Genomic DNA, 57,671 nt, shown 5'->3' with positions numbered 1-57,671 from the left:
GCATTCGCGCGAGCGACTGGCTCGTCACAAACGCCAAGGACAACTCCGGTCCCCATCTGCAGCTGCTGTAAGGCTGGCGGCGCACGGGTGCGCTTTTGCCAGATGTGCCCCCGCCAGCCGGCTCCATGAGCCGACCCCTCATGCTTCTGTTACGTTCTGCTTACCCAGGATGGCACGGGGGCAATAACCCCCGCACTCACTTGCGACTCCCTTGCAGGCCTAGGTCTGCCTCGACACCCGCGCGTTACATCCCCCTGACTCTACCGGCTGATACTGCTCTTTGGTATCAGCCGGAAAGAGGGGGGTCCTTGCGTGTCGAGTATCGAACTGCGACATGTTCGCAAGACGTACGAAGGCAAGACGACCGTCATCGAGGATATGAACCTCGTGATTCCCGACGGTAGCTTCACCGTGCTCGTTGGCCCCTCGGGCTGCGGCAAGTCCACGACGCTGCGCATGATTGCCGGTCTGGAGGACATATCCGACGGCGATCTGCTCATCGACGGCGTGCGCATGAACGACGTCGATCCCGGTGAGCGCGACATCGCCATGGTGTTCCAGAACTACGCGCTCTATCCCACGATGAGCGTGCGCGGCAACATCGAGTTCGGCCTCGTCAACGCCAGGGTGCCCAAGGCCGAGCGCGCCCGACGCATCGACGAGGTGGCACGCATTGTCGGCCTGACGGACTATCTCGAGCGCAGGCCGTCGCAGCTCTCGGGTGGTCAGCGCCAGCGTGTCGCCCTGGCCCGCGCCATGGTCAAGCAGCCCAAGGTGTTCCTCATGGACGAGCCGTTGTCCAACCTCGACGCCAAGCTGCGCACGCAGATGCGCACGGAGCTCATCGCCCTGCATCAGCGCCTCGGCACGACGTTCGTCTACGTGACGCACGATCAGACCGAGGCCATGTCGATGGCGACGAAGATCGTGCTCATGCGTGACGGAGAGATTCAGCAGGCAGACGAGCCGCTCAAGCTCTACGGCGATCCTGTCAACCGCTTCACGGCCCAATTCATCGGCACGCCGACGATGAACGTCTTTTCGCGCAAGGCCCTGCCCGACCTGGGGCTGCCCGAGAACGTGGCCTGGGTGGGCTTCCGCCCGTCGCGCGCCCTGCTGCGCGAGGTCCCGGTCGGCACGCTGCCTGACGGCTCGCCGGTCCCGGCCGGCACCGCAGGCGCGACTCCCGCTCCGGGTGATCTGACGTTCGGCGGCCCCATCGCCATTCGCGAGGTCATGGGCAGCGAGGTCATCTACCAGGTCAGAACAGTGTTCGGCACCGTGACGTTCAAGACGTTCAACGTGCCCGAGATCGAGGTGGGCGCCCAGGTGAACCTCGTCGTCGACCGCGCCTCGCTCTACCTGTTCGACGAGGACGAGAAGAGGGTGCGCCCATGAGTGCACCCATGAAGCCGCTTGCCGTTACCCCGCAGGTCGGGCGCGCCCAGCGCCACCCCATATTCACGAGGATCAAGCCGTACCTGCTCATCGCCCCCTCGCTCATCGTCCTGGCGATATTCTGGATTTACCCCATCTTCAACATGGGCTACCTGTCCCTTTTCAAGTGGGACCTCATCTCTCCGAAGATGAAGTGGGTCGGTCTGGCGAACTTCCAGAACCTCTTCGCCGACCCCTCGTTTTGGCAGACGCTGGCAAACACGCTGATCTACACGGTGTTCGTTGTGGGCATCGGCGTCGGACTGGGCCTGGCCATTGCGACATACTTGCGCGCCCATACGAGGACGAACGGCTTTCTGCAGGCCGTTTTTTTCTCGCCGTACGTCGTGAGCCTCGCGTCGGTCGCCCTGCTGTGGCTGTGGATCATGAACAAGGACTACGGCCTGCTCAACAGCGTGCTCAACGTCTTTGGCATGCAGGCCGTCGACTGGCTCGGCGACAGGAACGTCGCGCTTGCCTCGCTCATCCTCATCTCGGTGTGGAAGAGCGTCGGCTATGACGCACTCATCCTGTGCGCCGCCATCCAGGGCGTGCCCGGCCACCTGTACGAGGCTGCCAAGCTCGACCGGGCCAGCGGGTGGACGACGTTTCGCAAGATAACGTTCCCGATGGTCTCGCCCACGATGTTCTTCCTCGTCATCGTCGACGTCATCGCCTCGCTCAAGGTGTTCGAGACCATCCAGATCATGACGCAGGGTGGGCCGCAGAACGCGACGAACACGCTCGTGTTCTCGCTCTACCAGTACGGCTTCCAGTTCAACAAGGTAGGCTACGCGGCCGCCATCGGCGTCGTGCTGCTCGCGCTTATCGCGCTGTTCTCCATCGTCTACTTCCGCGTGCTGTCGAAGCGCGTCCACTACAAATAGGAGGCCCGCGAAATGTCCGAGGTCGAAATGGGGCAGGGTGGTGTTGGGACACCGGGGACGGTTCCGGCGATCGATCCGGGTATCGCCGAGCGCTACGCCCAGATCCAGCGGCATCGTCGCCGCGTGCGCGCCGCGGCCCGCGTGGGGCGCTGGGCCATCAACGTCCTGCTCGTGCTTGTGTTCTTCTTTCCGTTCTTCTGGATGGTCGTCAGCTCGCTCAAGACGTTGGCCGAGACGATGCAGTTCCCGCCGACGCTGCTCCCCGTCGACCCGCAGTGGGGCAACTTCCACGACGCCTGGACGTCCATACCGTTCGGCAAGTACCTCATGAACTCCGTCATCGTGACGGCTGCCGTGCTTCTCATGCAGACGCTTACGGTCATTCCCGCGGCCTACGCGTTCTCGCAGTATCGCTTCAGGCTGCGCGGCCCGCTGTTCGGCGTCACGCTCGTCACGATGATGGTGCCGGCGCAGCTCGTGTTCCTGCCGCTGTTCGTGCTGTTTGCCAAGTGGCACATGATCAATACGTACTGGTCGCTCATCCTGCCGTTCGCCACGAGCGCGTTCAACATCTTCATGCTGCGCCAGACGTTCAACCAGATGCCGCAGGAGCTCATCGAGGCGGCGCGCCTCGACGGTGCCAGCGAGCTCAAGATCATCGTCAGGCTGTTCTTGCCGATGGCCAAGCCGACGCTCGTGACGCTGGGCCTGCTGACGTTCATCGCGACGTGGAACGACTACTTCTGGCCGCTCGTGCTTACGACAAACGACGCGGTGCGCACGCTGCCCGTCGGCGTCTCGAGCATGCGCGCCAGCGAGTCCGGCATCAATTACCACATCCTCATGGCGGCAAACGTGCTGCTGACGCTGCCCATCGCCGTCATCTACCTCTTCGCCAACAAGCACATCATCAAGGCGTTTGCCTATATCGGGGACAAGTGACGCTCGCGCGGCGCTCCCGTCCTCTGTACGCATAGCACGGCATGGATCGTTCGCACCCATCGGGATTGTCACGAAGCGAAAGGGAGTCTCATCACCATGCGTATGCTCACCTCTGACCTTGCCACCACCATCGCCCGCTCGTCGCACCTCAGCCGTCGCCAGTTCCTCGTGGGCAGCCTCATGGCGGCCGGCGCGATCGCGCTGGGTGGCGCCGGCCTGTCCACCGCCCGGCCGAGCGTTGCCCGCGCCGCTGATACGATCGAGCTCAAGTACTGGTATTCCTGGACGGACAAGATCAAGGAGAACAACGAGGAGCGCGTCCAGGAGTTCAACGACACGGTGGGCAAGGACAGGGGCATCCACGTCACGGCCGAGTACCAGGGAAGCTACGATGATCTGAACGCCAAGCTCAAGACGGCCTTCGTCGCCAACGAGGAGCCCGACGTCTGCGTCATGGTCATCAACGGCACGCAGGCCTTCGCCGACGGCGGCATGATCCAGCCTATCGACGACCTCATCGCCAAGGAGGACCTCGACGACTTCTGGCCCGGCCTGATGGAGAACTGCTACTCGCTGGATAAGTCCACGCTGTACGGCGTGCCCTACCTGCGCTCCACGCCCGTGCTCTACTACAACAAGACGCTGTTCGAGAAGGCGGGCGTCGATGCCAGCACGGCCCCCGAGACCTGGGACGACGTCGTGGCGGCCTCCGATGCGCTCAAGGGGCAGGGCGTGGGTGGCTACGGCTTCTACTCCTACATCTGGGTGCTGACGGCCCTGGCGTATTGCAACGGCGGCGCGCCGTTCGGCGACGACCTCGCGGCCACGGAGTGCACGTTCAACCAGCAGCCATCCGTCGAGATGGTGCAGTGGCTGCGCGACGGCGTGAACGACCACGGCTTCTCGTTCTCCGGCGGCTCGAACGGTTCGGACACGCTCGACACGAACGCCATGAACCAGAAGATCGGCATGTGGTGCCAGTCGACGGCGAACCTGACGAACTACCTCGACCTTGCGCAGCAGAACGGCTTTGAGATCGGCGTCGGCTTCATCCCGAAGAACACGCAGAACAAGGTTCCCACGGGCGGCTGCAACCTCGTGATGACTGGTCGCGTCGACGGCGATCGCCGCGCGGCCGCCGGCGAGTTCATCAACTTCATGACGAGCAAGGACGCCGCCGTGAAGAACCACCTCAAGACGGGCTACCTGCTGACGCGCCAGTCCGACAAGGATGACGACCGCGTCAAGGAGGCCTACGCCAAGACGCCGGAGTACCAGGTCGCCTTCGACCAGCTGCAGTACGCCGTGGGCGACTACATGAACGCGGGCTACACCGAGGCGGCCAAGGACTACACGGACGCCGTCGAGAAGGCCATGAGCGGCAGCGACGACATCCAGAAGATCATGGATGACGCCAAGACCCAGGCCGATCCGCTGCTCAAGGAGTAGGCGGCTTCTCAGGCGCGGGGGCGCCGGGCCCGCCGGACCGGTGCCCCCGCTTTGCCCGCCGCCTTTAGCTTGCCTAATGCTCCGCTCTTTGACCTGGTGCGCGAGCTCTGGAACGTGTCCGAGTCCAGCCCCGCTGGTTTGTAAAGAGAGGCAATCACCGTGATCGTTCGCGTGTTTACCGATCTGCACTACACCGAGGACGTGCGTGACATGACGCTCGACGGGGAGCGGGCCGCGTTCTACCGCCGAGCGTTCGACGCCTTCACCGCCCCCGGCGCTGACCTGCTCGTTTCGCTGGGCGACATCTCTACGACGAGCAACCCGAACCAGATGCGCCATGTGGTTGAGGAGCTGTCGTGCGCGCCGTTCCCGGTCCACTGGGTCTACGGCAACCACGATACGATGTTCGTGAACGAGGCCCACATGAACGAGATCTACGGGCGTGCGAACCACTACGCGTTTAGCAAAGGTGGGGTCCACTTCGTTGTCATCGACACGACGAATCCTTTTGACATGCAGCACTGGGGTGGGCACGTCGATGAGGGTCAGCTTGCGTGGCTGGCAGTCGAGGTCAAGGCTGCCCAGGGCCACCCGCTCGTCGTGATGGGCCACCACGCCCTGCACGGCACGACGACGCCCCACTCTGACGAGGAGAACCACTTCGTCGACAACACCGACGCCGTGCTCGATGCGCTGGCGCGCCACGAGGGCGGCCCGGGCCTCTACCTGTGCGGCCACACGCACCGAAACGGCTACGCCGAGCGTGACGGCTGGCACTACCTCATGCTAGCCGACGTCCCCGACATTGCCGGGTACCTGGAGCTTGATTTTGGCGTCGATGAGATCGATGCTCACTACCGCCATTTCGACGACGTCGAGGACCATGCGTTTGCGCACGGTATCCCGATCTATGGGCACCTGGGTCGCGCGACCGCCGAGGACGGTTGCACGTTCGAGGGGATCCACGTCCCGCTGCGCTCATAGGGCATGTCTGGCGCGTGCCACACCGCCGGGGCCGATCGAAACGATTACGCAAAGGAGACCTTGTCGCCATGCACCATCTCTTCGTCATGAGCGTCGACGCCCTGTTCACGACCGACCTTGCTGACGTGCGCCACCTGCCCGGCTTTACCGAGGTCCTTGGCAGAGGAGCCGGCGCGGCCGTGTACCACGACGTCTACTGCGTCTACCCGACGCTGACCTATGTGTGCCACGCCACGATGGCGAGCGGCTGCTGGCCGATGCATCACGGTGTGCCGCACAACCAGCGACTCAACCCCGCCATTTGCGATCGAGACTGGTACTGGGAGTACGCGAGCATGCGCGTACCCACGGTGTTCGACTGGGCCAAGCGCGCGGGGCTGACGACGGCTAACGTCGGCTGGCCTGTCACGGCCGGCGCTCCTTGCATCGATCACAACGTACCTGAGGTGTGGACCGTCGACCCCGAGGCACTTCAGACGCCCGAGGCCACACGCGCCGCGCTCGATGACATCTACAGGCGGGGCTGTTCCCCGAGCGGCTACGAGCTCTACGAGGCCCATCGCGACTTGCTTGCCAACAACAAGACGCCCGAGCTCGATGAGTTCGACATCGCCTGCGTCGAGGACATCATCCATCGCCACCGCCCCGACGTCTTCTACACGCACCAGGCCCAGCTTGACCATGCGCGCCACCTCCATGGAGTCCATGCCCCGCAGGTCCAGGAGGCGCTTCGCATGCACGACGCCTGGCTGCAGCGAGTCATCGCGGCGCTTAAAGGCGAGGGCATCTGGGACGACACCATCTTCGTGTTCCTCGGCGACCACGGCCATATCCAAATCGACTACCAGGTGTGCCCCAACGTGCTGCTCGCAAAGGCCGGGCTCATCGACGTGGCACCTGATGGCAGCGTGGCCGGGTGGCGCGCCTACGTGCAGAGCTCGGGCGCGAGTGGCCAGCTGTTCCTGCGCGACCAGGATGACCTGCCCGCTGCGCGTCGTGCCCTGCAGCCGCTGCTTGACGAGGGCCTCGTGAGCGACGTGTTCACGCGCGAGGAGGTGCGCGTGCGCTTCCACGAGGAGGGCGAGTTCGCGCTCATGCTCGAGGCGGCACCCAACCACTGCATCGGTGCCGAGTGCACTGGCGAGTTCGTTGTGGGCACGGACGCCACCGACTACAAGTTCGCGGTGTCTACCCACGGCCACCTGCCCTTCCGCGGTGAGAAGCCGTGCTTTGTCGTGAGCGGGCCCGGCGTAGCGCCCGGCAACTTCGCCGGCGCGCGCCTCGTGGACGAGGCCCCGACCCTCATGGACCTCGCTGGCATTCCCTACGACCCCGACGCCCTCGACGGCGAGAGCCTCGTGACTCCTACCTCTCGCGCTGTCCGACTTCCCCAAATCTGGTAGGCCCGGCAGACACGTCCTTCTGCTTGGAGCGCACTCCCATCCTGTAGACTTTGGTTGCGAGGGAAGCCCGCCCACAACCTCCGCCGCGAGTTCCGCAGTGCTCGACGTTCCTTGTCGAGCGGTACGAGGACTGTCTGAGCGCCGAAGGCTGCGCGCGGGCTCGCCCGACCGAGCATCGAGGATGCTTGCGCTCTGGATCAGGGGAGAGGGAGATGCCATGCGTTACCGGGAGATTGGCACGACGGGCGTGCAGGTCAGCGAGATCGGGTTCGGCGGCGAGTGGGTCGACAAGGAGAACCTGGCACGCACTCGCGCACTGTTCGACCGCTGCGAACAGGCTGGCATCAACATCGTGGACTGCTGGATGTCCGATCCTGACATGCGCTCGGCGGTCGGCTTCGGGCTTGCCGGGCGGCGCGATCGCTGGGTCATCCAGGGCCACATCGGCTCGACGTGGCAGAACGGCCAGTATGTGCGCTCGCGCTCCATGGTCAACGTCGTGCCGGCGTTCGAAGACCTGCTCAAGCGCCTGGGGACGGACCACGTCGAGTTTGGCATGCTTCACTTTGTGGACACCGACGAGGACTATGACGTCGTGATGGGGCTCGCTGCCCCCACGGCCGCAAGCGAGGCGGCCCTGGGCAACGCGGGTGGTGGCGAGGCCGGTGCCCAGGCACGCGCCGAGGCCGCGGATGGGGCGGCCGGCGGCGACACCGCCACTGCGGGCGCGGCCTGCCAGGATACGCCCGCAGGCTCCGACTCGGGGCTGCCTGCGAGCTGCCTGGCCTATGCACAGCAGCTCAAGGCGGCGGGCGTCATCGGGCACATCGGCATGAGCACGCACAATCCTGCCATCGCTCAGCGTGCGGCCGAGAGCGGCGTCATCGAGCTCATCTTGTTCAGCTGCAATCCGGCGTTTGACATGCTTGAGGCGGGCGTCTCCATCGACGAGCTCTTCAAGGCGGAAACGTTTGGCGGCGTTTCGGAGGCCGAACCGGGCGCCGACGGTACCTCGGAGGCTCTCGACGCCGCCCAAGGCGCCTGCGAGCACCCCTCTTTCGGCGGCATCTCGCCCGAGCGCGCACGTCTCTACGCGACGTGCGAGGAGCGAGGCGTCGGCATCACCGTCATGAAGGGCTTTGCGGGCGGGCGGCTGCTCTCGGCGGAGACGTCGCCGTTCGGTGTGGCCCTGACGCCGACGCAGTGCCTGCACTACGCGCTGACGCGTCCGGCTGTGGCAAGCGTGCTTGTCGGCTTCTCCGAGACCGCCCACATCGACGAGGCCGTCTCCTATGAGAGCGCGACGCCCGAGCAGCTCGACTACGCCAGCGTGCTCGCCGCCGCCCCGCGCAACGCCTTTGCAGGCCGCTGCACGTACTGCGGCCACTGCGCGCCCTGCCCCTCGCGCATCGACGTGGCCCTCGTCCAGAAGTACGCCGACCTCGCCCAGATGCAGCCCGAGGTGCCAGAGTCGGTCGCCGACCACTACCGCGTGCTTGGCGCCCATGCCTCCGACTGTGTTGCCTGCGGCTCGTGTGAGGAGCGCTGCCCGTTTGGCGTGCCGGTCGTGGCGCGTATGGAGGAGATCGCCGAGCTGTTTGGCAGGTAGGCGAGTGGGTACACTGGGCCATCGAATAGGCAGGCGGCGCGGAGAGGAGCGCAGACGATGGGTGACGAGACGAACGGGGAGCGCCTAACGGCCATGCCCGATGGAGCGGATCTCATCTATGACCCCAAGCCGGGGACGGTCGGCGTCACGCTTTCGTACCCCGACGCCGAGAGCGCCGTGCTCAAGGTATTGGCGCCGGCCGCGGAGGTGGCAGAAGCCCTAGCCGCCGCCCGTGCCTCGCTGGCTCGCCGCTGCGGCTTGCCCGACGATTCCGAGGGGCTGACGCAGCTCAACGCCCAGGTCGACGAGGCTGCGGTTACGTCGTATACAGCGGGTTTCGTGCTTGACCGCCTGTCGTCCGCCGCATTCATGCGCGTAGGCGTCATGCCGTTCGGCACGCCCGATGTCACGGTTGACGAGCTGCCTCAGGCGGACCATGACCTCTCGTTTGAGGTGCGCGTCCTTGTGCGTCCGCACGGTGAGCTGACCGACTACGACACGCCGGTGACGATCGACGTGGCTCCCGAGCCGAGTGATGCCGACGTCGACGCATGGATCGATGCCATGGCGCACAGCCTTGCCGAGCAGGCGGGCAAGGACGCCTCCGCCCCCGTCATAGACGACGCCTGGGTCATTGCAAACATGCCCGAGGCGGGGGATCTTGCGGGCCTGCGCAAACGCGTGCGCGACCTGCTCAATCGGCCGAGGGCTTCTAAAGCGTTGGACGACTGCGCGTTTGCCCTGGCTCAGCGGCTGGCGGCTCCGGTGGGGGAGCGCTACGTCGACGTGCTTCTCGAGGAGGAGCGCGACCGCGCGGCGCAAGAGCTCGCCGAGCAGGGCGCGACGCTCGACGAGTACTGCAAGCAGAAGGGGATTTCACTGTCTGCCTGGGAGGATGAGAGACGCGAGCTTGTGCGGAAGCGCCTGTCGGCCGACGTGGCTCTTGACGCACTTGCCGATCATTTCGAGCTGCAGGTTGACGAGAAGTACATCAAGCACGCTCTCGAGCATGCCCGTGTCGCCGAGCTGCCAGCCACCTATGACGAGCTCGCCTGGTGTGCCGAAACGGGCCAGACGCATCGTCTCTGCGAGTATGCCTTGCGTCTCGGTGCCACCGAATATCTGTACTGGCGGGCAATTCGGCGCCCCGCGGCGGAGGCGTAGGGGGCGGCTTCGGTCTTCTCTTTGTGTGAGCCTGTGGTCGGGCCGACGAACGGGGGCGGGCGTGCGGCATGCGCGCCGCTCGGCGCGGGCTCGACCACGGCTGTTTGCTGCGGCATTTCTTACGTTACTTGTGCTTGTAGCCCGTATAGGCGGCGAGAACACCACACGCCATGCTTGCCAGGGCAAAGAACCGGTGCCACTTCATACGCTGTCCCTCCGATTTCTTTGAGTGGGCTAACTAATCTTGCTATTCTAGATGTTAACGCTACTAAACAAATTGTATACTACCGCCACAACGTAGAGGGCGACGCTTTGCTCGGATCTCCCGGTCGGGGGCAGTCCGGTCGGGGCGTCGTTTTGCGTTCGTATCGGTTGGGCTCGTGTTTCGATGCGGGCCACAGGTGGAAGGGAAGCACCATGTTCAAGAACATCAAGAAGCACGACGCTCTCCTCGTCGGCGGCGGGGTCCTGCTCGGCACGCTCGGCGTGAAGGCTCTGACGAGCAAGCCCGCCAAGAAGCTCTATGTCCAGGCCGTTGCGACCGGGCTGCGTGCCAAGGCCTCGTACGAGGACGTCGTGGAGCAGGCCAAGGCCCAGGTTGACGACATCGTCGCCGAGGCCTCCTACATCGCCAAGGCTGACGCCAAGCCCGCCGAGGACGCATGCGGCTGCGCCGGTGCTGCCCCCGCTCCCGTGGTGGCGTAGGCGCACGTCATGGAATACTCGATCGAGCATGAGGTCCCCGGCAGGCTGCGCGTGCGCCTCGCCGGGCCCGTGCCGTCGGACGACCTCGACCCGCTGACGAAGGTGCTGCTCGCGTGCCCCGGCGTCCAGGACGTGACCATCTACCCTCGCATCGGCTCGCTTGCGGTGCGCTATGGTGAGGCGCCCACCACATCGGGGGAGGGCCTTGCGACTGCGCGTGAGCGTGCGCTCGCCGCCCTGTCTGCCGTCGACGCGAGCGCCATCGAGACGGCTCGCCGTGAGTACGCGTTTGCGCTGGCGCCGCGCACCCACGCGCTGTTCATGGACCTCGCCAAGCTCGTGGGCTTTCACTACCTGCGCCGGTGGTTCCTGCCGAGGCTCGTCACGACCATCTACGCCGCCTGGCATTACCGCACGTACCTGGCGGCGGCGCTGCGCTCTCTGGCGCACGGCCGGCTCGACGTGCCGGTGCTCGACGCGGCCGCCATCGGCATCTCGTTCATCAAGGGCGACCCGCGCACGGCGGGCTCCACGATGTTCCTGCTCGACCTGGGCGAGACGCTCGAGGACTACACGCGTGCCCAGTCCGAGAACCAACTCATCTACTCGCTGCTTGCGGTGCCCGACACGGCCCAGCTCGTCGAGGGCGACGAGGAGCGCGCCGTCCCGGCGTCGGAGCTGCGTGCGGGCGACCTCATCGCCATCCGCACCGGCATGCCTGTGCCTATCGACGGCACGGTCGAGAGCGGCGTGGCCATGGTGAACCAGGCGGCGATGACCGGCGAGCCTCTCGCAGTCGAGCGCACGGTCGGCGACGACGTGTTCGCGGGCACGGCCTGCGAGGACGGCCAGATCTACGTGCGCGTGCGCAAGGCGGCGGGTGACACGAAGCTGCGCTCCATCGTGAGCCTTGTCGAGCAGTCCGAGGCGCTCAAGGCGGCCGCGCAGTCGCGCCGCGAGCGTTTGGCCGACGCCATCGTCCCGTGGAACTTCCTGCTGGCGGGCATCGTGGCGCTCACGACGCGCAGCCTCATCAAGACGAGCGCCGCCCTCATGGTGGACTACTCGTGTGCGCTCAAGCTCACGGGCTCCATCGCGGTGCTCACGGCCATGAGCCAAAGCGCGCGCGAGGGCTTCACGGTGAAGGGCTCGAAGCACTTCGAGGCCTTTGCGCAGGCGGACACCATCGTGTTCGACAAGACGGGCACGCTGACGGACGCCAACCCCTCTGTCGCGTGCGTCCTGGCGTTCGACGGCTGGAACAAAACGCAGGTGCTGAGGTTCTCCGCCTGCCTCGAGGAACACTTCCCACACCCCGTGGCACGTGCTGTCGTGCGCGCCGCTGCGGAGAAGGGACTCGCGCACCGCGAGCGCCACGCCGAGGTGGAGTACATCGTGGCGCACGGCATCGCGAGCTCGCTTGACGGCAAGCGCGTCGTCATCGGCAGCGAGCACTTCGTCACCGAGGACGAGCACGTGCCGGTTTCAAACGAGCAGCGTGCGGCGATTGCTGCGGAGACGCACGGCCTGTCGGCGCTGTACCTTGCCGTCGATGGGCAGCTCGTCGGTGCGCTGGGCATCGAGGATCCGCTGAAGGACGGCGTGCGCGAGGCTGTGGCTGACCTGCGCGCGCTGGGGTTTGAGCACGTCGTTATGCTGACGGGCGACAACGAGCGGGCTGCTGCGCGTATCGCCGGGGAGGCCGGCGTCACGGAATGGCGCGCGAACATGCTGCCCGAGGGCAAGCACGCGTTTGTGGAAGAGCTTAGGGCGGCGGGCCATCGCGTCGTCATGGTGGGCGACGGCGTCAACGATTCGCCGGCGCTGTCGGCGGCAAACGTCGGCGTCGCCATGGCCAACGGCACGGCCATCGCCAAGGAGGTCGCCGACATCACGCTCACAAGCGGTGACCTTGCGGCGCTCGTAAGGCTGCGCAGGCTCTCCCAGGGGCTCATGAAGCGGTTGGACGCGTCATTTGCCCAGGTCATGGCGCTGAATTCCGGCTTCTTGGCTGCGGGCATCGCCGGGGTCATCACACCGCAGACCTCGAGCCTGTTGCACAACGGCTCGACGATCGCTCTGTCCATGCGTGCAACCAAGAGCTATCCGGTGGCATAGCGGCGGAGCTAAGGCGTATCGACGATGCTTTTTAGGGGGCACCCCGGTACCTGTGACTGCCGGGGCGCCCCGTTGCTGTCCTGTGGAGAGACCGGATGGCCCTGCCGGTCGTCACTCGCCTCCGTTTGGCAGAAACGACGCGCCTCCGTGGCCAGAAGCTCCCGTCGTGTATGGCCTCCCTGTTGTTTCGCCCCCTGCGCTGAGAGCCTTTCCTGGGCTTTTCTTGCCGCAAGCTCCGTACATGGCACCCTATTCGGAGGGGTCCCATACACGGCGTACACTTTTGGCCAGCATCGCTCCATTTTGGACAGAACCGGCCAATCAGCGGTTTTTCGTGCACGGGGAGGCGTTTATGGCGAAGCGGGACGAACGGCAGCTGTTTGACATGCGGGTCATCATCTCGCCGGCTAAGAAGATGCGCGGCTCTGGAGGGGAGGGCGTACGCGGGCGATCTGCGGGTGACGACGCCGCCTGCGATGCGTTCCCACCGACAGGCATCCCGCCGTTTCCGCAGATGAGTGCCCGGATTCTAGCGGAGCTTCGGGCGAAGTCCCGCGCCGAGCTGCAGGCGATCTGGAAAGTGAGCGAGGCGCTGCTCGAGGAGAGCTGCGAGCGTACGGCTGCTTTGGAGCTGTCGATGAGCTGGGAGGACGCGTGCATATCGCAGCTAGCCGCGCGCCTTGTGCCCGCCCTCTTCTCCTATGACGGCATCCAGTACCAGAGCCTCGCTCCTCAGGTGCTCGACGAGCCGGCGCTTGCGTGGCTGCAGCGCCACCTCCTCGTGCTGAGCGCGCTGCACGGGTGCGTGCGGCCGTTCGACGCCGTTATGCCTTACCGACTTGAGATGGGCGCGCGCCTGCCGGTGGGCGACGCGCGCGACCTCTATGCGTTTTGGGGACCGACGCTGGGCGCATACGTGGCTGCCGATCGGGAGGGAGAGGCGTCTGTCGGCGTGCGGACGTGCGTCGTGAACCTGGCGAGCGTTGAGTACGCAAAGGCGGTGCTTCCGTATTTGCCTGCGGGGACGCCGACGGTGACCTGCATTTTTGGCGAGGCGCTCAAGGACGGCAAGCCAGTCCAGCGCTCGACGGCCAGCAAGACGGCGCGAGGCAGCATGGCGCGCTGGCTCGCGGAAACGCGTCCGTCCGACCCTGCGGATTTGCGCCTGTTCGACGTGGGATATCGCTACGACGAGGACCTTTCCCGGGAGGTGTCGCGCGGGGCGATCTGTGCGCCAGAAGCAGGCAGTCTTCCCGCGACGCTCGTTTTCATGCGCAAGGACTAGCTTTCTGCTGCTGTGTGGCGCGCTCTTGGTTCAGCTCCCTCCCCACGTCCTCCCAACCTGAACGGTAGAATGGGTGCCCCGTGGAAAGGACGGATCGTCGTATGAGCCCTGCCGATTGCCAGACAAGCGCCGCGTCCACAGCCGAGCGCTCTCATACGCTCCGCTGCTGGGGGCTCTATCTTGCCAAGGCCGCCGCCCTGATGGGCGCGCTCTTCGTTATCGGTCGGTTCTCTCCCTCGCTGCCGCCTGCAGGAGTTGCCCTGCTTTGGGTGGCTGTGAGCAGCGCTTCGGCACTCGGACTCGCATATCAGGCCGTCGTCCACAAGACGCTGAAGCAGGCACAGTATCGGGAGGGAGGCTGGCGGGCTCGGCTCAACAACGGCCGCGTGTTCAGCCTCGTTGTCTCGTTCGTGCTGTCAGCTGCGTGCGTGGCAAGCCTTATGTTCGAGGTCGCGAAGTGGGGCTTGCCCCAATGGTGCCTGATCATCGCGTCCGTGCCCGTCTTCCTGCTCGTCTCCGTCCTTGTTCGCCGGCTCCTGCATGAGGAGTACGAACCTGCGTTTCTCACCTCGCACGTTGCGCGACTGAGCGGTATCGTCGTGTGGGTGCTGCTGTGCGGTGCCTTTCTCGTCATGGCAATCGTCCAGCCGTTGGAGGCGTATACCAGCGCGAGCGAGGCGTTTCAGTCAGCGCCCCAGCCGTTTGCTGACGCGCCCTCGGTGCTTATGCGCGAGGTGGGCGATCTGACTGCGCTTACAGATGGCCTGACTTCCTATGCGATGGCGCAGACGGCCCAGGTTTCCTATGTCTGGTATCTCGTCTGGCGCGTCATCATGGGCGCTACAACGCTCGTTGCTGTTGCCAGCCTTCTTAGCTTGAGCCTGCTGTCGTGGCCCGATATGAAGCGCGTCTTTCTCCCGCTTGAGGTGGCGAAAGATCCCGATGCCCCTCGGCGCCCGGTCACGCGCTATGTTGTCGTGGCGGCGGCGCTTCCGATCCTGCTCTTCGCTGCCTTTCTCGTGGCGGACCACGTTGTTGCGCAAGCTGCGCAGACGGAGGAATACTCCGCCGCGGAGAGCTTTGTCCGCGGCCAGGTCGGCGTTGCGGCCGATCTGATTGACGGGACGTATTACGAGCACGAGGCTGTGGCGGAGCTCACCCAGCAGATGGGGGAGAGATCGTCGGAGCTCTCTGCGGAGGCGAAGGAGGCGCTCGTTCCGACCATAAACGCCGTGTATGACGCGCAGCTCAACAACGTGGATGCTTATCTTGACTGGTATTACAGCCTGCCCGGCGACTACGAACGCCTCGCCACAATGGTTACGGGTACCGTCGAGGACTACGTAAGCGAGCAGTTTTCATCCATCATCGGTGAGGGCATCGACGACACCGAGCTTGTCAACCAGATCGAGTACTTCTCGGCTCAGGCAAGCGAGCTCGAGTCCGACTTTCGCGAAGAACTGGCGAACTATCGGCTCGACGACGTTCCAGAATGGCTTTTGGACGTGCAGGATGCGATGGACAGCGCCTCCCTGTTCAAGACGCTTGAGCCAACCCAGGAGCTTGTCGATGCAGGTGCGCGCATCGGCGTGAGCGCCGGTGCTGGCGTGACGGCTGGCGTCGTGTCCAAACAGCTGGTGAAGAAGGCAGTGGACAAGCCATTCTTCAAGCAGCTCGTGAAAAAGATCACCGAGAAGATCGCCTCCAAGGGCGTGGGGACGGCGATAGGAGGTGCCCTGGGCACGGTCGTGGGAGGGCCCGTTGGCACGGCTGTCGGCGTCGCGGCGAGCGCGGCTATCGGTGTCGGTGCCGACTATGGGCTGCTTAAGCTAGACGAGTACCTGAATCGCGATCAATTTCGGCAGGAGATCGTGGACATCATCGAGGAGCAACGCGCCGAGACGCTCGCCATTGTGCAGTAAACGGAGCAGTCAGTTCCTATCCGTTTCCCACACACCCCTCCAAACGAAAAAGGCCAGGAGGCAAATTGCCGTCCTGGCCTGCGAGTTTGAGCTGGTGGCTGGAAAGGGAGTCGAACCCCTGACACGGGGATTTTCAGTCCCCTGCTCTACCAACTGAGCTATCCAGCCAAAGCGCGGAAATCACTATACCAGAGTTGGCGTTCAGGTCAAGGAGTTCTTTTACCGGCGCGTGCTCCTCCATAACTGTCTGCTCCAGCTTCGATGACGCAGAGTTGTGTATGCTGCTACGGGACAGCAGGACGTCGTGAGGGGTGGACGTATGGCGGTGGAGACAACGCGCGGGCACGAGGGCGCGCCGATTCAAGATGCGGCGGACGACGGAGGTTGCGCTCCTGCCCAGAAGACATCTAACGTCGAGCTCCGTGAGACGCCCGAGGGGCTCGTTCTCGTTTCGGACGGCCTGGAGCTGCGCGGCGACTTCACTCGGATGCTGCCGCGCCTGCGCCCCGACCGCCTCTCGCGCGAGCTGCTCGTGCGGGCGGCGCGCCTGAAGGGCCTGGAGGCTCCGTGGGCCATCGATGCGACGGCTGGCCTGGGAGAGGACGGTCTGCTGTTGGCGGCTGCGGGATTTCGCGTGACGCTGTACGAGTGCGATCCCGTCATCGCGGCGCTCCTGCGTGACGCCCTGCGCCGGGCGGCGGATCTGTCCGAGCTGTCGGCCTCCGTTGCTCGCATGGAGCTCGTCGAGGGCGACAGCGTGGCGGCGCTCGGCGGGCTATCGCATACGCTAGACGCTTGTCCCGACGTTGTCTACCTTGACCCGATGTTTCCGGGGCGTACGAAGTCGGCTGCCGTCAAGAAGAAGTTCCAACTGCTCCACCACCTCGAGGCTCCCTGCGCTAACGAGGATGAGCTCGTACGGGCGGCCCTGGGAGCGCATCCGCGCAAGGTCGTCATCAAGCGCCCGATCAAGGGGCCGCACCTCGCAGGCATTAGGCCGTCCTACTCCCTGTCTGGCAAGGCCGTGCGCTACGACGTCCTTGTCCCGGCAAGCACGAGGCTCCCGTAGCTGCGTCGGCCTGAGCCCATCCCAGGTAGACACCCGTTTTCGCACCGTTTGCGCACCTGATTCATCTAGACGGGCCCGTCTTTGTCGGCGTATTGTGCGAGGCGTCAAACGGGCGGCGAAGGGACGGGCACATGGCGAGCCGAAAACGCGTTGGGGCAGCGGACGGATCTGGTGAGCCTCCAAAGTCCCTGCTTGCCTCGTTTGCTGCGTACGTGCGTCTGCCGGCGCTCCCGACGAGGACCTGGATCCGCGCGATGCTCCCTCGCGTCGGCATTCCAGTGGCGTTCGCGGTGCTCTACTACGTGATAACGCGCTGGCCAGTTGGGGGCGATCCCGCCAACGTCGCGGGGGTCATGGACATGGTCGCCGCCGGCCTGGCGGCACACTGGTACTACGCTCAGTGGCGCAAGGGCCTGGGAGCGAAGCAATTTCGACTGGCGCGCTGGGCGGGCACGTTCATCTGGCTCGGCGTCTTCATCTGGATCGCTGTGCAGTTTGTCGCGTGCATGATGTCGATCGGCCTAACGAGGAGTTATGGCTCGTGGGCAGAGCTCTCAGCGAGCTACATGGCGGCCCTGACGAGCGCCGGCGTGTGGGGCGTGCTCGTGTTTGCGGCGCTCGTTCGACTCGTCGAGAAGCTGTGGGAGTGGCAGCGCGAGCGTCTTGAGCCGACGGAGGCCCTCTGGTGGGCGGACTATCTCGTGACGTTTGCCGTGTACTTCCTGCGGGTCCTCGTCGCCCTGTCCGTGGCTGCCGTCGTGTCGACGCTGCTGGCGCCGGGTTTTGGCTATCACGTGCTGTACGAGGGCTCGTGGCTGAACGGCACGCTCGTCTTCTTGCGCCAGCTGGCAGAGGCGGGGACGCTTACCATGCTGCTGCTTGCTGCGGCGTTTCGCATGGTGTCGGCTCGCTGCCGCTTGTGGATCGAGGTGCGCGAGAAGCGCGAAGGTGTGGGGGATCTGGTGTGCATGTGGGGCAAGAGGCTCTTGCGCGTTGTCGAGGTGCTCGCCTACGGCACGTTTGCGCTGGGGCTCATCGGCTCGGTCGTGGCGCTTATCTACCCGGAGGCCGGACCGACGGGCTTCGGGTGGGCCATGCTGATAGCGCAGGGGTTCCTGCCGACGTCTCTCGTTCTCCCGGTACTCGGCATCGTCGCGCTCTGCTATGCGTGGTTGGCGTATCGATGGTGGCGCGATGCTCCGGGGCGTGCTTGGAGCATGGCGGCCGCCTCCGGGCCCGTATTCTCTCGGCCCTCCAAGCCTCCCAAGCGCCCGTTTATCCTGCGCGCGCTCGTCTGGCTGCTCGCGGCGACTGCGTTGGCTGGCCTGGTTTTCCTCGTCTTGCTTGCCCTGAATGACATGCTTCTTGCCGTCAAGTACGGGGTCGGTCCCGCAGCTGTCGCGCAAGCGATCTGCTCGTCTGTCTCTGCCGGCCTGGCGGAGCCAAACATCTGGGGCATGCTCGCCATCGTCGTATGGCAGATCGTCGTCATAATCGCCATCCTTATTGTCGGCCTCATTGTGCTAGGCCTCTTCCTCGGCGGCGATGGCGCCGGCGGGGGTGGCGGTGGTGGTGGAGGGGGCGGCGGAGGCGGAGGTGGTGGATTCAGCTCGCCTTCGAGCTCTGGGAGCAGCGAGACCATCCGCGACCGCTACGGGCGTAAGCTCGCAACCGTCGAGAAGGACAACCTGTTCGGTACGCGTGTCTACGACCGCTATGGGCGCCAGATCGGCAGTGAGCGCGCGAGTTTTGACGGCAGCGACCGCTACGACATCAACGGCCACGACGTGCGGGTGCGTGACTCCGCGTTCGGTTCTGACAAGACCATCTCCGTTGATGGCGAGCGGGAGGGCCGTGTGCACGATGGCGGCTCCGACGGAGACGCCTGGTTCGACGACCGGTGGAAGTAGGGTGTCGCGCTTCGTGGAACCGCCGGGTTCGCTCGGGGCCGTAGGCACGCAGCGATCGCCCTGACGCTTGGTTGACGTGGGCGGCCCTCTCGGCTGGCAGTCTCAGCCGGTGACGGGCCGCCTGCCGGTTGAGGGGTGTTCGGCATAGCGTACATGCGTAAGATGAGGGCACGCGTGGCGCCGGTTGCCAGAGCCAGGCGAGGTTGGCCTCAGGTTGCCCGGCGCCTCGAACCCAACAGGAAGGGACGTGCGCGATGGCGAAGAAGATTCTCATGCTCTGCGGCGACTTTACGGAGGACTACGAGACGATGGTGCCGTTCCAGGCGCTGTCGATGCTCGGCTACCAGGTTGACGCCGTGTGCCCTGACAAGAAGGCTGGCGACACCGTGGCGACGGCCGTTCACGACTTCCTGGGCGAGCAGACCTACACCGAGCTGCGCGGTCACAACTTTGCGCTGACGGCGGACTTCGACGCCGTTGACCCAGCTGACTACGTGGGCCTGTTCATCACTGGTGGTCGCGCGCCCGAGTACATCCGACTGAACCCGCGCGTTCTCGAGATCACGCGTGCGTTCTTTGCCGAAGGCAAGCCCGTTGCGGCCATCTGCCATGGCCCGCAGGTCCTGACGGCCGCCGGTGTGCTCAAGGGCTACAAGGCCACGTGCTACCCTGCCGTGAGCCCCGATATCGCGCTGGCCGGCGGCGAGTACGTCGAGGTCGGTGCTGACGAGGCAGTCGTGGACCGCAACCTCGTGACGTCGCCCGCGTGGCCTGGCAACACGGCCATCTGCCGCGAGTTTGTCAAGCTGCTCGGCGCGAAGATCGAGATCTAGGCAGACAAGCTTTCGACGAGTCTGGTTCCGCCGGTAGAATTACGCCTTGCACCCGGCGAACAATGCGCCCCGAGGTTGCTTCTGGCACCCGGGGCGCTTTCGTGTCGATGGCGCTGCGCTGCCGTCTCGGCGCAGGCGACGTACTGGTTCGAGGGAAGGGATTGCCATGGACGCGATGGACATACGTTTGGCCGAGATCGAGGCAGCCGACCGGACGGAGGAGCTCGTTGGCGCCCTCATGGACGTGTGGCGCTCGTCGGTCGAGGCGACGCACGACTTTCTGACGCCTCCCGAGATCGACGCCATCGCCGGCTATGTGCCGGGTGCCCTGCGGGAGATCCCGCGGCTCGTGGTGGCGTGCGTGGATGACGCCGGCGCTCCCGTCGCCTTTGCGGGCGTGGCAGAAGACTCGCTCGAGATGCTGTTTGTCGCGCCCGAGATGCGGGGCCGGGGCATCGGGGGTCGTCTGCTGCGCCATGCCGTCGAGCACCTGGGTGTACGCCGTCTTGACGTCAACGAACAGAACCCGCAAGCGCGCGGCTTTTACGAGCACGAGGGCTTTTGCGTTGTCGGGCGCTCGGAGACCGACGCTCAGGGTGGACCATATCCCATCCTTCACATGGAGCTGGGCCGCGCCTAACGGTCTCTTGCGCACTGACGTGGCTTACGCCTTGCGCGGCCGTGCCGGTTCGGGCAGCACGCCGGTGCAGTGGGGGCAACGCGTGGCGCCTTCCTTGATCTCTTCGAGGCAGAACGGGCACACGGGTGGCTTCTCCTTCTCGGCGTCCTTCTTGTTTGAGCCCAGCAGGCTGTCGCCGAGGCTTTGGGCCTTGTTGACGGCCTTCACCAGCAAGAATACGACGAGTGCCACGATGAGGAAGTTGATGACGGCGCTCAGCAGCGCGCCGAAGTCTATCTCAGTTCCGGGGATGACGAGCCCTGAGATCTGGTCTGCCCCGCCCCCGGCGATCACGGCGATGAGCGGGTTGATGATGTTGTCGGTCAGCGACGTCACGATGCCCGTGAACGCGCCGCCGATGATGACGGCAACGGCTAGGTCGACGACGTTGCCGCGGTTAATGAACTCTCGGAACTCCTGAAAAAATGCCTTCATGTGCTGTGGCCTCCCTGTCTGATTTGGACGTCTTTCTACGGACGGTTGCATGCTTGTATGGTGCTTCAATCGAGTAGAATGCTGACCCACTGACTAGGCGGGGCCTTTCCCGGCTGTCTCGATTTCATCGCACGCCCACCCGAAAGGAACTGCCGACCATGGGCATGGACTTCAAGCGCCGCCTTCCCAACCCGCAGGAGATAAAGCAGGAGATGGCCCTGGGGCTGCTCGAGCGCGCCCATAAGAAGCAGCGCGACGCTGACATCGCCGCTGTCATGACGGGCGCCGACCCGCGCAAGCTGCTCATCATCGGCCCGTGCTCGGCTGATCGCGAGGACGCCGTCGTCGACTACTGCACGCGCCTCGCCGACCTGCAGCAAGAGGTTGCCGACAAGCTCATCCTCATACCGCGTCTCTACACGAACAAGCCGCGCACGCTGGGCATCGGCTACATGGGCATGCTGCACCAGCCCAACCCCAACGGCGAGCCGAACCTCCTCGCCGGCATTCGCGCCATCCGTCACCTCAACCTGCGCGTCATCGAGGAGACGGGCCTGTTCGGCGCCGACGAGATGCTCTACCCCGAGTACCACCGCTTCATCAGCGACCTGCTGTCCTACGTGGCCGTTGGCGCACGTTCCGTCGAGAATCAGGAACATCGCCTCGTCGCGTCGGGGCTAGACGTCCCCGTGGGCATGAAGAACCCTCCAAGCGGCGATGACTCCGTGATGCTGAATGCCATTGTTGCGGCTCAGGCGCCCCATTCGTTCATCTACCGCAACTGGGACGTCGAGAGCACGGGCAACCCGCTCGCCCATGCCATCCTGCGCGGCTATGTGGGCGGCGACGGGCGACAGCACCAGAACTACTCCTACGACCATCTCTTCGACCTGGTGCAGGCCTATGGCGAGCGCAACCTTGCCAACCGCGCCTTCATCGTCGACACGAACCACGCCAACTCGAACAAGCGCTGGGCCGAGCAGCCCCGCATCGCCAAGGACGTGCTGCACAGCTGCTCGCTCAACCCGGACATCGCCGGCATATTCCGCGGTTTCATGATCGAGAGCTATCTGGAGGATGGCTGCCAGAAGGTCGGCGGTGACGTGTACGGCCAGTCGATCACCGATCCCTGCCTCGGCTGGGAGAAGACGGAGCGTCTCGTGCGGGAGATCGCCGAGCTCGTATAGCCTCGTGCGGGTCGGGCGGCGCGAGGTCTCCCGGCCCGCTACTTGAGGAGGTCGGCGACGGTGATGCTGACGGCGTCGTCCCAGATGCCGACCGGTACGGGCTCGTCAAACGAGTACATGGCGAGCGGGCCTGTCTCAGCGTCGAAGCGGCAGACTGTTGTTTGCGAGCTGGCCGGGTCGACGATCCAATATTCGTGCACGCCGGCTGTTTCGTAGAGGCTGCATTTCGTGAAGTAGTCCCGCTTTTGGCTCGAGGGGGAGACGACTTCGACAACGAGGTCCGGCGCGCCCTCGCAGCCACGTTCTGAGAGCTTGGCTGGGTCGCAGATGACGGAGACATCCGGCTCTACGTAAGTGGAATCATCGGCGTGCAGGTTGACGGCGAACGGGGCGGGTATAACCCTGCATGGACCTCCTGCCGATGCGACGTAGTTTCCGAGCTCGCGAACCAATCCGGACACAATTACCTGATGCGTGTAGCTTGGCGGAGCGATATCGTAAAGCTTGCCGCCGATAAGCTCGGCACGCGTCCCGTCCGGAAGGTTCCAGTAGTCGTCTGCAGTACAGCTCGTGGAGGCATCGATGTTCAGAAGCGACATGGCGACCTCTTCTGTGCATGCAAAGTACTCTCATGTCCATTATACCCCGCAACGCAGGATGCCTGAGAGCGATCCCAGGCCACGCCATGAAGCAAACCTAAGTGTCCTATTGATAGATTTTCTTGTGATAAGCACTGAGGGATTGAGCGTCGGGTGTTTAGCACGGGGCTCCGTGCGGTAGAACTCTTCGCAAAGAAAAGGGCGCGCGTGCGCACTGGAAGGAGCCGTACGACCATGGCTGTCAAGGAGTTCAAGACCGAGAGCAAGAAGCTGCTCGACCTCATGATCAACTCGATCTACACGAACCGCGAGATATTCCTGCGCGAGATCATCTCCAACGCGTCGGATGCCATCGACAAGCTCGTTTTCAAGGGGCTGACCGATCCGTCTCTGCAGGTGAACCGTGCTGGCCTGGGCATCGAGGTCGCGTTCGACAAGGATGCCCGCACCATCACGGTCACGGATAATGGTATCGGCATGAGCGCCGAGGAGCTCGACCGCAACCTGGGCACGATCGCCCACTCGGGCAGCGAGCAGTTCAAGAAGGACCTCGCTGCGCAGGAGCAGGCGGCCAAGGACGGGGACGCGAAGGCGACTGACGAGGATACCGAGGTCTCCGAGGCCGAGGAGGCCAAGCCCGTTGGCGGCAAGGAGGTCGACGTCATCGGCCAGTTCGGCGTCGGCTTCTACTCGAGCTTCATGGTTGCCGAAAAGGTGCGCGTCGTGAGCCGTGCGTTCGGCTCCGACACGGCGAACGCCTGGGAGTCCGACGGCCTCAACGGCTACGAGGTCACGCCGGCTGCTGCGGGCGAGCTCGATGGCCCCGACGATCACGGCACGATCGTCACGCTGCACCTGCGCCCCTCGACGGCCGACGACAACACCGACGAGCTGCTGAGCGAGTGGAAGCTCAAGGGCCTCGTCCGCAAGTACTCCAACTACATCCACTACCCCATCAAGATGGAGGTCTCCAAGCGCCGCGAGCTGCCGAAGCCCGAGGATGCCGGCGACGACTACAAGCCGCAGTACGAGAGCTACACCGAGCTTGAGACCGTCAACTCCATCACGCCTATCTGGACGAAGCGTTCTTCCGAGGTCACGCCCGAGGAGTACAACGAGTTCTACAAGACGGCGTTCCACGACTTCGCCGACCCGGCGCGCGTCATCTCGTTTCACGCCGAGGGCCGCATCAGTTACGATGCGCTGCTGTTCATCCCGTCTGCGGCTCCGTTCGATCTGTACAGCAAGGACTACGAGAAGGGCCTGGCGCTCTACCAATCCAACGTGCTCATCCAGGACAAGTGCGCTGAGCTACTGCCCGACTACTTCAACTTCGTGCGTGGCATCGTGGACTCACCCGACGTGTCGCTGAACATCTCGCGCGAGACGTTGCAGCAGGACGCACAGCTCAAGGCCATTGCGCGTCAGGTCGAGCGCCGCGTGCGCACCGAGCTGCGCAAGATGCTGACCGACGATCGCGCCGCCTACGAGACGTTCTTCGGCAACTTTGGCCGCGGGCTCAAGTTTGGCATTTACGCGAGCTACGGCATGAAGGCCGCCGAGCTGGGCGACCTGCTGCTGTTCTGGAGCGCCAAGCTCGGCAAGCTCGTGACGCTGCGCGAGTACGTTGACGCGATGGCAGATGGGCAGGACAAGATCTACTACGCCGCGGGCGACGCGCGCGAGCGCCTCGAGAAGACGCCGGCTGTCAAGGCGGCGCTGGGCCACGGCTACGACGTGCTGCTGTGCACGGAGGACGTCGACGACTTCATGCTGCAGGCCATGCGCGTATACCATATCGATGAGATCCCTGCGGTCGAGGACGACGCCGAGCCGACGCCGGCGCGCGACGTCGAGTTTGCCAACGTGGCCGACGCCAAGCTCGACCTGGCGACTGACGAGGAGAAGCAGGAGGCCGAGAAGGCTGCCGACGAGAACAAGGCGCTGCTCGACGCCGTGAAGGAGGCGCTGGGTGACAAGGTATCCAGCGTGAGCGTCGCGGCTGGTCTTGGCGACACGCCTGCGGTCGTGACGGCCGAGGGTCCCATCTCGCTCGAGATGGAACGCGTCATGGCGCAGGGTCCCGAGGCAGGCTACGCTCCCAAGGCCCAGCGCGTGCTCGAGCTCAACGCGAGCCATCCCGTCTTCGGCAAGCTTGCTGCGGCGCAGGCCGCGGGCGATGCCGACAAGGTGGCGCTCTACGCCGGCGTCCTGCTCGACCAGGCCCTGCTTGTGGCAGGCCTGCCGGTCGAGGACCCGGTGGCGTTTGCTGAGAACGTCTGCAAGCTCATGTAGGGTCTGCGCGGACCACGGCACGGCATCTGCGGCGTTGCCGATGGACTCGCCGTCGTACGCGTCGCCCATCGGCGCCTTGCATCTGCCGCACCGTGGCCGCGCAGACGGGGCGACTTGGACCGATCGGGGTACCTGTGGCCTTATGACTGTGCCCCGGCGGGAGGGGTGTGCGCCCCCCGCCGGGGCTGGATGGCCAAAATCTTGCGTTATGAAATCTCGTGCTACAAAACCTCGTTTCATGCACGATGAGAGCGACTTGCTAGGGTAATTCATAGATCGTTTACCTGCGGTGATACAAATAGACGTGACTGTGTTATCGGTCGATACGCCACGTATTCGTACATAAGACACGAAAACGTAGCAGCGAAATTCACGAAGCCCGGTTTTGTAACATGAGGCGCCGCCACGGGGGCCAGTACCGGAAGACCCTGTCCGTTGCGTTGAGACGGCGCCGCCTGCGGGATTGCGCCGGAAGTCGGCGTCGTCTCGCACGAGCCGTGGTACCGTATCCGCGACCGCAGATGAGCCGGCGTGGGCTTGCTTGGAAACGGGATGCGCCGGCGGGTCACCGACACCGAGACACGATTGGATGGGTCCGATGGATCTGTATGGCGACAACCGGGCGTTTGGCAGCGAGCGCACGGAACTTTGTGATAAGCGCTGGGTCGACCCCGCGTCGGGCGAGGGCGAGGCGTTTCCCCGTGGTACGGCAAACCTGCTGCAGGTTGTGACCGTACGCAAGGACGGTTCGCAGCGCACGGCGTTCGCATTTCGCGTGGGCGGCGAGGGAGACGTTCCGGCTGAGGCCTCGGCAGAGCCGAAGGGCACGCAGGCCGAAGAGCGGGCCAGCGATGTTTCTGCGAGCGAGGTGGCACCCGAGAATGCGCAGGCCGACGAGGCGGGAGAGGCCTCCGCTCCCGCTCCTGCCGAAAGCGACCCGCAGGCCGTCGGGGCTCTGAAGGAGGCGGTCGACCTCGTCAATCGCATGCTTGACCAGGCTGGCGAGCTGGCGCGCCACGAATTCGGATACGTGGGCGGCATCCAGGTGGGCGTACCTCAGGAGGGCGCCGGCTATACGTATGTGACGGTCGTCGCGCGTGACGCGCACGGTCAGCCCAGCGCCGCCCCGTTGCACCTGCATATGGAGACGAGCAACGAGCCCGGCTGCCCCGACTCGCTGAGCAGCAAGATCGAGTACAGCCTGGATGGCACGCCGCTTCGCCTGCTGCTCGTCGAGTATGGCGACCAGTATTCTTGCCGCGTCGTCGTGAACGTCAACGAGAAGTCGGGCAAGCTCTCTGTCCAGAAGGTTGAGGAGTTCAAGGGCGCTGAGCAGCGTCCGCACCTGCTGTACAAGCGCGGTTGGACGCCCGGTTCGAAGGAGGATGGCGAAGGCGGCCGCGGTTCGCGCGACCGGGACCGCGGAGGGTTCCGCGGGCGTGACGAGCGCCAGGGCGGTCGTGGCGATGGCCGACGAGAGGGCCGAGGCCCTCGTGGCGGAGAACGCGAGCGCTGGGACGATCGCGGGTGGGATGACCGCGGCGGGCGCGGTGGCTGGCGGGACGACGATCGCCGCTCGGGTGATCACGACCGTGGCAGCCGTTGGGGCTCTCGCAGCGACGCCGCACGCCAGGGTGGGCGCGACGAGCGCAGGGGCTGGGACGACCGCTCGCGTGATGACCGTGGCGGCCGAGGCGACTGGCGTGTCGAGCGAGAGGGCTCGCGCGATGGCTGGGGTCGTGACGACCGTGGGGGCCGAGGTGATTGGGGCCGTAGGGACGCCGATGGGCGAGAGGGTCGTTCTTGGCGAGAGGCCGACGCGCGCTCCGACCGCGGGGATAGGCGCGGCGGGGGCCGCTGGGGCGCCGGCGATCGCGACGCCCGCGGCGACCGCCCAGGTCGTTCTGACTGGCGCTCGGATCGCGACGCTCGCGACGGAGACGGCCGGGGCACGCGCGGCGATCGCGGAAGCTGGTCGGGCGATCGTGGCGGGCGCGACCGTGGCCCGCGCGACGACCGGGGCGGCTCTCGCGGACGCGGCGGCGACGATCGCCGTGGACGTCGCGATTCGTCCGGCTGGAATCGCTAGGCTGGTGGGGCTGGTGACAGCCCCTCATATTGCATGACGTCACCAAAGGCGGCCCGTTGGAGTTCTTTTCCGGCGGGCCGCTCTTTTCTGTGGTGACGGGCGCGTCAGGCGAAGCCCAATGGGCACGGCCGCAAACGCTTTGCTCGCGCCGGGGGATGGCGGGGTGGCCCGCCAGGATGTCTCGCCCCGTACCTCCTCGCGTGGCATCCCGATGGGGGACGCGGCGGCACACCTCGCGCCGCCTGCAACGATGCGCGCTGCATGGCATAATGCGGCAAGCTGCGGCAATCGGGCCCAGCTCTCGGCTTTCACGGCAGGACGGTAGGCACACCATGAGCGACTCGTACACCATTCTCAAGCACAGGGCCATCTTTGACCTGTACGCCATCAAGGAGGACGGCGACCCGTTCATGGCGGCAGCCGAGCAGGTTGTCGCGTGGTTTGTCGAGAAGGAGAAGCGCTACGAGGGCAGCCCCATCGCCGAGGACTTTGCGCGGCGAGGCGCCTTCCCGCAGGCGCTGGACTACCACATGCCGAGCGACTACGACGGCGGCGACTATGACGCCGACGAGTGGCCGGCCCTCGCCTGCGCGTCCGAGCGAGACGAGGCGAACGTCCTCACGGGCTGGGTCGTGGAGTACGATGAGCCCGACGGATCGCACGACGACCGCCGCTGGCATACGATCGTGCGCCTGAGCCGAACGGATGCTGGCGCCTGCCGAGTCGAGATGCAGACGACGTGCCGGCCCATCGCCGAGCTCGCCGAGCCGCTGCCGACGACCATCGCTGCTCCGGCGCTGCTGCGCACGATCATCGCCCTGCCGTGGTTTGTCGCCAAGGTGGGTCCGACGCAGCTGCAGACGGTGCCGAACAAGCTGACGGTTCAGACGTTCGACCACTTTTCCGCCGCCCTGACCGATGCGGGGCGCCGCATCCCGCTCGTTTTGTTCTGCACGGGCTATGACGGCAAGATCCCCGAGCAGGCCAAACAGCTTGCCCGGCGCGCTCTGGGTACGGCCAACGTGTATGTGCTCGACTGGTCCAACGAGCCCCTGCGCGCCAAGCTCGAGGCACTGTTCGAGCGCGGAACGGCGGCTGACCAGTATGCCTGCCCGCGCAACTCGTGCCGCATGTACATGCCGGGCATCGACCTGACGAATCCCAACGCGTCCATGTCCCACGAGAGCTGGAACCGCGAGGCGCTCCAGGAGCTGCGTCCCTCGCAATTTGCCGAGCGGCTGGCGCGGCGGTTCATTCCCTCCGAGGTCGTCTGGGGTATCGCTGGTGCTCCCCAGGCTTCCCAGGGTGAGGCTGCGGAGTAGCGCTTCGCGGCCGCGCCTACTTCTCATATGTGGATATGCGCGGGGCTCTGGTGCCGTTTGTGACGCCGGGCCCCGCTTTGTTTACATGCGTCCCTGTTTTGCAAACGTGCCATGTGACCTGCGACATTACCGAGAGCTTACATTTTCTTTACGAGAAGCGGCAGCTGCGCTCGATATGCTAGCTAACGCTTCTCTTACGGAGTCCTTACGCCATAGTTACGAATGCTCGACGGGTCGCAGTCCCATAATAAGGAAGTCCTCACGCGTCTTCCTCTGCGCACCCCGGCGCCCGTCTCGCGTGGCGCCCGACTGTCGGATGTCGCACGACCGAGGATAGAAGGCCGCATGGAGATCGCAACGCTCGTCATCGTGGGCATGGTCATCGTGACTGCCCTCGTTTTCGACTTCACGAACGGGTTCCACGACACGGCGAACGCGATGGCCACATCGATCGCAACGGGTGCGCTCAAGCCGCGCACCGCCGTCATCGCCGCGGCCATCCTCAACCTCGTGGGGGCGTTTCTCTCCACGGAGGTCGCCAAGACGATCTCGGGCGGCATCATCAACGAGCAGGCCGTAACCATCGCTCCAGAGTTCATATTCGCGGGTCTCGTCGGCGCCATTCTGTGGAACCTGACGACGTGGCTTGTCGGACTGCCGTCAAGCTCGTCGCATGCGCTGTTCGGCGGGCTCGTCGGCGCCGTCATCGTGGGCGCGGGTGTGCAGGGCATCAACTTCGGCATGGTTGTCGTCAAGGTGCTCATCCCTGCGCTCGTCTCGCCCGTCGTGGCGGGCCTTGCATCGTTCTGCGCGATTCGCATCATCCTCGCTATCGTGCGTGGCATGGACGCGCGCGCCGTGGAGAGCGGCTTCCGTCATGGCCAGACGATCACGGCGTGCCTCGTGGCCCTGTCGCACGGCACGAACGACGCCCAGAAGACGATGGGCATCATCACGCTGGCCCTGATCTCCATCGGTGCACAGCCCTCGGGTTCCTCTCCCGAGCTGTGGGTTGTCGCCGTGTGCGGCCTTGCCATCGCGCTGGGCACCTATTCGGGCGGTTGGCGCGTCATTCGCACGCTGGGCAAGGGGCTCACCGAGATCGGGACGCCACAGGGGTTTGCGGCGGAGGCATCGTCGGCTGCGACCATTCTTGTCTCGTCGCACCTGGGCTTTGCGCTCTCCACGACGCAGGTGTGCTCCGGCTCCATTATCGGCACGGGCCTGGGTGCCAAGACGCCGGTAACGTGGTCGGTGGCGGGACGCATGCTCGTCGCGTGGCTCGTGACGTTCCCGTGCGCGGGCATTGTGGCCGCCCTGGCCTGCGCCTTGGCTAAGACGGGCCTGATCGGCACGTTCGTCGTAGCGCTGCTTGCGGCCATCGTCGCCCTGGCTATCCTACGCCTGTCGAAGCGCAACCCCGTTACGGCGACGAACGTCAACGACGCCTCCGCCGTGTCGATCGAGCCGTAACGTCTGAATGCGAAAGGGGGATCACGAATGGTAGCGGAAGAGATCGGCAGCTTTGTGCTCGTGCTCGTCGTTGCCGTGTGCGTGGCCGGCGCCATCAGCGCTCTGTATGCTACGGGCCTGCGCCTGTGGGGCGCGGGCGGCGGAGAGGCGGGTGCCAACCGTCCCGTTGCGATTGCGTGCTTCGCGGGATGTGTCGTGATTGTCCTGTTTGCGCTTTGGCTGATGATCCCAGCGTTTCACTGAGGTCTACATACCCAGTTCGCACCCGAAGGAAGGCAAGAGATGATAGACATCTTGGTGGGTATCGACGGGAGCGAACGCGGCGAGCGGGCACTTGTGTGGGCGTCGCTCTATGCCCGGCGTGTACAGGGCGGGCTGACGCTTCTGACGGTGGTCGACCCCAGCGCGGCTCGACAGGTTGGCGTGCAGGCCGAGGAGGCGGTTCGCTCGGCCGAGAAGGCCCTGGCCGCCAGGCGTGACGAGCTTGTTGCCAGATGCCCCGGCATGGCGGTGGAGGCGCGGGTTGTGCAGGGTAAGCCCGTCGACGGGATCGTCGATGCGGCCGCGGGCCACAGCATGATTGTCGTGGGCACGCACCACGGCCTGAGCGTGGGCGAGGCCATCGGCGGGGCGAAGGGCCTGCGCGTGTCGGTGTCCGTCAGCATTCCCACCGTTGTCGTGCCAGCCGGATGGGCGCCCGAGGACGAGGGGGCCGGCATTGTCGTGGGCGTGGGCCCCGACCAGGTGAGCGAGAACGCCGTGACCTTTGGCGTTCAAGAGTCGCTCTCGACAGGGGAGCCACTTGAGCTCGTGTCCGTCTGGGGGCTGCCTCCGTTTCTTGAGGTGCCGGCGGAGGTCATGGGCGGCGGCGTCGGTCCGGTGGGCGTGTCATTTCAGCACAAGCTGGACGACCGGGTGCGCCTTCTGGGGGATACCCACCCGGGCCTGTGCGTGAGCGGCCACGCCGTCGAGGGCTCGTCGCCGGCAAAGGCGCTTATCGAGCGCAGCCGAGGCCATCGCATGCTCGTGCTGGGCACCCACTCGCGCACGGCGCTGGGGCGCGCCCTGTTTGGCTCGACGGCCCATGCCGTGCTGCTGAGCCCGAGCGTCCCCACCGTTGTTGTGCCACTGCCGTAAGGCTACATCGGCGCGGGCTTCTTGGCTGTGTGCCGACAGGCGGCTGTCGTGCCCAGCGCGCCACTTGGGCAGGCTGCCACACACGCCCCGCAGCGCACGCACTCCGGGTGGTTGGGCGTCTGAGCGGGATTGACCTGCATGGGACATGCTTTCGCACAGGTCCCGCACCTCGTGCACGTATCCGCATCGACGCGATGCCTCAGCACGGCGATGGGGTTGAAAACGGAGTACACGGCGCCCAGTGGACAGAGGTATTTACAGAACGGTCGATAGACGATTATCGAGAGCGCGATAATACCGATAAGCAGCGCGACTTTCCACGTGTAGAGCCATCCGATGGCCCCGCGCAGCGTCTCGTTGAGCGCGACGAGCGGGATGCCGCCCTCCAGCGTGCCGACGGGGCAGAGTAGCTTGCAGAACCACGGGGCGCCCTGGCCAAGCAGGTCGACGGCGAACAACGGCAGCAGGATGACGAACACAGCCAGGATGACGTATTTGAGCTTGCGGAGCAGCCGGTCGCCGCGGAACGTGCTGACCTTGCGCAGAGGGCGGGGCAGCGGGATCTTGTGCAGCAGCTCCTGGATGAGGCCGAACGGGCAGAGGTATCCGCAGACGAAGCGCCCGACGAGGGCGCCGACGAGCATGAGGAAGCCGGCGACGTAGAACGTCAGGTGAAATCGAGAGCTGCCGATGACGGCCTGCAGCGCGCCGATGGGGCACGACCCCAGCGCGCCGGGGCACGAGTAGCAGTTGAGACCGGGCACGCAGAGGCTCTTGAGCGAGCCCTTGTAGATCTTCCCCTGCACGAATCCGATGAGATAGCTGTTCGTGAGCAGCGCCCATGCGGCCTGGATGCCGTGCCGGCGCCAGGGTCCGCGCGGGCGGTGCGAGGACGTGCAGTCCTTGAATGATCCGGTGCACATGGGACGCTTGCCTCCGTTCGAAAACGCTGGGGCATGGGAACCTTGGAGACCGAAGTCGCATCCGGGACCGCAAGCTCAGTCTGTGCTTTGGGCTCTGTCGCGCGCCTACCCGATGCCGATGCACTCGAGGCAGATGGCGACAGCCTTGCGCAGCACGACGACGGCCTCTCCGCGCCAGACGCCGACGGCCATGCAGGCGACGCCTGCCAGCGCAACGAGCGGCCCGACCCACCAGGGCACGCCTCTCAGGTGGATGCCCCTGGGCGCGGGCTGCCCGGCGGGAGGCGTCGCGTTGTGCTCGACGGCTTTCATCGCCGCGCCCCTAGGCCTGATCCTCAAGGGCGGCGAGTTCCTGCTCGATGACCTGCTTCCAGCCCTCGAACGTGCGTGCGCCGGCATACGTCTTCCCGACGATGTTGCCCTCGCTGTCGACGAGGAAGCTCTCGGGGAAGCTCTCGATGCCGGTGAGCCTTCCGTTCATCTCCGAGGCGTCGGGCACGATCAGCGGGAACTGCACGCCGCTCACGCGCTTGAGCCTCTGCGCCTGTTCGACTGCCCACTCGTCGAGATTGCCCTTCTCGGTGACGGTGTCGAGCACGACGCCCACGACGTTGACGCCGCTCTGCTCCATGGTCGCGCGCAGCTGCTCGAGCTCGGGCATCTCCTCGACGCACGAGGGGCACCACGTCGTGAGCACGTTGACGAGCGTGAGCTTGGCGCTGCCAAACAGCTCGCGGGAGTCGATGGCCGCGCCCTCGACGTCGGTCGTCGTCCAGTCGCCGACAGAGGAGACGCCCTCGATGCGGCCGACGGAAAATGCCGTGAGCGTGTCGGAGGGGTCGAGCTCGCGCATGGCGGAGATGGTCGTCTCGATGCCCGTGAGCTGGGTAATCTCATCGGGGCTTGCCTGTGAGCTCGTGCTGAGGTAGTAGACGTACGCGCCGTCGGGGCTCTCGCCGAGCTTCGTGTGCTCATCGCAGCCGGTGAGGTCGTCGAGCTGGCTTTCGTAAGCCTTCTCGTAGGCGCCGAGCGTGCCGATGCGGCGCAGCTCGCTTCGCCATGCTTCCGGGTCGACGGTGGATACCTCGCGCGTCTTCTGCTCGTCGGTCAGCGCGCAGAAGACGAGGTGGGCGTAGCGGATGGCCGTCCAGTCGTCCGTGTAGCTTTCCTGGGCGAACGCAAAGACGTCGCGGCTCGCCATGGCGTCCTGGAGGCTTTGCGGAAGCTTAGCCGTGAGGCCGAGGTAGGGGTAGCTGAGCTCAGGCTGTTCCTGGATGCCGGTGTCGGCGGGGCGGAACGTGACGGCGGTGCCCGACGTGGACTCGCTTTCCTTCTCGCCGGTATCGCCCTGCTCGTCGAAGCGCTCGATCTCGGTGGAGGCGTCGGGGATGAACGCGGTGGAGTCGACCTCCTGCGTGCTGGCAGTACTTGCGTCCGGGGACGTTGGCTGGCTCGCGTCGGGAACTTGCTCCGTGGGGCCGCAACCGCCCAGCAGCGCAAGCGACAGCGCGGCGCCTGCGAGTCCCACCGGGACGAGGGCACTCCTGTGGGCGTGGGTCTTCGTGGACGTCCTGGCCATGGAGGGTCTCCTTTTGCTCGAAGTTGACGTGATTATGATGCCAGGGGCTGCATGAAGTCCACGCCCGGTTTGCCTCGACAGCGCGTCGAATGCGGACTGACGGGGATCTGTTTGCGGCAGGTTGAGGGTTTTTGCTCAGAAAACCGCAGGTTTGTTGAGGCTTTTGGAGTCGCCTTCCTCCAAAGAGAAGCCTATCGGCCCACATTCGACGGATTTGTCTCGCCGGATGGGGCTCGCCGCGCATGCTCTGGTACGATGGTCCATCCGGCACGTTCGATGGCGAGGGGAGCGGCACGGCTGTGGCAGGCGAGGGCACGGATATGACGGCGGGCACTGGCGGACAGGGGGCTTCGGCGGACGGTTCGGCTCCCGTCCCCACAAAGACGCTCGTCATCGCGGAGAAGCGCAGCGTCGGCCGCACGATCGCCACGTTCCTCGGCTGCCGCGCCGACCACGGCTCATGGATCGGCGGCGACGCTTACGACGTCACGTGGGCCCAGGGCCACCTGCTGCGCCTGCTCATGCCCGACGAGTACGACGACCACCCCGAGTGGCGCGAGCGCGGCACGGCGGCGCTGCCCATCATCCCGTCGGCCGACGGCTGGCGCTGGGCCGTCTCGCGCGAGCGTGGCGCCGACGCGCAGTACCAGGTCGTCGCGGGCCTGCTGGCCAGCGGCTCCTACGCTCGCGTCATCAACGCCTGCGACCCCGACCGCGAGGGCCAGTGTATCGCCGACCTCGTGCTGCAGTTCGTGGGCTGCACGCTGCCGGCCGATCGCCTGTGGTGCTCGTCACTGGAGGACGCGGCGCTCGCCAAGGCGTTCAAGCGACTCAAGCCCAACACCGAGTACGCCGGTCTGTTCCGCTCGGCCGTTGCGCGCTCGCAGGCGGACTGGCTCGTCGGCATGAACGCGAGCCGGCTCTACTCGGCGTCCATGCGTTCGGCGCAAAGCGTCGGCCGCGTCCGCACGCCCACGCTGGCACTCGTCGTGGAGCGCGACCGCCTCATCGCGTCGTTCAAGAGCAAGGACAGCTTCCGCGTGCGGCTCGACCTGGGCGACGGCTTCTTCGTGACCGGCGAGCCGGGTCCTGACGGCGCGGCGGCCAAGGAGGTGCTTGCCGCGGCCCAAGGCGCCCCGTGCGAGATCATCGAGGTCGAGCGCAAGCAGGGCCGCGAGGGCGCCCCGACGCTGCTCAACACGACGGGCGCCCAGAAGCTCGCCAGCGAGCGGCTTGGCATGTCTCCCGACGCCGTCGACCGCGTGCTGCAGTCGCTCTACGAAAAGAAGCTCGCCACCTACCCACGTACGGACTCTCGCTTCGTGAACGCCGAGGACGGCGCGATGCTCGAGGGGCTCATCAACGCGGTGGCCGACGAGGCACACGTGGGGGCCGACGTCGCCCGGACGTATCGCTCCATGCCGCACGACGTCTCGAAGGTCGTCGACGACAGCAAGGTCGAGGGCCACGGCGCCCTGCTGCCCACACGCCAGCTTACGGCGGCACGCCTCGCCGCGCTCACCGAGGAGGAGGCCGCCGTCGCGCGGATGCTGTGTGAGTCGCTGCTCGCGGCCACCGCTCCCGATCGCATCTTCGACCGCGTGGCCGTGAAGGCGACGTGCCAGGGTCTGCCGTACAGCGCGAGCTCGGTGAGCGACGTCGACGCGGGCTGGAAGCGCCTGCGTAAGGCGGCGAGCAGCGCGAAGGGGCGCGGAACTGCGGGCGGAGAGGGCGCGTCCGAGGGGGCCGACGACGCGACGGCTACGCGCATACCGGCGGACCTTAAGGCGCCGAGCACGCGCGTCGTTGCAGGTGGTGAGGTCAAGAAGACGACGGCCAAGCCCCCGCGGCGCTATACGGACGCCACCTTGCTCGCTGCGATGGAGCACGCGGACCACTTCGTCGAGGGCGACGAGCTCAAGGCTGCCATCAAAGATTCGTCGTCGCACTCGGGCGGCATCGGTACGCCGGCGACGCGCGCGGGCATTATCGCCTCGCTTGTCGAGCGTGGCTATCTGGCGCGCAAGGGCTCGACGCTCTCGTCGACGCCCGAGGGGCGTGCGCTCGTGGACGAGGTGGCGCCTGATCTCAAGAGCGTCGAGCTCACGGCGCGCATCGAGCGCGACCTCAACTCGGTGTATCGCGACAACGCCGATCCCGCCCCGTTCGTAGCCGGCGTCGTGCAGATGGTGCGCGGCATAGTGGCGAACCAGCTCGCGCAGCCGCTGCGCACCGCCCCGCCCAAGGGAGCCCCTGTGGGGACGTGCCCTGCGTGTGGCGGCAAGGTGCTCGACACCGGCAACGAGCGGGCGCCCTACCTGTGCGAGAACACGAGGCGCGAGCGCATCGAGAACCCCGACGGCTCCGTGAGCTGGCGTGACTGCGGGAGCTGCGGCTTTCGTTTGCACCGCTCGTTCATGGGGGCGTCCATATCGGCGGCGCAGGCCAAGAAGCTGCTGGCGGGCAAGCCGGTCATGCTGCGTGGCCTGACGAGGGCTGACGGCGAGCGGTTCGACAAGATCGTGGAGCTTGACGCCGAGCACAACTGGAGGCTGCGAATCGCGGCCGACCAGAGCGTCAAGGTGGGCACGTGCCCCAAGTGCGGCGGCGACGTGATGGACGTCGGCAACGAGCGCGTGCCCTACCTCTGCGAACGCAACCGTGGGGGCAGCACCCAGCATGCGGAGGCCGCGGGCGAGCAAGCTTCTTGCGACTTCAGACTCTATCGCGACTACCTGGGCAAGAAGCTCTCGAAGTCCGACGTCAAGGCGCTGCTGGCGGGGGAGACGGTGACGCTCAAGGGACTGACCTCGCGCAAGACCGGCGACAAGTTCAACGCATTCGTGACGCTCGACCCCGAGCGGGACTACCGGCCGCGCATCACCGGGTATCCCGCCGAGCAACCCAAAAAGAAGCCGACCAAGCCCGAAAAGGGCCCCAAGGTTCCGGGTGGGGATGACCAGGCGGTGCTGCCTGGCTTCGAGTGGTAGGACGGCGGAGCACACGCTCCCTAGGCCGCTTGCGGATTGCCCCCTAGTCTTCGTTATCGAACAGGTGTACGCTCTATGGGAAACCTGACGAGGTCGGAGGTGGCGATCGGCATGGTGTATACGACTCGCTATGGGGGCGAAGCGGCCCGTGCGGCGCTGGGCGGTGAGATTACGCTGACCAGTGACGGCACTACGCTGACGGGCCTCTACCTCGAGAGCCAGAAGTATTTTCTGGGTGGGGTGGCGGAGCCGCTGGTCGAGCGTGCTGACCTGCCCGTTTTCGCGCGTACCCATTCTTGGCTTGACCGCTACTTTGCGTCAGAGAAGAGCGTGGAAGCGTGGCCGACGCCAGGCGAGCTTCCCCTGGCGCCGGCAGGCAGCGACTTTCGTCAGCGTGTGTGGCGCATCCTGTGCGAAATCCCACGCGGCGAGCTGCTCACATACGGCGACATTGCGCGCCGTCTCGAGAGGGAAACGGGTCGCCGTGCCTCGGCCCAGGCGGTGGGCGGGGCCGTCGGGCACAACCCGATCTCGATCATCATCCCGTGCCATCGCGTCGTGGGCTCGACCGGCAGCTTGACTGGCTACGCGGGTGGCATATCCCACAAAGTGTGGCTGCTCGAGCACGAAGGCGTTGACCTTGCGGCGCGCGGCCTGTTCGCTCCGGTGCACGGTACGGCTCTCTAGGAGGGTTTGATGGCGTTCTTCCCGTATGGTGAGATCGAGACGGACTACCTGCGCTCAAAGGATGCCAAGCTCGGTGCCGTCATAGACCGGCTCGGGCACGTCGAGCGCGAGATGGACGGCGACCTGTTCGCTGCCGTGTGCCACCACATCGTCGCCCAGCAGATCTCCAACGCCGCGCTCGCCACCGTGTGGGGGCGGCTGCTGGCACTGACGGGCGGCGAGGTCAATGCGATGCGCATCCTCGGGGCGGGGCCCGAGGCGCTGCAGGCGTGCGGAATGACGCACCGCAAGGCCGGGTACATCGTCGACTTCGCGCAGCGCGTCGACGAGGGCTCGTTCGATCTTGCCGCAGTCGGCGAGATGGGCGACGAGGAGGCCATCTCGGCACTGAGTTCGCTGCGGGGCCTGGGTCGCTGGACGGCCGAGATGATCCTGCTGTTCTCGCTCGGAAGACCTGATATCCTCGCCTTTGACGACCTGGCCATCCAACGCGGAATGCGCATGGTGTACCGGCATCGTGCCATCACGCGCCCCCTGTTCGAGCGTTACCGGCGGCGGTTGTCACCCTACGGATCCACGGCGAGCCTCTATTTCTGGGCCGTCGCGGCCGGCGCCCTGCCCGAGCTTACCGATCCCGCGCCCAAGAAGAAGGCCCCTGTGCGCGGGAATGCCGGCTGAGGGAAGAGGCGCGTGGTATCTGCAACGGCTGCCTCAAGCGCAGGGAGGTCCTCAATGATCGTGCTCGTGGTGAACGCGGGAAGCTCCACCCTCAAATGCCAGCTCATCCAGACCGATGGCAAGGTCTCGCTTATGAAGGCGCTTGCCGAGAAGATCGGCGAGCCCGATGCACGCCTGCGCGTCTCGTTTCCGCCGGTGCCTGGCAAGCTCGAATACGAGGTCGGCGGCCTGGCGGTCGAGGAGGTGCTCGGACGATTGCTGGACATCATGACCAGCGAGCAGTCCTCGCCCATCTCGTCGATCTCTGAGATCGAGGCCATCGGCAACCGCATCGTCTCCGGTGGCGAGTACTTTGCCGCGTCTACGGTCATCGATGACGAGGCGTTCGAGAAGATCCGCCGCTGTGAGGTCCTCGCGCCCCTGCACAACCCGCCTGCCGACGCCTGCATCGCCCTGCTGCGCCGCTTGCTGCCCGACACGCCGCAGGTTGCGGTGTTCGACACGGCGTTCCATCAGACGATGCCGCCCGAGGCCTACATGTACCCGCTGCCGATGCGCTACTACGAGCAGCATCGCATCCGCCGCTATGGGGCGCACGGCACCTCGCATCGCTATGCGGCGCAGCAGGCGGCAAACCTGCTGGGACGTCCTCTGAACGACTTAGGCATCATCACGTGCCACCTGGGCAGCGGTGGCAGCATCACTGCGGTCAACCACGGCGTCTCCATCGACACGACGATGGGCTTCACGCCGCTCGAGGGCCTCATGATGGGCACGCGTTCCGGCTCGATCGATCCTGCCATCGTCACGTATATCATGCGCCGTGACGGCATCAGCTTCGACGAGATGGACCGCATCCTCAACAAGGAGTCGGGCATTCTTGGCATCTCGGGCTTTTCGAGCGATATGCGCGAGGTCCTGCAGGCCGCTGACGCCGGCGACGAGAACGCCGAGCTTGCCATCCGCATGTACGTTCACAAGGTGCAGAAGGCCATCGGGTCGTTTTACGCGCTCATGACGCGCACGGACGCCGTTGTCATGACGGCTGGCATCGGCGAAAACTCGGCCGAGCTGCGCGAGCGCATCTTTGCGGGCCTGGCGCACATGGGGATGATTCTCGACAGGGAGCGCAACAACGTCGTGGGTGCCATCGGGACGAACCGCATCGTGTCGATCGACGACTCTCCCATCAAGATCTGCGTCGTGACGACCGACGAGGAGATGCGCATCGCTCGCGAGACCGACGCCCTCGTAAGCGGGCGATAGGGCTGCGGGATCGCACGGGGCGGGTTTCTGTCGCGCAACCGTGCTAGGGTGGTCTCATCGAGGCTCGCATGTCGAGCGGGAAGGAGTATCGCCATGAGAACGTTTATCGCGTTGGAGCTGCCCGATGTCTTCGCCGATGAGGTCGCAGCCATGGGTCGCAGGCTTGCACTGAGCTGCGAGGGCCGTTTTGTGCGCCGGGAGACCTACCACGTGACGCTGGCGTTTCTCGGCGAGATCGACGAGGCTACCTCTCGCGATGCCGTGGGCGCGCTGGAGGAGGCGTGCGCCGGCCGAGGACCCGTGCCGCTGCGCAGCGAGGGTCTGGGCAAGTTCGGCCGACCTCGTGACGCGACACTGTGGCTGGGGCTCGAGACGGCGCCTGAGCTGGTGAGCCTGGCGACGTCCGTTAGAGAGTGCCTGGCCGCCCGCGGTGTCACCTTCGAGGAAAAGCCGTTTCGCCCGCACGTGACGCTGGGACGCCGGGTTCGCCTGCCGCACGGTGACCTGCCCGTGCTAGAGTTCCCCGAGTCGTCACAGGCGACGCGCGTCACGCTGTTCAAGAGCATCCTCGAACCCGACGGCGCCCGCTACAAGCCTCTGCATACCGTGGCGCTGTCCGAGGCGTAGGGTTTTGCCCCAAAGTCCGCACATCGCGCTAACAATCCGCCCACATGCACCGCGCTAGAATGTGCCTTCTGAAATCGGGAGGAAGGCGCTGACGATGGTGCAGGATGAACGGGTGAGCGGAGCAGGCCAAGCGGCGGGAGAGCAGCTGACGCTGCGCATGCTGTTGCCGCTCATCGGACTCACGTTCTCGGCGTTTGTGTTCAACACGTCGGAGTTCATGCCCATCGGCCTTCTGACCGACATCGCCGCCGACCTGGCTGTCTCCGAGGGCGTGGCCGGCATGATCATCACGGTCTACGCGTGGGCCGTCATGTTGCTGTCGCTGCCACTGATGATGGCCGCGTCGCGCTTCGAGTATCGCACGCTGCTCATCGCTGTCGTCATCGTCTTCGCCGTCGGCCAGGCGCTCGCGTTCTTCTCAACCGGCTTTGCCATGTTGCTCGTCGCGCGCCTCGTCGTTGCCTGCGCGCACGCGGTGTTCTGGTCGATCACGACGCCGATGGCCGTGAGCGTCGTCTCACCGCGCTACCAGTCACTCGCTATCGGCATGGTGTCGGCTGGCACGTCCATTGCGATGATCCTCGGCATGCCGCTCGGCCGTGCAGTGGGTCTGGCGCTGGGCTGGCGCATGGCGTTTGGCTGCGTGGGCGTCATCGCCGTCGTCATCGCCGTCTACCTGCGCCTCGTGTTCCCCAAACTCAAGGCGGGCGAGCCATTTACGCTCGCGAAGCTGCCTGTGCTGCTCAGCAACCGGGTGCTCGTAGGCATTTACGTGCTCGTTGCCCTATTCGCCACTGCGTACTACACGGGGTACAGCTACATCGAGCCGTTCCTGCAGCAGGTTGCCCTCATGGACGAGGGCACGATCACGGCGATGCTCACCGGCTTCGGTGCTGCGGGAATCGTGGGCAGCCTGCTCTACGCGCGTTTCTATGACGGGCATCGCCGGCTGTTCATCCTGGGCTCGCTTGCCGGCATCATGGTGCCGCTGCTCGTGCTGCTTCCTGCGGCGAAGCTCGGCGTGGGAGCCGTCCTGGTCGTCTGCGTTATCTGGGGCATGTGCGCCACGGCGTTCAATGTGGCGTTCCAGGGCGTTATGGTGGGCATTACGACCACCGAGACCGCTGCCGTCGCAATGTCCATCTACTCCGGCATCTTCAACCTGGGGATCGGCCTGGGGACGGCGATTGGCGGTGGCGTGAGCTCGGCCGCGTCGGTGTCGCTCATCGGCTTCGTCGGCGGCGCCATAGCGCTGGCTGCCCTGGCGTTCTGCGCCACCTGGCTGCTCCCGCGCCTCGATGCGGCCCGAAAGGCGCGCTCCTAGGCTCGGAGCGGCCCAGAGCAGGAGCGCGCGGGGCCTTTCTGGTCAAAACACCCCTGCTTTGCGAGGGGATCGGGGCGAACCATGAGGCCGCTCGGCTCCGGTGTGCACAAAAGCGCAGGTCGGCTGCTCCTGGAAGAGCGCATGGGACGCCGAGGTACCCCGCAGCGGCCCTATCGACTCGCAAAGCTAGGCTGTTTTGGCCAACGGGGGCCTTGCTTCTCCTGCTCTGGCGCTCGCTGCTCCTTATGCGGGGTCGTCGACGAACCCGACGCGGTATTCCTTGAAGACAACCTCGCCCTCTTCCTGTGTCGCGTCCAGGTCGACGTCGGCCCAGATGCCGAAGTCGCGGTCCCCGTCGTTGTCGCTGAACACCTGGTGGGCGTGCCACACATGCGCGGCTTTCTCGTCGGAGGAATCCAGCTCGAGGAAGGCCCAGGAGCGCGCGTCGGCGTCGAGCTGGATTTCCTCGTGTGCCTCGTAGAACGCGTCGAGCGCCTTGCGCCAGCGGCCCTCGCCGAAGCCCCACGCCCCGTCGAGCGCGCCCAGCTCCTTCGTGTCACCGCGGGCGGCCAACGTCACGCGGCGCATGAGGGCGTTGCGCACGAGCACGGTCAGGCCGCGACGGTCGTGGACGACCTCGTCGGCGGCCGTCGGGGGCGCCGCGTCGAGCGTCTCGCCGGCGCTGGCCCACTCGTCCACGAGGCTCGAGTCGACGGAGCGCACGACGAGACCGAGCCACGACACGATGTCGTCGAGCTGCTCGGTGCGCTTGTCCGTCGGGATTGTGCGGTCGAGCACGCGGAAGGCGTCGGAGAGGTAGCGCAGCAGGATGCCCTCGAAGCGCGCCATGTTGAGCCCGGCGACGTAGCCCTTGAAGTCGGCGACGCACTCGAGCATGTCGCGCAGCACGCTCTTGGGGGAGAGGTGGTAGTCGTTGGCCCACGGCACCTCGCGGCAGTACTCGGCAAACGCCGGCTCGAGCAGGTCTTCGAGCGGCTTGTCGTACGTCACCTCGGTTATGCGCTCGATGCGCTCCTCGTACTCAACCCCGTCGGCCTTCATCTCGGCCATGGCGCGCTCGCGGGCCTTCTTTTCCTGGACGCGCAGGATCTGGCGCGGGTCCTCGAGTGTCGCCTCGACCATGGACACGACGTCGAGCGCATACGTCTCGCTCGCGGGGTCGAGCAGCTCCAGCGCCGCGAGCAGAAACGGCGAGAGTGGCTGGTCGAGCGCGAAGTCGTCGGGCAGGTCGACCGTCGTCACGTACGACACCGTGCCGTCGGCGTTCTCGACGCGCTCCACGACATCGGCGTCCACGAGCGTCGCGAATATCTCGGCGGCGCGTACGTGCAGCTGGGCCTTCTCCTCGGGCGTCTGCAGCGAGTCGTCGATGAGCTTGCTCACGCGCGCCACGGCGTCGCCGCCCTGCATGACCTCGGCGAGTACCATGGCGTGCGTGATGCGCAGGCGCGGTTTGAGCGTCTCGGGCACGCTCTCGACGAGCTTCTCGAACGTCTGCTTGTTCCAGCCGACGAAGCCCTCGGGCGGCTGCTTGCGCTTGATCTTGCGCTGCGCCTTCGGGTCGTTGCCGGCCTTGGCCAGTAGCTTGGCGTTCTCGATGTCGTAGTCGGGCGCCTCGGCGATGACGAGCCCCTCCGTGTCGAAGCCTGCGCGCCCGGCTCGGCCTGCGATCTGGTGGAACTCGCGCGAGCGCAGGCGGCGCATCTTGTGACCGTCGAACTTCGTGAGCGCCGTCAGCACGACGGTGTGGATGGGCACGTTGATGCCGACGCCGAGCGTGTCCGTGCCGCAGATGACGGGCAGCAGCCCCTGCTGGGCGAGCTTCTCTACGAGCAGGCGGTAGCGCGGCAGCATGCCGGCGTGGTGCACGCCGACGCCGCAGCCGAGCAGGCGCTGCAGGATCTTGCCGAACGCCGTCGTGAAGCGCGTACCCTTCATGGCCTGCTTCACGGCCTCGCGCTGCTCTTTGGAGGCCACGCCATAGCTGGCCAGGGACTGCGCGCTGTTGAGCGCGGCGTCCTGCGAGAAGTGCACGATGTACAGCGGCGCCTTGCCCTCGCGCAGGGCGATTTCGACCGTGCCCTCGAGAGCGGTCTCGACGTACTCATAGGAGAGCGGCACGGGGCGCTGCGCGTCGGCCACGACGTTGACGGGCGTGCCGGTGCGCGCCTGCAGGTCGCTCGCGATGGCGGACGTGTCGCCCAGCGTGGCGCTCATGAGCAGGAACTTCGTGCGGGGCAGCGTCAGCAGCGGCACCTGCCAGGCCCAGCCGCGGTCGGGGTCGCTGTAGAAGTGGAACTCGTCCATGGCGACAAAGGCGACGTCGGTGCCCTCACCCTCTCGCAGGGCCTCGTTGGCCAGGATCTCGGCCGTGCAGCAGATGACGGGCGCCTGCGTGTTGATGTGCGTGTCGCCGGTGATCATGCCGACGTTGTCGCGCCCGAGCACCTCGACGAGGTTGAAGAACTTCTCGGAGACGAGCGCCTTGATGGGAGCGGTGTAGTACGAGCGGTAACCGGTCGCCATCGCTATGAAGTGCATGCCGAGCGCGACGAGCGACTTGCCTGAGCCGGTCGGCGTGCCCAAGATGACGTGGTCGCCGGCGGCGATGTCCATGAGGGCCTCCTCCTGGTGGGGCCACAGCTCGATGCCGCGGTCTTCCACCCAGGTAAGGAAGCGCTCGAACGCCTCGTCGGTCGAGAGCCATGGATCCTCGGCGTCCAGCGCGTCGTTGGCGGCCTCGGTGGGTTCTGACCACCAGCTCGGCGACAGCGCGCCAAGCGAGCCGAACGAGTCGGCGCTTGCGTCCGCGGTGACCTCGGGGGTTCCCGTCTGCGTCTCTGCCATGTGTGACCAAGCCTTTCGAGCGTCGCCGAGTCGCGAAAGCCCCTGCCGACTCGTGAGGTAGCGTCTGCGTGGAGCGCCCCGTCACGGGTGCGCGAGGTCGATTCTACCAGCTCGTAAGGTGGCCTCGGCGCGCGTCTACCCCTCGGCGTCAGGGCTCATGTGACTCTCCACGAGGGCGATGAGCTCCTGCTTCGAGTGGACGCCGAGCTTCTCGTAGACATTCTTGCAGTGGAAGCGCACCGTGTTTTGCGTGACGCCGAGCTCCTCGGCGATGAGGGGCACCGTCCGTCCCTTGAACAGCGGCACGAGCACCTCGACCTCTCGGCTCGTGAGCCCGACGCTCTCCCCGAAGCGCCGCACGACGTCCTCCGTCGTTTGGACGATCTGGCGATAACGCGGCTCGATCTCGGACTCCCACGAGTAGACGTCGGCCGCCTCCTGGGCGCGGCGGTAGCGGTCGGAGAACACGTACGCCACGAACATCAGCGTCACGCACAGAAGGGCGCACCACAGCTGCTCCTCGAGGCCGGGTGTGACGAGCAGGCCGGTGCCGGGCCTGCCGGCGAGCATGCCGAGGGCGCTTGAGACGAGCGAGGGTAGGTAGCGCATCGTGTAGATGATGCCGAAGGCCAGCGCATACATCGCAACCGGGGGGATGCGGTAGTGGCGTGCGACCTGGTTGCAGGCCAGGATGCCCATCATCGAGGCGCACGAAAATATGGTGTAGAGCACGAAGGCCAACACGTAGCCGTACCACGAGCCCAGTATGGGCAGCCCCAGCGCGACGACGGCGATGAGTGGGGCGCAGACGCGCTGGAACGCGCCCATGTCGACGTGGTAGTTGCTGCGCTCGAACAGCGCGAGCAGGATGAGGGGGCTTGCGATGAGCGCGAGGCTGTTCACGTTGCCGACGATGAGCTCCGAGGATCCCAGGCCAACGGATAGCAGGCGCGTGAGCTGCATGGCCGCGCCGATGAGGCCGATGGTTAGGCACGGTGCGAGTAGCGAGAGGATGCCCTTCTTGAGATGCTTGCGACGCGCAGCGTGCTCCTGGGGAAACGTGACGGCCCCGCCGTAGAACGCGACCTCTCCCGGCTCCCCGTCGCAGGCGTGGCACGCTGGGTGCAAGCGGAAGTTACACCAGGCAAGCGCCAAACTCGTCCCAGGCGCGATGACGAGGATGGACACGAGGCAGATGGCCAGGTTGGGCAGCCAGGCCAGCACGAAGTACAGCAGGCCGCCCAGCAGCGTGCCCCCGATGATGCCGCGCGCGTCCAGCGGTGTCTCGCGCGAGCTGAACAGGCTGACCCACAGCGTGAAGTTACCGGAGAGCCCCGCACCCATCAGCAGACCGCACAGGGCCTGCACGAGCGTCGAGGCGCCGCTGTCTTCGAGGGGCAGCAGGCCGAGGAGCCCGCCCGCCATGAACAGGGCCGAGAACACCCAGCACGTGGGCCGGGCGCAGAGCAGCGCGTGAAAGCGGTCGCCGCCGCGCATTGAGAGCGCGAACCAAAGAAAGAAGGCCAGACAAAACGACGCGCTCTTTGTTTGAATGAACGCAGAGTAGGGATCGCTCGAAAGCAGGCCTGTTGAGAAGGCCGAGGAAGAGCCGGGCCATCCGGCCAGCGAGACGAGTGCGATATCGAGGCTATAGCCGACGATGGCGGGCACGAGAAACGCTCCGCTTGCCTTGCGGATGAACGTCATGCCCGGGCGAGCCGAGCCTACGCGGCCTGTCTGTGAACGTGCCATCGAGAAGCCCCCCTGCCCTTCGCGGCCGTCCTGGCAGTCTAGCACCCCGGCGTCTGCCGTGCGTGCCAAACGCCATCCTTACGGCGGGATATGCCTGGCCTCTCGCGATACGCCGCATGCCGAGACGCCCCGAAAGACGTCCCGGCATGCGGGTCATACCTGTTGGCGTTTGGCGCTGAGCCTCATGCGCCGGTGGTCCTCTTCTGCGAGGAGGCCAGGCTTGTCTGGGTGTCGCCGTTACTGGGCGGCCTGCTCCAGGGCGCGGCGCGTGGCGTTCTTGATGCCCGTCGAGGTGGCCGTGGCGCCGGCGATCGTGTCGATGTCGGCAGACTGCGCCGTCTCGATCATCGACTTGTACGTGCCGTCGTTGATGGCTTCAAAGCCGCCGAAGCCGGGCGTCTCGTTGTTCGGGCTGATGTCAGTGACGGTGACCTTGCCGTCCTTGACCTCGACCGTCACGTTGATCTCGCCGATGATGCCGTAGCCCGTGCCCGTGTACGTGCCGTCCTTGTACGTGGCGCCCTGCAGGGCCTCGCTGCTGGCCTTGGACTCCTCGACGGCGCTGTGGTAGCGGTTGAGGCCGAGCAGCTCGGGGGCAACGTAGTCGGGGTCGGCCTCGATGCCGTGGTGGCCGCCGGCCAGCAGCTTGCCGGTGAGGTAGCCGAACGTGATGCAGTTCATGCCGAGGTTGTGGCCCTCGACGAGGAAGTTGTAGCTGTTGGCGTAGGCGTCGCCCACCATGGTGCCGACGTTGTACAGGCCCTCGATCGGCTGGTCATCGGCGTCGCAGACCTGCATGTCGATGTTGGTGCGCAGGCCGCCGAGCACCGTGAGGAACTTGGGAGCGCCGTTGCGGTAGCCGTAGAAGGGCGCGGTGCGGATGGGCACCATGAGCTCGGTGCGCTTGTGGAAGTCGACGTCCTCGCCGGCGTCGCACAGCTCATTGTAGCGGTCGATGCTGGCCTGCAGGCCCTCGTAGTCGACGCCCATCTGCGCGGCGAGGTCCTCGAGCGTGTCGGCCTTGTACATGCTGCCGGCCGCGACCTTGGCGTCCCAGGCGGCCAGCACCTCGTCGGCGTCCATGTCGCCCTCGGTGTAGACGTTCTTCCAGTTGTGCCACGGGATGTGGTGCGAGGGATACTCGACGTCGAAGATGGCGTTCACCGGGCCGACGTGCTTGATGACGTAGGGTAGGTGGCCAACGCCCATGTCCTCGCAGCAGAAGCGGCGGCCGGAGTCGTCGACCATGATGGTGTCGGGGGCGTTCCAGGGCTGGTAGCACGGAGCGGCGAACGTGGCGCACATGCCGGCGTTGGGCAGCGTCTTCTGCCAGGCGGCGCCGATCCACAGGCCCATCTGCTGGCCACGGCCCTTGTACAGGCCGCCGTAGACCTTGCCGAGCGAGTCGGGCGTCTGGGCCTCGTCCCAGTTCGTCACCCAGTCGACGCACTCGGGCGCGTACTTCTCCATCATCTCGCGGTTGCCGGAGAAGTCGCCGCAGGCCATGACGATGCCGGTCGTGCCGACGAACTTGACGTAGTTGCCGTCGGCGTCAGAGGCGATGACGGCGTCGACGCGACCCTCGGTGCCGTTGGCGACGCCACCGCGGACGAGCTGCTCGGCGTGCGTGTTGAAGTAGAACTCGACACCCTGCTCCTCGCACAGCGTGCGCAGGGCGAACACGAGCGAGGGCTGGCCGTCGGCGACGACGGGGAAGTCGTCGTTGTTCCAGCAGTGCGACTGCTCGGGCCCGTAGAGCGGGTAGGTCTTCATGTCCTCGGGCCACACGTTGCTCTGCTCGATGGAGATGCGCATGCCCTCGACGGACAGCGAGCGGTCGATGAGCCAGTTGATGGACTCCTCGGAGTTGTTGTACCACTTGTGCCACTTGTCGACGTCGATGTTGAACGAGGCCTGGGCCATCTGAGCGAGGATGAACTGCGGGTCCATCTTGGGCAGGCCGTATTCGTTCATGAGCTTGGAGTACACGACGGCGTTCGAGCCACCGCGGGCAACGACGTTGGGGCTCTGCGCGAACACGACGACCTTGAGACCGCCCTCAGCTGCGGAGAGTGCCGTGCACAGGCCGGCCGTACCGGCGCCGATGACGACGACGTCAGCCTCGACGGTCTGCGAGACCTGGTCGTCGGTGATGGGGTCGGGAGCGACCATGAACGAGGGCGTTGCAGGGGCTGCGGCGTCCGCGGCGGCGGACTCGGTGGCGAGGGCCTGGGTTGCCATGGAGCTGGCGGCGACGGCGCCTGCTCCGGCAAGGGCGGCACCGGTGAGGAACGAGCGGCGGTCAATCTGGTGAGCGCTGAGCTGGGACATGCGATCCTCCTTGTATGGGGCGGTCGAGTCGTGCTTGCGTGCGTTTGGGCGTTGCGAGAGCGTGGACGAGCGCGGCTTTTGTGATGAGGGTCGCGCGTCGCTGCGCTGGGTGCGAACGCCTGCTGACGACTCAGACGATAGGAGCGTTTTCGAGGTGCCGACACACACGTGAGGGGTAGGGTGTGGGGGCTACCCTGAGGCCTACATGAAGTGTGTGGGAGACGGTGGTGAGTGCAGGGTTGACAGCCCTGAGCTGGGATTGTTACGCGATGCGGGCTCGTTTTTGCCTGCGAGTTCCTCGCGTGTGTCCGTACTGGCCCGAACGAAGGAAGGTTGCCGCATGGCATGTTTGCGTCAGTGGATGCGTACTGCTCAACTGTTCCGTCTGACTGCTAGAGTACGTGGGATCTGATTGCCGAGTGGCCGGTGTCGAAGAGCGGGAGGCTGTTGTGTCAGCGGACGGTGTTGTCGTGGCGGAAGCGAGCGGGGCAACGAGAAAGGCTGCTCATCCGAGGTTGTGCGTCGCGCTGCTCGTGGCGCTGGGCTTTGCGCTGGGATGCGCAGAGTTCATCGTCATCGGCATCGAGCCTGATGTCGCGCACGACTTCGGTGTCTCGCTGTCCCGTGCCGGCGACCTCGTCAGTTACTTCGCGCTGTCCTACGCCATCATGACGCCAGTGCTCGCCCTGGCGACGGGGCGCTTTCGTCGCTTTCCGCTGCTCGTGGCGTATGCGAGCGTCTTTCTGATCGCCAACGTAGCCATGATGCTTGCGCCGACGTTCGAGCTACTGCTGGCGGCGCGCGTGCTTGTCGGCGCGGTGTCCGGGCCGCTGCTGGCTGTGGGCGTCACCTACGTGCCCGAACTCGTGGAGGAGCGTCGCATCTCTGTCGTTATCTCACTGATCTATGGGGCGTTTTCGGTGGCGATGGTGGTGTCGACGTCGCTGGGCAAGATCGTGGCCGACCAGCTGAGCTGGCACTATGCGATGATCGGTACGTTTGTCCTTGCCGCGATAGTCTGCGCGGCGCTCGTGGCTCTGCTGCCGAGGACGGGCTCGTCGGATGCGCCGGCGACGCTGCGGCAGCAGTTGTGCCTGCTCGGGGACGCGCGCGTGCTGTCGGGGATCGCGATCTTCGTGTTTGGCGTCGGGTCGGTCTACGTGTTCTACGCGTACATCACGCCATACCTCGAGAACGTACTCGGCATGAGCGCGCTGGCGGCGAGCGGCGTACTCATGGCGTACGGCGTGGTGTGCTTCTTCTCGAATCTGCTGTCGGGCTGGGTTGACCTGCGCTTTGGTGTGCCGGCGCTCGTCGTGGTGTTCCTCGTGCAGGCTGCACTGCTGGCGGGTTTGTTCGCCGCAGGCTCGGCCATGCCGTGGGCACTCGTTGTGATCCTGCTGATCGCACTGTGCATGTATGTGGCGTCGGTGTCGTGCGTCTCTCTGTTCATGCGGGTCGCGCGCACAGAGTACCCCACGGCGCTCACGCTGGCTACGTCGCTCGAGCCGATGGCGTTCAACATCGGCATCGCGTTCGGCACCGCCGTGGGTGGCGTCGTCGTGGGTGGCGTTGGCATGCGCTATGTCGGCCTGGTGGGCGCGGCCTTCTCGCTTGTGGCCTGCGGCGTCGTCCTGCTGACGCTGCACTTCATCCGCCGCGCAAAGGCCCGCCGCGAGACGTTGCGCACCGAAGGGGAGTAACTGTTCCCCTAAACCTCGTCCTCTTCCCGGTGCGCGTACAGTGCCGAGATGTAGTTGATGAGCGCCCGCTCCGGTGCTTGCAGGGGAAGGTTCGCGCGCCAGAAAAGGCTGAGCGCAACCGACACACGTTTGCCGTGCTCGTCAACCAACGGCACAAGTGCGACACGCTCCGTAGAGGCGGTGCGCATCGCATGCTGTTCGGGGCATACGGAGAACAGGTCGCGGTCCACAATGAGGTCAGACGGATCGACGGAGCTCACTTTGATCGGAGAGGTGCGCAGCTCCGTGGCGGTGCGGCGGGCAAGCTCGTTGACAAGTCGTTCGAGACCGCCGTCCTCCGGGCCCGTAACGATCTGCCCTGATGCGAGATCCTGGGGTGCGAGCTGTGCCCTGCGCGAGAGGGGGTTGTCCCGGCTAACGATAACCACGAGCGGGAAGTCGCCAAGTAACACGCCGCGATAGGCCTCGTCATCGCGCTGTTCCCCAATGACGAACTGCAGATCGCCGTCCTCGAGACGTTGCGCGAGCTCCCTCTCGTCCGCCTCGACGAATTCGAATTGAACGTGGGGATACGCCTTTTGCAGTGCATAAAGCCGTGCGGGGCTCAGCGTACCTCCGAAGTCCGTCAGACAGCGTGGGGGCATGCCAAGCGAGATGGTTCGATTGATGCCCGACGAGAAGTCGCGCAGGCTCCCCGCAGCGAAATCCAACGTCTCGAGCGACAACCGAGCACGTTTGAGGAAGAACTGTCCGAAGTCGGTCAGTACGACTCCACTCTTCTCGCGTACGAATAAGGCCGCGCCAAGCGTTGTCTCGAGAGCCGTAATGCTTTTCGATAAGGCCTGCTGCGAGACGTATAGTTGGCGCGCTGCCTGTGACATGCTGCCGGTCTCCGCTGTCGTGACGAAATATCGCAGCTGTCGGGCGTCTAGGTCCGGCATAGGTCGTCCCCCTGGTCTTGCTGGCGTTGCTTTCCTGGCTATTCCCTCGACAAAAGTGTACCTCTGTCGCTTCGGGGGCGCTTCTTGCACTTTTTCGTGTCGAGAGGTCACAACCAATTGCTGGGATGAGCTAGGGCCTGGTTGTCACCCCCTTTGGTTGGAAGAGCTGGTGTGCCTACGATGTAGAGGAACGACGCCGCCCACCACGTCAGCAAGGGGTTGCTGGGGCGGCGAGGGGCGGAGGCATTTTCGCGACGTGCTCGGCGGTCGCGGCGCCTCCCGGGAACGAAAGAAGGGGCAGTCATGGCACGTGAAGCGAACATTTCTCGTCGTAGCCTGCTCAAGATGGGCGGCGCTGCCGCCGCCGGTGCGGTTGGGGCAGGGGCTCTGGGCTCGATAGCCCTGGCGGACGAAGCCGCCGAGCCCAGCTGGGACAAGGAGGCTGACCTCGTCATCCTCGGCAGTGGTGCCGGTGGCCTGTCGGCAGCCATCACGGCTGCCCAGGAGGACCCCGACGCTGCGATTCTCGTGCTCGAAAAGGCGCCCGAGGAGGATCAGGGTGGCAACACCCGCGTAGCGGGCAACATGTGGACGTGCCCGACTGATCTCGAGGAAGGCCTCAAGTACTACAAGGCCGCCAGCGAGCGCACGCGTGACGACGAGTACCTCGAGGCACTTGCCACGTCGGCCTACACGCTCAACGACGACTTCGTTTCGAAGCTGCCCGACGCTGACATCCAGCTGTTTGGCCTGTTTGCCCCGGAGTTCGACGCCCTGCCCGGCGGCGACGCCATCCAGGACTATATGAACCACGCTTCTGGTAACGGCCAGCTGTGGGAGGCTTTGCTCGCAGGCGCCCAGCAGTATGCCAACGTCGAGTTTGTCTACAAGACGCCGGGCAAGCGTCTCATTACGAACGCGGCCGGTGAGGTCATCGGCGTCGTTGCCGAGAGCGAGGGCAAGGAGATCAACGTCAAGGCGAAGCGCGGCGTTGTAATTGCTACTGGCGGATACGAGTTCAACGAGAACATGATCGAGAATTCCTATCCCGGTTGGCCTGTGTTCAGCCGTGGCACGCCTTACAACACCGGCGACGGCATCATGATGGCCCAGAAGGTCGGCGCGGCGCTGTGGCACATGAACGCCTCCGACAGTGGTTGTGGCGCCGTGCTGTGCCCCGGCCTCAATTTCGGTGGCGACAACTACGACTCCGATAAGGTGCCTGCCAATCTGCAGCTCGGCAAGGCTTCCAAGAGCAATAACGGCTTCATCGCTGTCGACAAGCACGGCGCGCGCTTCATGCCCGAGGATCGCGCCGACGGCCACGGCTACGGCCGCCGCGAGTACCTGTTCTTCTACGATGGCGTGAAGTGCGAGTGGCCGCACCTGCCGTACTGGACGGTTTTTGATGCCGAGCAGGCCCAGCGCCCCGTGGCGTCGGGCAAGGCCGAGGGCAGCCAGTTCACGTGGTTCACGGCGCACAGCGGTTACGAGTGGAGCCAGGATAACAGCGCCGAGGTCGAGCGCGGCTGGGTGCTCAAGGCCGATACGCTCGAGGATCTTGCTGCTCAGATGAATGGCGTCGAGGCCGGCGAGGGCAAGATGGATGCCGCGACGCTCCAGGCAACGGTTGACGCGTACAACAAGGACGCCGAGGCCGGCGAGGACACGCAGTTTGGCCGCGCCGCCGAGACGATGCGCCCGCTGACGGGCCCGTTCTATGCGGTCCTGTGCTATCCGAACCAGTACAACACGCAGGGTGGTCCGAAGCGCAACACGAGGGCGCAGACGCTGGATGCTTTTGACGAGCCGATTCCTCGCCTGTACAGCGTCGGCGAGTGCGGTGCTGGCTACGGCTGGGTTTACAACGGCGGCTGGAACATCGCCGAGGCTATGGTGACCGGCATCTGGGCAGGCAAGGATGCCATCAAGCTCGAGCCCTGGGCGTAAGCGCATTCTGACTGCCAGGCACTTCTGCTGGCAGTGGCTAGACTCTACGCGGCGGGCCAGGCGTCTCCTTCGGGCGCCTGGCCCGTTCTTATTGCGATTTGCCTCGCACGATGGCGGTATGGCGCGTGGGGGGCGCTGCATTTGCTGCGCGACGGGTCGCGAGGGGCGAGCGAGGCTGGGCATCGGGTTTTGTTGGGCAGAAGTGCATTCTTTGCAAGCTAGGCTGCCACTTTCGTCCCAAAATCGCGCTCGTGTATGCCCCGTCTCGCATGGTGATCTGCGCGTCTGCGCTTCAACCGCCGGTTACCTGCGGAAATGGCAGCGTGATCGTTGCGGTTCCAGCGTTGCGTGCCCGGGGCATATTCATGAGCTCGGTTTCTGCCCACGAATGGCGCCAGCCGCCGCAAAAAAGCACTCCCGCAATGCCTGTCACAGGCTATCCACCCGCAGTCCGGGCCACGAACGGCCCACGCGACCATTCTGCACGCGCGCTAGTCCGGGGTGTGCGCCGTTTCGTGCGGGGCCAAGCGAGCAAACTCCTCTCGCTTGGCCCCGCACTCGCGCACTTTGTTTAGTCTCCCACGGCGTCGGCGTCGGTCGCCGCCTGAGCGGGGAGTTCCGCTGGGGTTGGGGGCACGAAGCCGCCCTTGCAGCCGCGCTCGGCCAGGGGTGTGTAGGGATGCGGGTTCATGATGGACTTGTACGCCGGCCTGATGATGCGCTTGCCGCTTACGAGCTCCTCGAAGCGGTGGGCCGCCCAGCCGGCCATGCGCGCCGTCGCAAACATCGGCGTGTAGAGCTCCTCGGGAATGCCCAGCATGTTGTACACAAAGCCGGTGTACAGGTCGATGTTGGCGCATAGCACCTTGTGCGTGCCCTTTTCCTGCGCCATTATCTCCGGCGTCAGTCGCTCGACCGTTTCGATGAGGCGCAGCTCAGGCTCGAACTCTGTGTTGCTTGCTATCCTTGCGGCATACCGGTGGCAGATGCGTGCGCGCGGGTCGGACATCGTGTACACCGCGTGACCCATGCCGTAGATGAGGCCCGTCCGGTCGTTGGCCTCCTTGCGCACGACACGACGCAGGTAGTCTGCCACCTGGCCCTCGTCGCCCCAGTCGCTGATGCTGGCCTCGAGGTCCTTGATCATGTCGCGGACCTTGCGATTGGCGCCACCGTGCTTGGGGCCCTTGAGCGAGCCAATGGCACCTGCGTATGCCGCATATGCGTCCGTTCCCGACGACGTCAACACGCGGCAGGTGAACGTCGAGTTGTTGCCGCCGCCGTGCTCCGCCTGGAGCATGAGCATGACGTCGAGCATGTGGGCCTCGTCGGCCGTGTACTCGTGATCGGGGCGTAGCATGTCGAGGATGGTCTGCGCGGCGGACAGCCCCTCCTGGGGCCCGTGCCATACCATATCGCCGCCCTCGTAGTACTGCTTCATCGCATAGTAGGCGAGCACGGCGATGCGCGGCATGCGGGCGATGAGCATCGTCGCCGTGTCGATCTCGTGCTTGGCGCCCGTGTCGTTGGGCTCCGGGTCATCGGCGTAGAGCTGCAGGACGGCGCGAGCTAGCATGTTCATGACGTCGCGCGAGGGATGTGTCAGTATCTGGTCGTTGATGAAGTTCTTGGGCAGGTCGCGCTGCTCATCGATGAGCATCTGGAAGCTCGACAACTCGTCTGCTGAGGGAAGCACGCCGGTCAGCAATAGGTAGACGAGCTCCTCGTAGCCGAAGCGCCCCTCGTCCATGACACCGTCGACGAGCGCGCGGATGTCGTAGCCGCGCAGCGTGAGCTCGCCCTCGCACGGGATCTGATCGCCTTCGCTGACGATATAACCGTGCACGTTCGAGATGTTCGTGAAACCGGCCATGACGCCCGTGCCGTCGGCATTACGCAGGCCGCGCTTGACGTTCGTGCGCTTGTAGTTGCTCGGGTCAATGTAGTTGCACGACTCGAAGTGGTCGTACAAATCAAAGGCGTCCTTGCGTGCCATAGAATCACACCTCTTAGCCAGGCGGCAGTTGCGGGCTTGACGGGATCGGGCGCGTGCCTAGATGCGGTACATGAACTTGAAGACGTCCTCTCGCTGCACCTTGACCTGCACGTTCAGCTCGTCGTCGAGCGGCTTGAGTGCCTGGCTCAGCGTGTCGAACGACGTCGCGGACTCGTCGAGCTCCACGATCATGCTCATCGTGAATATGCCGTCGAGGATGGTCTGGCTGATGTCGAGGATGTTGGCGTTGTTCTCGGAAAGCTTCGTGGCGACGGCGGCGACGATGCCGCTGCGGTCGGCTCCCAGAACGGTGACGACGACGCGGGTCTTCTCCATGGCGCTGCTCCCTCTCGGGTTGGGCTCGCGAGGGCGCGTCAAAAAGGCGCCCGCACCGAGCGTGCGATGCGAACCGCTACTGCGGGCCGCTCAAGGAACGACAATATATTCTCTCATTGTAACGGCTGTGCTACGGCACCGCGCACGTGCCTGCTCCTCGTCCAAATGTCCCCACTCTCTGCAAACGTGCTGCACCCGCCGATATTGTGGGGCGTGCGCTCCACCGCGTCGTATGATGACCTGCACGCTGGGATTGGCCTGCTCTGTGTAGTGGGCATGATGAGAAAGCGAGGCGCGACATGAGCAACGAGGCGATGGGGGAGCCGGCATACGGTTGCCTGGGGGCTGCTGTGGCTAACAAGTGGGCGTCGGAGGGCGCTGTCGTATTCCAGAACGCGACCGTGCTTGATGGGTCGCGCGATATGGAGGCGCGCCCCGGCCGGACGGTTGTCGTCGAGGGACAGACGATCTCGTACGTTGGCTCGCCCGACGAAGCGCCGATCCCCCAGGGGGCGCGAACCATCGACCTCGCCGGGGCATACCTGATGCCGGGCCTCATCAACCTGCATGTTCACCTTGTCGGAACGGGCGACGAACGGGGCTCGTCTGTACCTGATGGCGAACCGGTGGGCCAGGACAATCGCGTCCGTGCCTGCATGGATGACCCCGAGCGTCTGCATGCCTATATGCGCGAGGCGGTCGCCAACGAGCTTGCGAGCGGCGTCACGACGCTGCGCGACGCCGGCGAGCCCTACTCGGCAGACATATGGGTGCGCGACGCCATCGACGCAGGCGAGGTCGTGGGTCCGCGCATCATCGCGTCCGGCAACGGCATCACCGTGCCGGAGGGCCATGCCTCGCGCCTCATGTCGCGTGCCGCTCACACTCCCGAAGAGGCCGCGTGCTATGTGCGCGATTTCGCGGAGCTGGGCGCGACGAGCATCAAGCTGTTCGTGACGGGTGGCGTGCTCGACGCCGTGAAGATCGGCGAGCCGGGCGTCCTGCGTATGAGCCCCCGCATCACGAAGGCGGCTTGCGACGAGGCGCACCGCCTGGGCTTGCGAGTCATGGCGCACGTCGAGAGCACGGAGGGCGTGAAGTCGGCACTCGAGAACGGTGTCGATTCCATCGAACATGGCGCGCCCATGACGCCCGAGATTGTGGAGCTGTACAAGCAGCGCGGTGCCTCGGTGACGTGCACGCTCTCGCCTGCGGTCGCGCTGACCGTACTGCCGACGCGCGACGAAAACCCCAACGAGATGCTGTTGACGAACGCGCGCGTCGTGGCGCAGGGCGTTGCCCAGAGCGCACGAACGGCTCTGGATGAGGGCATCCCTCTGGGCTTGGGTACTGACGCCTCGTGCCCGTTTATCACGCAGTACGACACGTGGCGCGAGCTCGCGTACCTCGTGCGTTATCTCGGCGTGACCCCGGCGTTTGCGCTTCATACGGCGACGCAGGCTAACGCCCGGATCCTCGGCTTGGGAGACGTCTGCGGCACCGTTGAGGCGGGTAAGGACGCTGACCTCATCGTGACGGCCGACAACCCGCTTGAGAACATCGCGGCGCTGCGCCACGTGAGCCTCGTGATGTCACGCGGCAGGCTGCTCGAGAAACCGTGCGTTGCGCACATTGACCAGATCGATGCGGACCTCGACTGGCTGGATGCCCAGCCTGACGCGATCGAACCTTGCCTGTAAGTGGGCGTTTGAACGCTGCTCGACCCGGGGCCCTGGCGTACACGGTCGGGGTCCCCGGGCGAGGGTGGCAATGCCGATCCGACAAGGTCCGGCAGGCAATCGGCTCGGTACAGAAGACGGGGAGAGGATGTAGCGCTCTCGTGATGTTTTTCCTGATGAGCTTGCTTGCCTCGCCACCTTTTCCTGCCGGCGCATACCATATGACATACGACTAGGTTTGTGTGCCCCGGCTCTTCTGCGCCCGGGCCCGGACAAGGAGGATCTTGGCATGAAGAACCGCGCGTTGATCGGTCTGTCGGCGGCTGCTATGTCGGCTCTCGTCGTGACCGCTGTGGGCTGTGGCCAGCCGACGAACCCGACGTATGAGCCCGAGGCGACCGAGGCCGCCACGACGGCGACGACCGAGGAGACCACCACTGGGGCCGCGGAGAGCGCCAAGGCCGAGTCTGAGCCTGCCGCCGATGAGAAGGCCGCGCCGGCCGAGAGCGCTGCCGCCGACAAGGCAGAGTCTGCTTCTGCCGACGCTGAGGCCGACGAGCCTGCCGTTGAGCCCGCTGGCGCCTACGCCGACGGCGAGTACACCGGCGAGGCCAAGGGCATGGAGTCCACCATCAAGGTGACCGTGACGGTCGAGGGTGGCGTCATTGCTGACCTGCAGGCCGAGGGCCAGGAGACCGAGGGCATCGGCACGAAGGCGCTCGAGCAGCTGCCCGCTCTTATCGTCGAGGCCAACGGCACCGAGGGCGTCGACGCCATTGCCGGCGCGTCCGTGACGTCCAAGGCCATCTTTGCTGCTACTGACGCCGCGCTCGAGTCCGCCGCGGGCGGCGAGGCTGCTCCGGCTGCTGATGCTGAGCCCGCCGCCGAGAGCAGCAAGGCCGACGAGCCCGCTGCCGCCGCCAAGGCCGACTCTGCCAAGGCCGACAAGGCCGAGAGCACCAAGGCAGAGGCTGCCCCCGCCAAGTCCGAGAAGGCCGACGAGCCCGCCGCTGCTGGCGAGCTGAAGGACGGCACCTACGAGGGCACCGGCAAGGGCATGGGCGGCGACGTGCCCGTGACGGTCACCGTCGAGGGCGGCAAGATCGCG

Annotated in this window: 45 protein-coding genes and 1 tRNA gene (1 of these 46 running past the window's edge); 34 read left to right on the top strand and 12 right to left on the bottom strand. The window is 65.6% G+C overall.

Annotated elements, in window-relative coordinates; translation table 11 throughout:
- The 13 genes from KHZ24_05740 to KHZ24_05680 form a co-directional block, all read left to right on the top strand.
- Window positions 1-71 carry the 3' portion of a hypothetical protein gene (locus tag KHZ24_05740; protein MBS5450699.1) on the top strand. Its footprint begins 1,363 nt before the window's first position, so the window shows 71 of its 1,434 coding nt (coding positions 1,364-1,434); its start codon lies beyond the left edge, outside the window; the stop codon is at window positions 69-71.
- Between the two features lie 241 nt (window positions 72-312).
- Window positions 313-1,398, top strand: a complete 1,086-nt coding sequence (locus KHZ24_05735; protein ID MBS5450698.1) for an ABC transporter ATP-binding protein — start codon at window positions 313-315, stop codon at window positions 1,396-1,398.
- A gap of 8 nt (window positions 1,399-1,406) precedes the next feature.
- Window positions 1,407-2,324 carry a sugar ABC transporter permease gene (locus tag KHZ24_05730; protein MBS5450697.1) on the top strand — a complete coding sequence of 306 codons (918 nt, stop codon included), beginning with the start codon at window positions 1,407-1,409 and terminating at the stop codon, window positions 2,322-2,324.
- 27 nt (window positions 2,325-2,351) lie between these two features.
- On the top strand, window positions 2,352-3,266 hold the full coding sequence (locus KHZ24_05725) for a carbohydrate ABC transporter permease (protein MBS5450696.1): 915 nt from the start codon (window positions 2,352-2,354) through the stop codon (window positions 3,264-3,266).
- Window positions 3,267-3,362: 96 nt separating this feature from the next.
- Window positions 3,363-4,715 (top strand): ABC transporter substrate-binding protein, encoded by a 1,353-nt coding sequence (locus KHZ24_05720; GenBank protein ID MBS5450695.1) that lies wholly within the window; start codon window positions 3,363-3,365, stop codon window positions 4,713-4,715.
- A 159-nt stretch (window positions 4,716-4,874) separates the two neighbouring features.
- Window positions 4,875-5,699 carry a metallophosphoesterase gene (locus KHZ24_05715; GenBank protein MBS5450694.1) on the top strand — a complete coding sequence of 275 codons (825 nt, stop codon included), beginning with the start codon at window positions 4,875-4,877 and terminating at the stop codon, window positions 5,697-5,699.
- 68 nt (window positions 5,700-5,767) lie between these two features.
- Window positions 5,768-7,102 (top strand): alkaline phosphatase family protein, encoded by a 1,335-nt coding sequence (locus KHZ24_05710; protein MBS5450693.1) that lies wholly within the window; start codon window positions 5,768-5,770, stop codon window positions 7,100-7,102.
- 487 nt (window positions 7,103-7,589) lie between these two features.
- Entirely contained in the window at window positions 7,590-8,711 is a 1,122-nt protein-coding gene (locus tag KHZ24_05705; protein MBS5450692.1) for a 4Fe-4S dicluster domain-containing protein, read from the top strand.
- 57 nt (window positions 8,712-8,768) lie between these two features.
- Window positions 8,769-9,875, top strand: coding sequence for a hypothetical protein (locus KHZ24_05700; GenBank protein MBS5450691.1), 1,107 nt, complete (start codon window positions 8,769-8,771; stop codon window positions 9,873-9,875).
- A 417-nt stretch (window positions 9,876-10,292) separates the two neighbouring features.
- Window positions 10,293-10,580, top strand: coding sequence for a DUF1490 family protein (locus tag KHZ24_05695; GenBank protein ID MBS5450690.1), 288 nt, complete (start codon window positions 10,293-10,295; stop codon window positions 10,578-10,580).
- Window positions 10,581-10,589: 9 nt separating this feature from the next.
- Window positions 10,590-12,698: a heavy metal translocating P-type ATPase gene (locus KHZ24_05690; protein ID MBS5450689.1), complete on the top strand. Its 2,109-nt coding sequence runs from the start codon at window positions 10,590-10,592 to the stop codon at window positions 12,696-12,698.
- Between the two features lie 385 nt (window positions 12,699-13,083).
- Window positions 13,084-13,983, top strand: a complete 900-nt coding sequence (locus KHZ24_05685; protein ID MBS5450688.1) for a YaaA family protein — start codon at window positions 13,084-13,086, stop codon at window positions 13,981-13,983.
- A 101-nt stretch (window positions 13,984-14,084) separates the two neighbouring features.
- Complete coding sequence (locus KHZ24_05680; protein MBS5450687.1) at window positions 14,085-15,905, top strand: hypothetical protein; 1,821 nt, start codon at window positions 14,085-14,087, stop codon at window positions 15,903-15,905.
- Between the two features lie 92 nt (window positions 15,906-15,997).
- Here the strand turns inward: KHZ24_05680 and KHZ24_05675 are convergent.
- A tRNA-Phe gene (locus KHZ24_05675) sits at window positions 15,998-16,073 on the bottom strand.
- A 151-nt stretch (window positions 16,074-16,224) separates the two neighbouring features.
- Between KHZ24_05675 and KHZ24_05670 the strand changes: the two genes are divergently transcribed.
- The 4 genes from KHZ24_05670 to KHZ24_05655 all read left to right on the top strand — a co-directional run bounded on the left by KHZ24_05670 (window position 16,225) and on the right by KHZ24_05655 (window position 20,357).
- Complete coding sequence (locus tag KHZ24_05670) at window positions 16,225-16,974, top strand: class I SAM-dependent methyltransferase (GenBank protein ID MBS5450686.1); 750 nt, start codon at window positions 16,225-16,227, stop codon at window positions 16,972-16,974.
- Between the two features lie 131 nt (window positions 16,975-17,105).
- Window positions 17,106-18,884, top strand: coding sequence for a hypothetical protein (locus tag KHZ24_05665; GenBank protein ID MBS5450685.1), 1,779 nt, complete (start codon window positions 17,106-17,108; stop codon window positions 18,882-18,884).
- Window positions 18,885-19,138: 254 nt separating this feature from the next.
- Window positions 19,139-19,717 (top strand): DJ-1/PfpI family protein, encoded by a 579-nt coding sequence (locus KHZ24_05660; GenBank protein ID MBS5450684.1) that lies wholly within the window; start codon window positions 19,139-19,141, stop codon window positions 19,715-19,717.
- 175 nt (window positions 19,718-19,892) lie between these two features.
- Window positions 19,893-20,357, top strand: coding sequence for a GNAT family N-acetyltransferase (locus KHZ24_05655; GenBank protein MBS5450683.1), 465 nt, complete (start codon window positions 19,893-19,895; stop codon window positions 20,355-20,357).
- 24 nt (window positions 20,358-20,381) lie between these two features.
- Here KHZ24_05655 and mscL read toward each other — a convergent pair whose 3' ends face one another.
- Window positions 20,382-20,831 (bottom strand): large conductance mechanosensitive channel protein MscL, encoded by a 450-nt coding sequence (gene mscL / locus KHZ24_05650; GenBank protein MBS5450682.1) that lies wholly within the window; start codon window positions 20,829-20,831, stop codon window positions 20,382-20,384.
- A 158-nt stretch (window positions 20,832-20,989) separates the two neighbouring features.
- Between mscL and KHZ24_05645 the strand changes: the two genes are divergently transcribed.
- The gene (locus KHZ24_05645) at window positions 20,990-22,018 is read left to right on the top strand and encodes a 3-deoxy-7-phosphoheptulonate synthase (protein ID MBS5450681.1); all 1,029 of its coding nucleotides are present in this window, start codon (window positions 20,990-20,992) and stop codon (window positions 22,016-22,018) included.
- 38 nt (window positions 22,019-22,056) lie between these two features.
- On the opposite strand, the gene KHZ24_05640 is transcribed toward KHZ24_05645, so the two are convergent.
- On the bottom strand, window positions 22,057-22,617 hold the full coding sequence (locus KHZ24_05640; GenBank protein ID MBS5450680.1) for a Uma2 family endonuclease: 561 nt from the start codon (window positions 22,615-22,617) through the stop codon (window positions 22,057-22,059).
- 234 nt (window positions 22,618-22,851) lie between these two features.
- Here KHZ24_05640 and htpG point away from each other — a divergent pair, with 234 nt between their 5' ends.
- The 6 genes from htpG (at window position 22,852) to KHZ24_05610 (ending at window position 30,933) form a co-directional block, all read left to right on the top strand.
- Complete coding sequence (htpG, locus tag KHZ24_05635) at window positions 22,852-24,912, top strand: molecular chaperone HtpG (GenBank protein ID MBS5450679.1); 2,061 nt, start codon at window positions 22,852-22,854, stop codon at window positions 24,910-24,912.
- 589 nt (window positions 24,913-25,501) lie between these two features.
- The gene (locus KHZ24_05630) at window positions 25,502-27,001 is read left to right on the top strand and encodes a hypothetical protein (GenBank protein MBS5450678.1); all 1,500 of its coding nucleotides are present in this window, start codon (window positions 25,502-25,504) and stop codon (window positions 26,999-27,001) included.
- A 332-nt stretch (window positions 27,002-27,333) separates the two neighbouring features.
- A complete protein-coding gene (locus KHZ24_05625) occupies window positions 27,334-28,323 on the top strand; it encodes a hypothetical protein (protein MBS5450677.1) in 990 nt (329 codons plus the stop codon).
- Window positions 28,324-28,668: 345 nt separating this feature from the next.
- Window positions 28,669-29,796, top strand: coding sequence for an inorganic phosphate transporter (locus KHZ24_05620; protein MBS5450676.1), 1,128 nt, complete (start codon window positions 28,669-28,671; stop codon window positions 29,794-29,796).
- Between the two features lie 27 nt (window positions 29,797-29,823).
- Window positions 29,824-30,039: a hypothetical protein gene (locus KHZ24_05615; GenBank protein MBS5450675.1), complete on the top strand. Its 216-nt coding sequence runs from the start codon at window positions 29,824-29,826 to the stop codon at window positions 30,037-30,039.
- Window positions 30,040-30,078: 39 nt separating this feature from the next.
- Entirely contained in the window at window positions 30,079-30,933 is an 855-nt protein-coding gene (locus tag KHZ24_05610) for a universal stress protein (protein ID MBS5450674.1), read from the top strand.
- Window positions 30,934-30,935: 2 nt separating this feature from the next.
- On the opposite strand, the gene KHZ24_05605 is transcribed toward KHZ24_05610, so the two are convergent.
- The 3 genes from KHZ24_05605 to KHZ24_05595 all read right to left on the bottom strand — a co-directional run bounded on the left by KHZ24_05605 (window position 30,936) and on the right by KHZ24_05595 (window position 33,435).
- The gene (locus tag KHZ24_05605; protein MBS5450673.1) at window positions 30,936-31,856 is read right to left on the bottom strand and encodes a 4Fe-4S binding protein; all 921 of its coding nucleotides are present in this window, start codon (window positions 31,854-31,856) and stop codon (window positions 30,936-30,938) included.
- Between the two features lie 105 nt (window positions 31,857-31,961).
- Complete coding sequence (locus KHZ24_05600) at window positions 31,962-32,111, bottom strand: thioredoxin (GenBank protein ID MBS5450672.1); 150 nt, start codon at window positions 32,109-32,111, stop codon at window positions 31,962-31,964.
- Between the two features lie 67 nt (window positions 32,112-32,178).
- Window positions 32,179-33,435, bottom strand: a complete 1,257-nt coding sequence (locus tag KHZ24_05595) for a TlpA family protein disulfide reductase (GenBank protein MBS5450671.1) — start codon at window positions 33,433-33,435, stop codon at window positions 32,179-32,181.
- 242 nt (window positions 33,436-33,677) lie between these two features.
- On the opposite strand from KHZ24_05595, the gene KHZ24_05590 reads away from it, so the two are divergent.
- The 6 genes from KHZ24_05590 to KHZ24_05565 all read left to right on the top strand — a co-directional run bounded on the left by KHZ24_05590 (window position 33,678) and on the right by KHZ24_05565 (window position 41,007).
- Window positions 33,678-36,425, top strand: a complete 2,748-nt coding sequence (locus tag KHZ24_05590; protein MBS5450670.1) for a DUF3945 domain-containing protein — start codon at window positions 33,678-33,680, stop codon at window positions 36,423-36,425.
- A gap of 111 nt (window positions 36,426-36,536) precedes the next feature.
- The gene (locus KHZ24_05585) at window positions 36,537-37,112 is read left to right on the top strand and encodes a methylated-DNA--[protein]-cysteine S-methyltransferase (protein MBS5450669.1); all 576 of its coding nucleotides are present in this window, start codon (window positions 36,537-36,539) and stop codon (window positions 37,110-37,112) included.
- 9 nt (window positions 37,113-37,121) lie between these two features.
- Window positions 37,122-37,790, top strand: a complete 669-nt coding sequence (locus KHZ24_05580) for a DNA-3-methyladenine glycosylase 2 family protein (GenBank protein MBS5450668.1) — start codon at window positions 37,122-37,124, stop codon at window positions 37,788-37,790.
- A 54-nt stretch (window positions 37,791-37,844) separates the two neighbouring features.
- Window positions 37,845-39,056, top strand: coding sequence for an acetate kinase (locus tag KHZ24_05575; GenBank protein ID MBS5450667.1), 1,212 nt, complete (start codon window positions 37,845-37,847; stop codon window positions 39,054-39,056).
- A 93-nt stretch (window positions 39,057-39,149) separates the two neighbouring features.
- Window positions 39,150-39,683, top strand: a complete 534-nt coding sequence (thpR, locus tag KHZ24_05570) for an RNA 2',3'-cyclic phosphodiesterase (GenBank protein ID MBS5450666.1) — start codon at window positions 39,150-39,152, stop codon at window positions 39,681-39,683.
- Between the two features lie 94 nt (window positions 39,684-39,777).
- Window positions 39,778-41,007: an MFS transporter gene (locus KHZ24_05565; protein ID MBS5450665.1), complete on the top strand. Its 1,230-nt coding sequence runs from the start codon at window positions 39,778-39,780 to the stop codon at window positions 41,005-41,007.
- A 243-nt stretch (window positions 41,008-41,250) separates the two neighbouring features.
- Here the strand turns inward: KHZ24_05565 and KHZ24_05560 are convergent, their stop codons facing one another.
- The 3 genes from KHZ24_05560 to KHZ24_05550 all read right to left on the bottom strand — a co-directional run bounded on the left by KHZ24_05560 (window position 41,251) and on the right by KHZ24_05550 (window position 47,958).
- Window positions 41,251-43,875, bottom strand: coding sequence for a DUF3516 domain-containing protein (locus KHZ24_05560; GenBank protein ID MBS5450664.1), 2,625 nt, complete (start codon window positions 43,873-43,875; stop codon window positions 41,251-41,253).
- A gap of 135 nt (window positions 43,876-44,010) precedes the next feature.
- A complete protein-coding gene (locus tag KHZ24_05555; GenBank protein ID MBS5450663.1) occupies window positions 44,011-45,627 on the bottom strand; it encodes a LuxR family transcriptional regulator in 1,617 nt (538 codons plus the stop codon).
- A 237-nt stretch (window positions 45,628-45,864) separates the two neighbouring features.
- Entirely contained in the window at window positions 45,865-47,958 is a 2,094-nt protein-coding gene (locus KHZ24_05550) for an FAD-dependent oxidoreductase (protein ID MBS5450662.1), read from the bottom strand.
- A gap of 470 nt (window positions 47,959-48,428) precedes the next feature.
- Here KHZ24_05550 and KHZ24_05545 point away from each other — a divergent pair, with 470 nt between their 5' ends.
- Entirely contained in the window at window positions 48,429-49,661 is a 1,233-nt protein-coding gene (locus tag KHZ24_05545) for an MFS transporter (protein MBS5450661.1), read from the top strand.
- 8 nt (window positions 49,662-49,669) lie between these two features.
- Here KHZ24_05545 and KHZ24_05540 read toward each other — a convergent pair whose 3' ends face one another.
- The gene (locus KHZ24_05540; protein ID MBS5450660.1) at window positions 49,670-50,602 is read right to left on the bottom strand and encodes a LysR family transcriptional regulator; all 933 of its coding nucleotides are present in this window, start codon (window positions 50,600-50,602) and stop codon (window positions 49,670-49,672) included.
- Window positions 50,603-50,905: 303 nt separating this feature from the next.
- Here KHZ24_05540 and KHZ24_05535 point away from each other — a divergent pair, with 303 nt between their 5' ends.
- Window positions 50,906-52,552: an FAD-binding protein gene (locus KHZ24_05535; GenBank protein ID MBS5450659.1), complete on the top strand. Its 1,647-nt coding sequence runs from the start codon at window positions 50,906-50,908 to the stop codon at window positions 52,550-52,552.
- A gap of 571 nt (window positions 52,553-53,123) precedes the next feature.
- Here KHZ24_05535 and KHZ24_05530 read toward each other — a convergent pair.
- Window positions 53,124-54,548: a citrate synthase gene (locus KHZ24_05530; protein MBS5450658.1), complete on the bottom strand. Its 1,425-nt coding sequence runs from the start codon at window positions 54,546-54,548 to the stop codon at window positions 53,124-53,126.
- A gap of 57 nt (window positions 54,549-54,605) precedes the next feature.
- A complete protein-coding gene (locus tag KHZ24_05525) occupies window positions 54,606-54,884 on the bottom strand; it encodes an ACT domain-containing protein (protein ID MBS5450657.1) in 279 nt (92 codons plus the stop codon).
- A 314-nt stretch (window positions 54,885-55,198) separates the two neighbouring features.
- Between KHZ24_05525 and KHZ24_05520 the strand changes: the two genes are divergently transcribed.
- Entirely contained in the window at window positions 55,199-56,584 is a 1,386-nt protein-coding gene (locus KHZ24_05520; GenBank protein MBS5450656.1) for an amidohydrolase family protein, read from the top strand.
- Between the two features lie 268 nt (window positions 56,585-56,852).
- The coding region (locus tag KHZ24_05515) for an FMN-binding protein (protein MBS5450655.1) at window positions 56,853-57,671 on the top strand (819 nt) is incomplete at its 3' end.

The sequence above is a fragment of the Coriobacteriia bacterium genome, assembly GCA_018368455.1.
In the GTDB taxonomy this organism is placed as follows: Bacteria; Actinomycetota; Coriobacteriia; order Coriobacteriales; family UMGS124; genus JAGZEG01.
The sequence above is the reverse complement of the archived record's forward strand: the minus strand, read 5'-3'. Positions and strand labels throughout refer to the sequence as shown.

Coding starts and splice junctions, on each gene's coding strand:
- KHZ24_05730 (MBS5450697.1), top strand. CDS start 1,407: ATGAAGCCGCTTGCCGTTACCCCGCAGGTCGGGCGCGCCCAGCGCCAC.
- KHZ24_05725 (MBS5450696.1), top strand. CDS start 2,352: ATGGGGCAGGGTGGTGTTGGGACACCGGGGACGGTTCCGGCGATCGAT.
- KHZ24_05720 (MBS5450695.1), top strand. CDS start 3,363: ATGCGTATGCTCACCTCTGACCTTGCCACCACCATCGCCCGCTCGTCG.
- KHZ24_05710 (MBS5450693.1), top strand. CDS start 5,768: ATGCACCATCTCTTCGTCATGAGCGTCGACGCCCTGTTCACGACCGAC.
- KHZ24_05705 (MBS5450692.1), top strand. CDS start 7,590: ATGGTCAACGTCGTGCCGGCGTTCGAAGACCTGCTCAAGCGCCTGGGG.
- KHZ24_05700 (MBS5450691.1), top strand. CDS start 8,769: ATGGGTGACGAGACGAACGGGGAGCGCCTAACGGCCATGCCCGATGGA.
- KHZ24_05695 (MBS5450690.1), top strand. CDS start 10,293: ATGTTCAAGAACATCAAGAAGCACGACGCTCTCCTCGTCGGCGGCGGG.
- KHZ24_05690 (MBS5450689.1), top strand. CDS start 10,590: ATGGAATACTCGATCGAGCATGAGGTCCCCGGCAGGCTGCGCGTGCGC.
- KHZ24_05685 (MBS5450688.1), top strand. CDS start 13,084: ATGCGGGTCATCATCTCGCCGGCTAAGAAGATGCGCGGCTCTGGAGGG.
- KHZ24_05680 (MBS5450687.1), top strand. CDS start 14,085: ATGAGCCCTGCCGATTGCCAGACAAGCGCCGCGTCCACAGCCGAGCGC.
- KHZ24_05670 (MBS5450686.1), top strand. CDS start 16,225: ATGGCGGTGGAGACAACGCGCGGGCACGAGGGCGCGCCGATTCAAGAT.
- KHZ24_05665 (MBS5450685.1), top strand. CDS start 17,106: ATGGCGAGCCGAAAACGCGTTGGGGCAGCGGACGGATCTGGTGAGCCT.
- KHZ24_05660 (MBS5450684.1), top strand. CDS start 19,139: ATGGCGAAGAAGATTCTCATGCTCTGCGGCGACTTTACGGAGGACTAC.
- KHZ24_05655 (MBS5450683.1), top strand. CDS start 19,893: ATGGACATACGTTTGGCCGAGATCGAGGCAGCCGACCGGACGGAGGAG.
- mscL (MBS5450682.1), bottom strand. CDS start 20,831: ATGAAGGCATTTTTTCAGGAGTTCCGAGAGTTCATTAACCGCGGCAAC.
- KHZ24_05645 (MBS5450681.1), top strand. CDS start 20,990: ATGGGCATGGACTTCAAGCGCCGCCTTCCCAACCCGCAGGAGATAAAG.
- KHZ24_05640 (MBS5450680.1), bottom strand. CDS start 22,617: ATGTCGCTTCTGAACATCGATGCCTCCACGAGCTGTACTGCAGACGAC.
- htpG (MBS5450679.1), top strand. CDS start 22,852: ATGGCTGTCAAGGAGTTCAAGACCGAGAGCAAGAAGCTGCTCGACCTC.
- KHZ24_05630 (MBS5450678.1), top strand. CDS start 25,502: ATGGGTCCGATGGATCTGTATGGCGACAACCGGGCGTTTGGCAGCGAG.
- KHZ24_05625 (MBS5450677.1), top strand. CDS start 27,334: ATGAGCGACTCGTACACCATTCTCAAGCACAGGGCCATCTTTGACCTG.
- KHZ24_05620 (MBS5450676.1), top strand. CDS start 28,669: ATGGAGATCGCAACGCTCGTCATCGTGGGCATGGTCATCGTGACTGCC.
- KHZ24_05615 (MBS5450675.1), top strand. CDS start 29,824: ATGGTAGCGGAAGAGATCGGCAGCTTTGTGCTCGTGCTCGTCGTTGCC.
- KHZ24_05610 (MBS5450674.1), top strand. CDS start 30,079: ATGATAGACATCTTGGTGGGTATCGACGGGAGCGAACGCGGCGAGCGG.
- KHZ24_05605 (MBS5450673.1), bottom strand. CDS start 31,856: ATGTGCACCGGATCATTCAAGGACTGCACGTCCTCGCACCGCCCGCGC.
- KHZ24_05595 (MBS5450671.1), bottom strand. CDS start 33,435: ATGGCCAGGACGTCCACGAAGACCCACGCCCACAGGAGTGCCCTCGTC.
- KHZ24_05590 (MBS5450670.1), top strand. CDS start 33,678: ATGCTCTGGTACGATGGTCCATCCGGCACGTTCGATGGCGAGGGGAGC.
- KHZ24_05585 (MBS5450669.1), top strand. CDS start 36,537: ATGGTGTATACGACTCGCTATGGGGGCGAAGCGGCCCGTGCGGCGCTG.
- KHZ24_05580 (MBS5450668.1), top strand. CDS start 37,122: ATGGCGTTCTTCCCGTATGGTGAGATCGAGACGGACTACCTGCGCTCA.
- KHZ24_05575 (MBS5450667.1), top strand. CDS start 37,845: ATGATCGTGCTCGTGGTGAACGCGGGAAGCTCCACCCTCAAATGCCAG.
- thpR (MBS5450666.1), top strand. CDS start 39,150: ATGAGAACGTTTATCGCGTTGGAGCTGCCCGATGTCTTCGCCGATGAG.
- KHZ24_05565 (MBS5450665.1), top strand. CDS start 39,778: ATGGTGCAGGATGAACGGGTGAGCGGAGCAGGCCAAGCGGCGGGAGAG.
- KHZ24_05560 (MBS5450664.1), bottom strand. CDS start 43,875: ATGGCAGAGACGCAGACGGGAACCCCCGAGGTCACCGCGGACGCAAGC.
- KHZ24_05555 (MBS5450663.1), bottom strand. CDS start 45,627: ATGGCACGTTCACAGACAGGCCGCGTAGGCTCGGCTCGCCCGGGCATG.
- KHZ24_05550 (MBS5450662.1), bottom strand. CDS start 47,958: ATGTCCCAGCTCAGCGCTCACCAGATTGACCGCCGCTCGTTCCTCACC.
- KHZ24_05540 (MBS5450660.1), bottom strand. CDS start 50,602: ATGCCGGACCTAGACGCCCGACAGCTGCGATATTTCGTCACGACAGCG.
- KHZ24_05535 (MBS5450659.1), top strand. CDS start 50,906: ATGGCACGTGAAGCGAACATTTCTCGTCGTAGCCTGCTCAAGATGGGC.
- KHZ24_05530 (MBS5450658.1), bottom strand. CDS start 54,548: ATGGCACGCAAGGACGCCTTTGATTTGTACGACCACTTCGAGTCGTGC.
- KHZ24_05525 (MBS5450657.1), bottom strand. CDS start 54,884: ATGGAGAAGACCCGCGTCGTCGTCACCGTTCTGGGAGCCGACCGCAGC.
- KHZ24_05520 (MBS5450656.1), top strand. CDS start 55,199: ATGGGGGAGCCGGCATACGGTTGCCTGGGGGCTGCTGTGGCTAACAAG.